Here is a 54,821-nt window from a genome sequence, read left to right on the forward strand (position 1 = left end):
ATCATAGAGTTCCCCTCTGAAATGCCGGTGAAAACGGCCCCCTGCCAGCGTATGACATAAAGAAATACGCAGCCCATGGGGGTGCTCTTGCCGTGCATCAGAAATATCACCGTCCATCGCACTGTAGGTGCCGGCATGGACGCCGTAATTGCTTGCCTGAGCTGATCCCTCGCAGTGGGAGTGGATCAGTCGCAATACAACCTCTTTCGGGGGTAAGGCAGACGCCTTTTGAAAACACTCCTTAAAATGTCATGTGGAGCCCCGACTCCGTGAATGAATGAGCAACAACTTCGTGTGGACGCTTTGTGGTCGGCACGTGCCTTCAGGCGCTGTTCTCTTCAAGTAGGGCAGATTGTAGGGGCGGTATTATATCAAGTCAATACTAACGCGATTGAAAGCTATAACTTTTAAATCTAGCTTTTTGCCATGTGTGCGCTAGAAAACCAATAAAATCAATCACTTGAACTGTATTTTTAAACAGTGCACACTATTGTAAGAAAATATTAAAAAACGATGAAATATACCGATCTCCGCGATTTCCTTTCCCAGCTGCAACGAATGGACGAAATTAAGTCCATTTTGACGCCAGTTTCCCCGCATTTAGAGATGACCGAGGTTTCCGACCGCGTGTTGCGCGCCGGCGGACCGGCTTTGCTCTTCAAAAATCCGACCGGTCACAGCATCCCGGTCTTGACAAATCTGTTTGGTACCCCGAGGCGCGTGGCGCTGGGCATGGGCGCCGACGATGTCAGCGAATTACGCAAGATCGGCCACGTGCTGGCGCGCCTGAAGGAGCCGGAACCGCCCAAAGGTTTCAAGGACATCCTCGGCATGGGTTCGCTCGTCAAAGCGGTGTGGGACATGGCGCCCAAGGAACTGCGCGGCGCGCCGTGCCACGACATCGTGTGGGAAGGCGCCGACGTCGATCTGGCCAGGCTGCCGATCCAGCATTGCTGGCCGGGTGACATCGCACCGCTGATTACCTGGGGCCTGGTGATTACCAAGGGACCGAACAAGAAGCGCCAGAACCTCGGTATTTACCGCCAGCAAGTGCTGGGGCCGAACAAGGTGATCATGCGCTGGCTGGCGCACCGCGGCGGCGCCCTCGATTTCCGCGAGCACGCCTTGCAGAACAAGGGCAAACCGTACCCGGTGTGCGTGGCGCTGGGCGCCGATCCCGCTACTATATTAGGCGCGGTCACGCCGGTGCCCGACAGCCTGTCGGAATACCAGTTCGCCGGCCTCTTGCGCGGCAGCCGCACCGAGCTGGTCAAGGCGATCGGCAGCGAATTACGGGTGCCGGCTTCCGCTGAAATCGTGCTCGAAGGGCATATCTATCCCGACGAAAACCACCCGTCCGGTTTCGAGCATGCGCTCGAAGGTCCGTATGGCGACCACACCGGGTACTACAACGAGCAGGACAGCTTCCCGGTGTTTACCGTCGACCGCATCACCATGCGCCGCGATCCGATCTACCACTCCACCTACACCGGCAAGCCGCCCGACGAGCCGGCCGTGCTGGGCCTGGCGTTGAACGAGGTGTTCATTCCGCTGCTGCAAAAGCAGTTCAGCGAAATCACCGACTTTTACCTGCCGCCCGAGGGGTGCAGCTACCGCATGGCGGTGGTGCAGATCAAGAAGCAGTACGCGGGCCACGCCAAGCGCGTGATGTTCGGCGTGTGGAGCTTCCTGCGCCAGTTCATGTATACCAAGTTCATCGTGGTGGTGGACGAGGATGTGAACGTGCGCGACTGGAAAGAAGTGATCTGGGCGATTACCACCCGTGTCGATCCCACCCGCGACACCACGCTGGTGGACAACACGCCGATCGACTACCTCGACTTCGCCTCGCCGGTCAGTGGCCTTGGCAGCAAGATGGGCATCGACGCCACCAACAAGTGGCCCGGCGAAACCAGCCGCGAATGGGGCACCACGATTACCATGACGCCAGAAGTGAAGGCGCGCGTCGATGGTATTTGGCAGGAGCTGGGGCTGTAGGTTATAATGAGCGCTGGCGGGCCCCTGCGCATTGTGGCATGGCTAACCTGGTCAGGTCGGGAACGAAGCAGCCACGGCCGTTAACCATAAGTGCCGCAGATCAGGCTCGCCTCCTCATTGCTAAAAAAGCTGCCCTCGGGCAGCTTTTTTTATACCCATCATTCGGCGCAGGTTTACTCGTCGCGCAATTCCGCCTCCAGCGGCCGCTCCGACACCACCATCAACGGGTTGGCCTTCATCAGCGCCGCGTCCGGCTTCAGGATGATCATATTCCTGGCATTGGTCTTGTACTCGGTGGCGCCCACCTTCAGCGTGGCCGGTTTGGCAAACTTGAACACCACCACGTCCACGCTGGGCGCGAACCAGCGCATGGCGCCGGCCATATTCTTGATCGCATTGTTCATCTGGCCCACGCTGCCCATGATGGTGGCGTAGTTCCATTGCAGGCCGGCCGGCAGCACCACCAGGCCTTCGTAGCCGATCGCCGATTTCTCGCCGTCCGCCATGGTGGTGACGATGCGGGTGGCGCCGTCCATCCAGCGCGGATTGGGCGCGCCGAAGTCGAGCCGGTAATCGGGCGTGAGCGGCGGCAGGGGCTGGCGCTCGGCGCCGCTGACCACGACCAGCACCACGTCCTGCGGCTTGATGTCCTTGTTGACCGGCCGCACACTAATATAGAGCTTGATCTTGTCGCGCTCGGCGGCCGGTACCGCGTAGAAGCGGTCGATGCGCAGGCCTTCGACCATCGATTTGTAGTTGGCCCACTCGCGCTCGGCAGCGTGCGAGGGCAGGGCGATGGCCGACAAGGCCAGCAGGGACAGCAGGGCAAATTTCTTCATGGGTGTCTGGATGGGGCGAAAGGACAATTGTAAGCGAGAATGGGCAGCCTGCGAGGGGGGCACGGGTGGGTACGGGTGGGCCGCTGGCCGGCCGCGCGCCGTATCTAATCTGGCCCCGAGTTGCTACAATTGCCGCTTCGCGCTTAGTAACCGCTATCTACGGTAAAATCTTAGTATGTCCTATCAAGTCCTCGCCCGTAAATACCGTCCCAAGAACTTCGAAACGCTCGTCGGCCAGGAGCACGTCGTGCGCGCGCTCACGCATGCGCTGCACAGCGGCCGCCTGCACCACGCCTACCTGTTCACCGGTACCCGGGGCGTCGGCAAGACCACGCTCTCGCGCATCCTGGCCAAGTCGCTCAATTGCATCGGCCCGGACGGCAACGGCGGCATCACCGCCACCCCGTGCGGCGTGTGCGAGGCGTGCACGGCGATCGACGCCGGCCGCTTTGTCGACTACATCGAGATGGATGCGGCATCGAATCGCGGCGTGGACGAGATGGCGCAGTTGCTGGAGCAAGCGGTCTATGCGCCGAGCAATGCGCGCTTCAAGGTCTATATGATCGACGAGGTGCACATGCTCACCAACCACGCGTTCAATTCCATGCTCAAGACGCTGGAAGAGCCGCCCGAGCACGTGAAATTCATCCTGGCCACCACTGACCCGCAGAAAATCCCGGTCACGGTGCTGTCGCGCTGCCTGCAGTTCAACCTCAAGCAGATGCCGCCCGGCCATATCATCAGTCACCTGGAAAACATCCTGGGCCAGGAAGGCATCACCTTCGAGCAACCGGCCTTGCGCTTGCTGGCTGCCGGCGCCCACGGTTCGATGCGCGACGCGCTCTCGCTGACCGACCAGGCGATTGCCTACGCGGCCGGGGAAGTGACGCTCGACGCGGTGCAGGGCATGCTCGGTGCGCTCGACCAGTCCTACCTGGTTCGCCTGCTCGACGCGCTGGCCAAACAGGACGGCACCGACTTGCTGGCGGTGGCCGACGAAATGGCTACCCGCAGCCTGTCGTACAACGGTGCGCTGCAAGACCTGGGCACCTTGTTGCACCGTATCGCGCTGGCGCAGACCGTGCCGGCGGCCTTGCCCGACGACTTGCCCGAGTACGCCGACATCGTGCGCCTGGCCGGCCTGTTCGAGGCCGAGGAAGTGCAGCTGTACTACCAGATCGCGGTGCACGGCCGTAACGAACTGGGCCTGGCGCCCGACGAATACGCGGGCTTTTCGATGACCTTGCTGCGCATGCTGGCCTTTCGGCCCGGCGTAGGCGGCGCCGAGGGGCAGCCGGCGGCTGCCCCAGCGCTGTCGCGCCCGGCCGGGGTGGCTGCTGCGCGTGCTGCGGCCGGTGCGGGGGCTTCTGCTGCGCCGCCAGCGCGGGCCGCCGCCAATATCCAGGCCAGCCACGCCAGCGTGACGCCGCAGGCGGTGATTGCGGGCGCCGCTGCCATGGCGCGCGGCGAGGCGCCGCCGTCGGTGCCTGTCCCGGCTTCGGCACCTGTCCAGGCCTCGGCGTCGCTGCCGGTGCGGGCGCCGGCGCCAGCCATGGCTGCACCCGCGCCTGTGCCAGCCCCGGCTCCGTCTTCGACCCCGGCCCCTGCTGCCAGCGCCATGGCGCCCGCCGCCGCTGCGACCGCGCCCGCCGCCCCGGTCAGCCCGGCGCGGGCAGCGATCAACGCCGCGCTGGAAGCGGCGCGGGCAGCCTCGCGCCCACCTGGCAGCCGTTCGCTGGCGCAGCCCGCTGCCGCAGCGGCTCCCTCAGGTGCATCCGCCGCTGCAGCGGCAGCGGTGTCCGCCCCGCCGGCCGTACCTGCGCCTGCGCCGCACCGCAATGCCATGGCCGCGCCAGCTACTGCCCATCCGGCTGCGGGCGCCGGCCACGGTGCGCCGGTCGCCAGCACCGCCGCGCGCCCGGCGCCGTGGGAAGACATGCCGGCCGCTGCCGGCGGCGCCGCCGTGCTGGAAGCACCGGCGCGCCAGGTAGCCCAGTCAGCCGCGCCCGTGATGGCGCCACCAGCGCAGCAGTACCATGAAGAGCAGGCCAGCGACGACGACATGCCGTCGTGGGTGACCGAGTTTTCCGATGACAGCGCGATCGCCGCACCGCAGTCGTCACCGATGGCGCCGCTGTCCTCGCCGATGGCGCCGCCAACGTCGTCCTATGCCACCTCGTCACCAGCACCAGCACCAGCGGCGCAATCGGCGCAAGCGGCGCACGCCGGCTATGCCGACGAGCAGCAAATCGTCATGCCGGCGCGCGCCGCGCCCGGACCGGCCAAGGCGCCATATGCCTACGTGGTCACGCCGGTGCCGGCGCTGGACTGGGACGGCAACTGGCCGGCCGTGGCTGCCGCCTTGCCGCTGCGCGGCGTGGCGCAGCAACTGGCCATGCAGGCCGAACTGATCACTTGCAGCACCGATGGCAATGCCGTCGTGTTCAACCTGCGCGTGCCGATCGAAACCTGGCGCACGCCGGGCAACGTCGACAAACTGACTGCGGCGCTGTCCGAACGGTTTGGCCGCGCAGTGCGCGTCGATACCGAGCTGGGCCCGGTCTGGTACACGGCCAGCGCCGAGGCGCAAGCGTTCCGCGCCGCCTGCCAGCGCGCTGCCGAAGAGATCATCGCCAACGACCCGCTGGTCAACCGCATGCTGACCGAGTTCGATGCCTGGGTGGTACCCGGCTCCATCGTGCCGCCGCAGCCTCAAAACTCCCAGGCTACGCCAGCTGCAGCCTGACCACCCCTTATTATTTCAACACGGAGAGACCTATCATGATGAAGAACCAAATCGCAGGCTTGATGAAGCAAGCCCAGGCCATGCAGGACAATATGAAAAAGGCCCAGGACGAACTGGCCCAGATCGAAGTCGAAGGCCAGTCGGGCGCCGGCCTGGTCAAGGTCGTAATGACCTGCAAAAACGACGTCAAGCGCGTCTCCATCGATCCGTCGCTACTGGCCGATGACAAGGACATGCTGGAAGACCTGGTCGCTGCCGCCTTCAACGACGCCGTGCGCAAGGCAGAAGCCACTTCGGCCGAAAAAATGAGCGGCATGACCGCCGGCATGAACATCCCCGGCCTGCCAGCCGGCTTCAAGATGCCTTTCTAAGCAAGTATCTGCATGTCCAAGTCGCTGGAATTTCTGACCGAAGCGCTGCGCCGTTTGCCCGGCGTGGGGCCGAAGTCGGCGCAGCGGATGGCCTTCCATCTGCTGCAGCACGACCGCGAAGGCGCGGACATGCTCTCGCGAGCATTGCACCAGGCGGTCAACGCCGTGCATCACTGCGCGCTGTGTAACACCTTTACCGAAGAAGACGTCTGCGACCTGTGCCTGGACGACGCCCGCGACCGCCGCCTGCTGTGCGTGGTGGAAACGCCGGCCGACCAGCTGATGATCGAGCAGACGCTGACCTATAAAGGCCTGTACTTCGTGCTGATGGGCCGGCTCTCGCCGCTCGACGGCATCGGCCCCAAGGACATCCACCTGGAAAAGCTGATCGCCCGCGCGGCGGACGGCCTGGTCACCGAAGTGGTGCTGGCCACCAATTTCACCAACGAAGGCGAAGCTACCGCCCACTACATCAGCGAAATGCTCAAGGCGCGCGGTTTGCAGGTGAGCCGGCTGGCGCGCGGCGTGCCGATGGGTGGTGAACTCGAATACGTGGACGCCGGCACCATCGCCCGCGCCATGCTGGACCGAAGGACGACATGAGCGACAACTTGGGCGACAAGCAAGCCGCCGCCACGGCATTGCCGCTGGCAGGCATCAAGGTACTGGAACTGGGCACGCTGATCGCGGGCCCTTTTTGTGGGCGCATGCTGGCCGAGTTCGGCGCCGAGGTGATCAAGATCGAAGCGCCCGGCGATGGCGACCCGATCCGCAAGTGGCGCGTGCTCAAGGACGGTACATCGCTGTGGTGGTCGGTGCAGGCGCGCAATAAAAAATCGCTGACCCTGAACATGAAACACGCGCGCGGCCGGACCATTGCGCGCCAGTTGGCGTTGGAAGCCGACATCATCGTCGAAAACTACCGCCCGGGCGTGCTGGAAAAATGGGAGCTCGGCTACGAGCAACTGAAGGCGATTAATCCCGCTACCATCATGGTGCGGCTGTCGGGCTTTGGCCAGACCGGCCCGATGAAGGACTTGCCTGGCTTTGGCGCCATCGGTGAATCGATGGGCGGCTTGCGCTACGTGAGCGGCCATGCCGACCGCCCGCCGGTGCGGGTGGGCGTGTCGATCGGCGACTCGGTGGCGGCCCTGCACGGCGTGATCGGCGCCATGATGGCGCTACGCCACCGCGATACCACCGGCGGCAAGCTCAAGGGCGAAGGCCAGATGGTGGACGTGGCGCTGTACGAATCGGTGTTCAACCTGATGGAGTCGCTGGTGCCGGAGTTCGACCATGCCGGCGTGGTGCGCGAGCGCACCGGTGGCGCCTTGCCCGGCATCGTGCCCTCGAACACCTACACCACCCGCGATGGCGAAAACATCGTCATTGCCGGCAATGGCGACGCGATTTTCAAGCGCCTGATGCTGGCCATGGGCCGCATCGACCTGGCCGGCGACGCCCAGCTGGCGCGCAACGATGGCCGGGTGCAACGTACCGAGGAAATCGACGCCGCCATCCAGGCCTGGTGCGACGGACACGACATCGACAGCGCGCTGGCCGTGCTGCAGGCAGCAGACGTACCGGCCGGCAAAATCTACTCGGTGCGCGACATGATGACCGACCCGCAATTTCTCGCGCGCGAGATGTTCGAGCAGCACCAGTTTGCCGACGGCACGCCGATCAAGCTGCCGGCGATTTCTCCCAAGCTGTCGGCCACGCCGGGCCGCACGCAGTGGATCGGCCCCACCCTGGGCCAGCACAACGACGAAGTGCTGCGCGCGCTCGGCTACGGCGACGCCGAGATCGCCGCCATGCGTGAGGATGGCGTGCTTTAGTTTTAATTTTTAGTCTATTTTGAGGCGTACAACAGCGCCACCTCGATGCGCGCGCTGGCATGGTCGTCGCGGAAATGGCAACTGGCCGCGCCGTGCGCCAGCCGGGCGTCGAACAGCACCGCGCGGTTTCGCCGGTAGGGGATGTGGCGGGTGCGGCCATCCTGGTCGCGCACCACCATGCCGCCGCCAGCCGGCTCGAGGTTGGCCGTATCGGGCGTGAGCCAGAGCTGCACCTTGTATCCTTCCACCGCGCCGTGCAGCGACTCGCCCGGCAGGCGCGGCGGATGCTTGCCCGCCCGGATGTTCAATAACTGCCGTCCATCGTCGAACACGCCCTGCGCCACCTGCACCAGCAGCGGGCAATTGAAGCCGTGGTCGTAGCTGGCGCCCAGCCGGCCATGGCCTTGTTCGGCGAACCAGATCGTCGATTGCACGCAGAACCGCCACAGCTCGTCCAGCGCCTGTTCCGATAAAAAATCGTCGATGACGGTGATGCCGTGCGCCGGCTGTGAGCGCCGTGCGGCCGCCAAGGCGTGGCTGGAAAACGGCTGCGCCACGCACGGCGTGGGGCGCAGGTGGATGATGCGGTCGTAGGCCTCGTCGATGGCGTCCTGCTCGTCGGTGCTCAGCAGTGCACGGCGGTCGGGCCGGGCGGGGGCGTGGCGGGTGAACTGGCGGTTTTCGAAGCGAGTTTCGAGCCGCGCGGCCAGCCGGCGATAGCGCGCGATTATCGGTGGAAAAGCGTCGCCCAGCACGCCCAGCTGGTGCAAATAGGCCAGCTGGGCGGCATCGTGGCGCAGCCGGTGGCTGGTCACGGCAACGTCGTGGAGCGCCAGCAGGCGCTCTGCCAGCATGCCGGGGTACCAGCGGCTGCCACGGCGCAGCGCCGTGTGCATGGCGTGGTAGCTGGCCGCCAGCTGATGCTGGCGCCCACGCGCGGCTTCGCGCGACAACGCGGCCAGCGCTGCCAGGGCCCCCGGCGCATCGTCGGCGTGGCGCGCGTGCCAGAATACGAACGCTTCCTCGAAACGGTGGCGTTCGATCAGCGCGGTGGCGAAGTCGGTGGTGAAGCTGGCGGCGGGGTTGGCAGACATGATCAAGCCATCTTATGCGCTGGCGCACGCTGCCTTCTGTGCTCAATCAATGCGCGGCGCGGAACCAATTGTCGCGATGATGGTCACCGGCGAGCCCGGTCAAGGCTCTGTGCTCACGAGGCGGCAATCGCCGCCGCCGCGCCATCGCCCAGCATCTGCGCGATGATTTCTGGCGGCGACGGCCGCCCCAGGTGGTAGCCCTGGGCCAGGTCGCAGCCATATTCCTCCAGCAGCACCAGCTGTTCGCCGGTTTCCACGCCCTCGGCCACCACCGCCAGCTTGAGGCCGTGCGCCATGGCGATGATGGCGCGCGTGATGGCGGCGTTTTCGGAATCCTGCGGCAGACCGCTGATGAAACTCTTGTCGATTTTTAACGCGCGGACGTTGAAGCGCTTTAAATAGTTCATCGACGAGTAGCCGGTGCCGAAGTCGTCGATCGACAGGTACACGCCGATGCCGCGCAACTGCTCGAGCGTGACCATGGTGGCGCGGGCGTCGTCCATCAGCGTGCCTTCGGTCAGTTCCAGTTCCAGCAGGTGAGCGGGCAGGCCGGTATCGTGCAGCGCCGAGAGCACGATCTGGGTCAGGTTCTCGTCCTTGAACTGCTTGGCCGACAGGTTGACCGCCACCCGCAGCGGACGCTGGCCCAGGGCTTGCCAGTCCATGGCCTGGCGGCACGCGGTGCGCAACACCCATTCGCCGATCGGCACGATCAGGCCGGTTTCCTCGGCCAGCGGGATGAACTCGGTGGGCGAGATGATGCCGCGTTCGGGATGGCGCCAGCGCACCAGCGCTTCCACGCCGACGATGCGGGTGCTGGCCACGGCGATCTGCGGCTGGTACAGCAGGTACAGCTCGTCGTTTTGCAGCGCCTTGCGCAAGCCCACTTCCAGCTGCACGTGGCTCATGATCTGCATCGTCAGCGACGAGCTGTAGAGCTTGGCGTTGTTCTTGCCGCAGCTCTTGGCGTGGTACATCGCCGTGTCGGCGAACTTGAGCAGCGAGTTGCAGTCCTCGCCGTCTTCCGGGTACAGCGAAATGCCGATGCTGGCGGTGACGAAAATTTCATGGTCGTCGAGCTGGAACGGCCGCCGCATCGCTTCCTTCACCCGGTGCGCCACGTTGAGGGCGTTTTCCACGCGCTCGAGGTCCGGTATCAGGATGGTGAACTCGTCGCCGCCCAGGCGCGCCAGGTTGCTGATGCCCACCTCGGTGCGCGAGACCAGGTCGCTGGGCCGGGTGGTCTCGCGCAGCCGTTCCGACACCGCCATCAGCAGGTGGTCGCCAACGTCGTGGCCCAGCGTGTCGTTGATGCGCTTGAAGGCGTCGAGGTCCATGAACAGCACCGCGAATTTCTTGTTGCCCTTGCGCGAACGTACCAGTTCGGCTTCCAGGGTTTCCAGGAAGGCCTGGCGATTGGGAATGCCGGTCAGACTGTCGCAGTAGGCCAGGCGGCGGATCTGCTCTTCGGTGCGCTTGCGTTCGCTGATGTCGCGCACCAGGCCCAGCACTTCGCTGGGACCGGTGGCTACCAGCCGCGCCTCGAAGTGGCGCACCGGCGGCGCCACCGCATGTTCGCCGTGGCGCGCCCGCAGCGGCGCCGCGCCGCCGGTGACCGGCAGCTCGTAGTCGAGCGAGCTGATACGCTGAGTCTCGAGCACGGCGCGCACCTTGTCCAGCATGCGCCGGGCGATCTCGGGCGGCAGCACGTCGTTCAGGTGCCGGCCCACGCACAGGTCGCTGGAAAACACGTCGCTGGCTTCGTGGCCCTGTTCGTAGTCGAGGTAGTAGCCGTCCTTGTTCATGCGAAAGAAGGTATCGGGAATGGCGGCCAGCACCGCGCGGTGCTGGGCGTCGGCGATGCGCAGGCGGGTAATCGCATCGGACGCGCGCAGCACGTACAGCACGCGGTGGCCGAGGATGGGCCAGTTGATCGGCTTCGAGACGAAATCGGTGGCGCCCGCTTCGTAAGCGCGGGTGACCGATTCGAGTTCGTCGCCGCCGGTGACCATGATGATGGGTGCGACCGGGTGGGTTTCCAGGCGGCGCATTTCGCGGCAGACCGTAAAGCCATCCATGCCGGGCATTTCCACGTCGAGCAGCACCAGGTCGGGCGCCAATTCCTGGTAGCGCGCCAGCGCCTGCACGCCATCGACGGCTTCCACCGCGTCCAGGCCGACCTGGGACAGCATTTCCAGCATCAACAGGCGCATCACGGGATCGTCGTCGGCCACCAGGACCAGGCCGCGTGTACGGGGTGGGGGAGTTGCCATCATCAGGTTTCCTTTTCCAGCAAAGCGCCCAATGCCTGCCGCACGGCCTGGAACGAGCTTTCCATGTCCGCCAGCAGCTCGGCGGCGCCGGTGGTGGTGTTGTTGCGGCCCAGTTGTTCCATGTCCTTGCAGCGCTGCGACAAGGCCAGCGCGCCGACGTTGGCGCTGCTGCTTTTGAGGGTGTGCGCGGTTTTGCGCAACTGGTCGGTGTTGCCGTCTTCAATCGCCGTGTGCAGCGCCTGCAGGTGCGGCGGGGTGTCGGCCAGGTAGGCGTGCAGCACGCGTTCGAGCAGGGCCGCGCCGTTGCTGGCGCTGAGCGCGCGGATATTGGCCAGCGCCTGGGTGTTGATCATGTTGTCGCCGGTAATGCTGACCGGGGCCGGCGCCAGGACCGGTGCCGCCTGCGCCGGCGGGGGCGGCAGTGGCGCAGCGTCGGCATCCTGCACCGCCAGCAGACCCGGGGCAACGCGCGGCAGACTGATCCAGCGGGCGATGGTCTGGCCCAGCGCCTGCTGGGTGAAGGGCTTGCTCAGGTAGTCATCCATGCCGGCCGCCAGGCACGCTTCGCGGTCGCCCTGCAGGGCGTTGGCGGTGATGGCGATGATCGGCAGGCTGCGCGCGCGGCCCAGCTGTTGTTCGCGGCGGCGGATTTCGGTGGTCGCGGCAAAGCCGTCCATGACCGGCATCTGGCAATCCATCAGCACCAGGTCGAAGTCGCCCGATTGCAGGCTGTGCAGCGCCTCCTGGCCATTGCAGGCGCGGCTCACGTCCAGGCCCAGGCTCTCGAGCATGGCGCTGGCCACTTCGACGTTGACCGGGTTGTCTTCGGCCAGCAAGACCTTGCGGCCGCGGCGCGCGCGGGCCGGCGGGCTGCCGGTGCTGAGCGCGGTCACCGGCGGCGCGGCCGGCGCCACGGCCGGTGTCACGGCAGGTTGTGGCGACAGCATCGCGGACAGGTTGGCGGGCCCATGGGCCGGAGCGCCGTGGCCGGGAAAGCGCAGCGCCGCCGGTGCGGCGCCGGCGCGGCTGAACAGGCAGTAGTGCAAATCGCATTCGCGCGGCGGCTTGATCAACTGAAAAGCGACCCCGGCGGCGCGTTGCTGGATGCTGTCGGCGGCGTCGCGCTCCGTGCTCAGCAGCAGGATGCGCAGGCCCGCCAGGTCCGGTTCGGCGTGAATCGCCGCCGCCAGCGCCAGGCCGCTGGTGCGCGGCAGCGCCATGTCGAGCAGCACGATGTGATAGGGCAGGCCGGCGGCTGCCGCCTGGCGCAGGAAAGGCACGGACTCGGTAGCGGTGGCCGTGGCGGCAGGGACGCGCCAGGTCGCCAGCAGGCGTTCCAGCTCGCTTCTGCTGGTGGGATTGTCATCGACGATCAAGGTGCGGATTCCGTGGGAGGTATGGATGGGATCGTCGGTATCGACGCGCGGCTTGTCGAAATGTACGGCGAACCAGAAGATCGATCCTTGCGTTAAAGCATGATCGACGCCTATCGTTCCTCCCATTAACTCCACCAGCTGCTTCGAGATCGCCAGGCCCAGGCCGGTGCCGCCATGCTTGCGCGTGGTCGAGCCATCGGCCTGCGAGAACGAGTCGAAGATGCGCCCGCGCGCCTCGTTGGACACGCCAATGCCGGTGTCGTGCACTTCGAAGCGCAAGGTCACGCGCTGGGCGTCCTCGGCCGCCACCACCACCTTGACCGTGATCTCGCCGCTGTCGGTAAATTTGACAGCGTTGCCCAGCAAGTTGAAGATCACCTGGCGCAGCCGGTTGGGGTCGCCGCTGATGGCGACCGGGATGTCGCAGGCCACGTTCAGTTCCAGCCGCAGGCCCTTGGCCTGGGCCTGGGGCGAAAACACGTGGTCGATATCGGCCAGCAGGTCGCGGAAATTGAACTGGATGTATTCGACCGTGAGCTTGCCGGCTTCGATCTTGGAAAAGTCGAGGATGTCGTTGATGATCACCAGCAGGTGCTCGCCCGAGCGCTTGACCATGCTGGTGTAGTGGCGCTGCTGTTCCGACAGGCGCGTGGCCAGCAGCAGCTCTGTCATGCCCAGCACGCCGTTCATCGGGGTGCGGATCTCGTGGCTCATGGTGGCCAGGAAGGCGCTCTTCGCCTGGCTGGCGGCCTCGGCCGCGTTCTTGGCTTTTTCCAGCTGCTCGGTGCGCACGCCCACCTGGCGTTCGAGCTGGTCGCGGTACTGGGCCAGGGCGCCGTCGCGCGCCTCCACCTGGGCCAGCATGTCGTTGAAGCTGTCGATCAGCGCACCGAGGTCGTCGCCGCGCTGGTGCAGGATGCGTTCGGTAGGCTGGCCGCGGCTGACCAACTGCGCGGCCGCGATCAGGCGCGCCACCGGTTCCGTCACGCTGCCACGCGAACGGGCGGCAACCAGCAGCGCCGTCATGAAGGCGAGCAGGGCCGCAACGCAGGCGGCACCCAGGCTTTTCAGGATCTCGAACCATACTGGCAAGGCGCTGCGCTCGAGCATGAGCACGCCGCCCGGCTCACCCCGGACCAGGATCGGCCGGACCACCCGATTGACCGGCTGCCACAGCGCGCTGCTGCCACTAATGCTGCTGCCGACGCCGTCGGCTGGCAGCACATCCGGCGCGGCCTGGCCCGGCCGCAAACGCGGTGAACCGTAGCGCGCCAGCAGCGCGCCGTCGCGGTCGTACACGGCTGCTTGCAGCAACTCGCGATCATGGCCGAGCGCCTGCAGTTGCCAGGCGAGCTGCTGGCCGTTGGCGCGCTTGAGCACGCTCTCGCCAGCAGCGCCGAGCACCGCCGCCAGCGTGGTCAGGCGGTCGCGCTCGTTTTCCTGGCCGTGCAGCACCGAGGTGGCGGTAAACGTGAACAACACAAGCAGCAGCGCGCTGCCGGTCGAGAGCATGGAAAGGATGGTCAGTCGCTGGCTGAGGCCAGAACGTTCGTGGCTGGACATTGCGGTGGAACCCTCCAACGGTGGACGCCGAAATCGTCGGCACGGGCGGGCTCATCACTAGTGCCAGTAGGAAAAATATAGGCTTGAGGTCGGGGCGATATTGATCTATATCTAAACAGGGCACGTTTGCGCTATCTCAAACAACACTAGCAAAGGCAACGCAAGCTGATGACGATGGAACGACAAAAAATCCTGTTCATGGCCGAGGCCGTCACCCTGGCGCACGTGGGCCGCCCGCTGGCGCTGGCGCAAGCGCTGGACCCTGGCCGCTATGCGGTGGACGTGGCGTGCGCGCCCGGCTATGACATGTTTTTCAAGGGCAGCAATATCGAACCCTTGCGCTTGCACAGCATTTCCAGCGAGCGTTTTCTGGCGGCGCTGGCGGCAGGCAAACCGGTCTACGATGCGGCCACTTTGCAACAGTACGTGGCGGACGATTTGCGCGTGCTGAACGCGGTGCGGCCGCACGTGGTGGTGGGCGACTTTCGCCTGTCGCTGTCGGTCAGCGCGCGCCTGGCCGGCATTCCGTACATCGGCCTGATCAACGCCTACTGGAGCCCGTACGTGCGCCAGCGCTACCGGGTGCCGGCGTTGCCGCTCGCGCGCGTGCTGCCCATCGCGCTGGCCGACCACCTGTTCCGGCTGGCGCGCCCGCTGGCGTTCGCCTTGCACAGCATGCCGCTCAACCGCGTGCGGCGCGCGCATGGCATGCCGGCGCTGGGGCCCGACCTGCGCCGCGTGTACACCGATGCCGACCACGTGCTGTATGCCGATATTCCGCAAATGTTTCCCGCGACCGCGTTGCCGGACACGCACGCCTACATGGGCGCGGTCACCTGGTCGCCGCCCACGCCGCTACCCGCCTGGTGGCACGAACTTGATGGCGCCAAGCCGGTCGTGTATGTCACGCTGGGCAGCTCTGGCGCCGGCCAGGTGTTGCCACGCGTGTTGCAGGCGCTGGCCGCGCTGCCGGTGACGGTGATCGCCGCCACCGCTGGCGGCGCCAGCCCCAGCGTGGTACCGGCCAATGCGCGGGTGGCGCCTTACCTGCCGGGCGCGGCGGCGGCGCGGCGCGCGCAACTGGTGGTGTGCAACGGCGGCAGTCCCACCTGCCAGCAGGCGCTGGTGGCAGGTGTGCCGGTGCTGGGCATTGCCGGCAATCTCGACCAGTACCTGAACATGGCGGGGGTGGTGGGCTGCGGCGCCGGCCGCCTGTTGCGCTCCGACCGCCTGACCGAGGCGGCGGTGCGCGATGCGGCGCTGGCGCTGCTGGACCAGACCCGGCCCGCCTCGCGGGCGGCGGCGCTGCGGCTGGCGGGACACTTTGCCGGCTACGACGCCGGCCGGCAACTGGCGCTGTTGCTGGACCGGTTGCGGACAGCAGAACAAGCAGCGCCATAAAAAAGGCGGAGCGGGCTGGCACCCGATCCGCCAAAAGCAGCCGCTGGCACGGCGTGAAAACTGGCAATTTATGACATTACGCAGGGCACAGGCCGGCGCCACCGGCCATCTTCGCATCGCTGGCGCCCGATTTACGGCGGGCCAGCGCCAGTCCGGCAAAGCCCAGGGCCATGATGGCCAGCGTGGCCGGTTCGGGCACTGCTTGCGCGGCAAACGATTGCGACGAATCCACTTTCAGGAATGGCACCGTGGTGGGCGTGGTGCCGTCCCACATCATGGTGGGCGTGAAGAACGACGGTACGTTGGTGGTGCCGGTGGTCTTGTCCTGGAAGATCGAGCCGGTCACGATGTCGAGGTAGTTGGCATCGACGTAATCGATCACGAAGCGGGCGTCGAACGAGCCGGTGCCCACGCCGTTGGTGGCCGTAAAGCTGGCGTCGTTGAAGACCAGGTGGCCCGACAGGATGATGATGCCGTCGCCGTCCGTGTCGCCTGGCGACGTGCCGCAGCCGGCCGAGGTGGAGCCGGTGCCATAGCAGGCCACGGTGTTGTTGCCATTGCCGGGCACGGCGGTGCTGCTGCCGGCGCCGGGTGTGATCTGGTCGAAATAGATGGCCAGGTTTTGCACGCCGGCGCGCAGCGGATCGACGTCCATGGCGGCCGACTGCGATGGCGGCAGGGTGAAGTGCGCGGTGGTGGGGGTCTGGAAATCAACTAGCTCCTGGAAGCGCACGACCTTGCTGATCTCGAAGGTCTGGTTAAGGCCGGCAGGGGTGACCAGGGCCGGGACATTGCTGTTGGACATGGTGCCAATCACCATCTGCGAACGCAGTTCGGTCAGGTAAGGCTGGGCGCCATTGGGACCGCCGACGTTAAGGCCGGGAATGAAGCCGGTGGCCAGGCCGGTGTCGGTGACATTGGTCCACAGGTCGGCATAGGTGCTGTAGTTGCCGGTACCGGTCGTGTCGAGCCCGACCACGGGGCCGGCGCTGGCGGTGAGCGGGGCGGCCAGCGCTGCCGCGATCGTTGCGGCGGCCAGCGCGGTTTTGCATGTTTTCATGGTTGCTCCCAGGGTAGGTGGCGCCCGGAAATCGGGGCCATGCCAGCTGTAGAGCAAAAGCCTTGCCAGGTTTGGCGATCGCTTTGGAATCAGGCACTTGCGCGCAGGCGGCCGTGCAAAGCGAAGTGAAGTGTAAAAAATTCCGTCACGGTTCAACCGGTGCAGCAGGCGCAGCTTTCAGGCGTCGCGCCGGTACCCCGCCCCATACCTCGCCGGCACCGATGCGGGTATCCTTGGTTACGACCGCGCCGGCCGAGACGATGGCCCGGTCGCCGATCTGCACGCCCGCCATGATGACCGCCGTGGCGCCGATGGTGACGGTGTCGCCGATCACGACCGCCTTCAGTTCGAGCCGTTCGCCTTCGATCACGTGGGCGAAGATCACGGCGTCGTGGCCGATGACGGTGTTGCTGCCGATGCGCGTGAGTGGCGGATCGAGCAGGGCGCCCGCGCTGTAGGTATTGGCGCCCAGCCGCGCGCCCAGCGCCAGGTACACCAGCCGCATCAACGGCACCGGCACCACGTGCGAACGCACAAGAGAGTTGAACAGCAGCAGGTAGAACAGCATGTTGACGTTGGCCACCAGCTCATGCGGCGAGCCTGGCGCCACGTCGCCTTCGCGCAGCGGCATGACCCTTAGAAACAGGCGGTAGAGCGCAAAGGCATACAGGTACAGCAGCACCACGCCCGCCAGCAACACCAGCACACCGCGAAAGTCGCCCAGCGGCAAGCAGCCGAACGCGGCCGCGCTGGCAACGGCCAGCGCCAGGCTCACGCCCAGCAGGCACAGGAACACAACAATATGACGGGGAGGAATCGCTCGCATGGTGATGAACGCATCATGGCGCGATGATCAGGTCAGCCAGCGGCCGGCGCAGTGACCGCGCCTGTGCCGGCGGCCCGGCGCCGATGCGGCCCATGAACACGGCACGGTCCCAGGCAGCCTTGCCGACCAGGCGTTCGCCGTCGTGGGCCAGGATGGCGGCGCGCTCCTGCATGCCGCGCGTGCCGGAAAATACCCGGCCGTCGCGCACGTAGCGGGAAAAGATCAGCGGCGTCATTTCCGGTTGCAATTGCAGGCCCAGCGCGGTGGCGGTGAGCCAGAAGCGCTGCATGGCGCGCCCGGCGGCCAGGTAGTCGCCGGTGCGGTGCGGACGGATGGGAGCTGCCAGCACGAAGTGGGCGGCGCAGGCCAGGCCGGGAATCAGGTCCATCTGCAAACGCGGCGCCACCGTGCCTGCCAGCCAGGTGTTAAAAAACTCGACACGGCGCCAGTCGTGCATCACCCAGCGCATCATTTTGGCGGTGAAGCGATCGACGCCGAGCGCGCGGTCGGGCATGCGGTCGGCGCTGTGGCGCGCATTCCACTCGATGACGGCCTGGTGCACCTGGTGCGCCTCGGGCATGGTCAGGCGCAGCTTGGCGTTGCGAAACATCAAGCCGGCCGCTGCCGTGCGCTGCCTGCCTTCCAGCCAGCAGACGGTGTAGCCGGCGGGCAGGGTGGCAGTGAGCGCGGCCTTCTCGCTGGCCGTGAGCGGACGGCGGCTCAATGGCAGCCGTTGCACGCTGCGCGTGATAATGTGCGCGGCCAGCGGGTCGGGCGCCAGGCCGGGCTGGTCGATGAATTCGACGGTGAGGGTGGGGCGGTGGGGCGGCGCGTCCGCGTGCGGCGTGATGCGAGTGGCCAGCTCGACAGTGCTGGCGGCAATCGCCATGGTCTCGAGCAGGGCGCCGATCGAGATCTGGCTCGGGTGGCCGTCGAGGTCGTACACGCAATGGTCGCGCGTGTCGTGGCCGTGGACCACCAGCCGGCGCGCGTCGAGTAGCTCGAAACGCCACGGCTGGGTGTTGTCGCCGCTGGGCGCCCAGCGCGCCAGCTCTAAAATGCTTTCCAGCGTGGGGTCGAGTCTGCGCAGCAGCCCGCCCGTGGGCGCGGCGCCGGACATGCCAGCAGGCCTCGAAGCGGCGTCGGCGCTTGCCGCTTGGGGCGGCTTCATGGCGCCGCCCCGGCCATGCGCTTGCGCGCCAGCATCATGGCGATGCGCTGCAAGGGGTGGCGGTTGCCGCCGGGCCGGTAAGTGCGGGTGAGCTTGTTGCGGTAGGCGTCGAACTGGTAGCAATGTGGTGCGGCCAGCACTTCGCCGCGGTTGAGCAGGATCTTGAGCGCTTCGGTGGCGGCTGCGCCGGCGCACAGCTCGCAGCCCATGATGGTGGACGGCCCGCGTTTTTCCGCCAGGTTGATGGTGGAGGGATCGACCAGGTAATCGCCGTGCAGGCCGGCCGGCGCCAGCCCGATCAAAAACCGCAGCGCCTTCTCGCGTTCGGACAAATTACCCCAGCAAAAATATTCCTCGAACGTCATCTCGCCGGGCAGGAAGTTGAGTACGGCGGTGCCCATACCGAGCGGGGCGGCGGTAATGGCTGGAATGTGGCGCGCCGCGCAGGCGGCAAAGGTGGCCTGGCGCGCATCGAAAGCAAAGAAATCGAGGCCATCGACGTACAGGTCCACGCCCAGCAGGAACCGGAGCAGGTTGTCGTCGTTGACACCGTCGGTAAAGCTGACGATGTTGATCTCGGGATTGATGTCGCGCGCCATGCGCACCAGCACGTCGGCCTTCGGTTGCCCCAGCGTAGAGACGGTGGCGCCCACCTGGCGGTTGAAGTTGGCAACGTCGAAGGTATCGAAATCGGCCACGTGAAAATTGCCGATGCCGAGCCGCGCCAGCGTGAGCAAATGCACGCCGCCCACACCGCCGAGCCCGGCAATAGCCACGCGCTTGTCGCGCAACACCGATTGCTCGGCATGGGTGACCCAGCCGATGTTACGGGCAAAGGCGCGTTCGTAAGAAAAAGGGGCTGTCATGGGTCTCCCGGAGTGAGCCATCTGTGTGGCCGAGCTTATTTGACGACGCACGCGCCAAAAAGTTCCGGAAGAAACGAAAAAAAACGGCATTGCGAGCAATGCCGTTTTTATGAGATGGGGCAAGGATCAACAACACCCGCCGCGCTTGCCGGCGCCGCCGTAGCGGGCCTCTTGCCGCTCCTTGAAAAACTCCTCGTACGTCATCACCGGCTCACCCGGGTGGGTGACCTCCCGGTGGCTGACATACGTGTCGTAATCAGGCAGGCCCATCATCAGGCGCATGCTCTGCCCGAGGTAACGGCCGGCCTTGGCGATGTCGCCTAACATGATTACCCCTTCGCCAGCACGAGTGGACTTTCGTTCACCGTCGGCAAGCTGTTGGCGCGCGCCTTCATCACGGTGCGGATACCGAACACCAGCACGCTCAGCACGACGATCACGAAGAAGCCGGCCAGGCCCGCGTCGAGGTAATCGTTGAAGACCACCTGCTGCATCTGCGCCATCGACTTGGCCGGGGCCAAAATCTTGCCTTCGTCAATCGCGGCCTGGTACTTCGACGCATGGGCCAGGAAACCGATTTTCGGATCGGCATGGAACATTTTCTGCCAGCCGGCCGTCAGCGTGCACAGCAGCAGCCAGATGGTTGGCACGATGGTCACCCACGCGTACTGGCCGCGCTTCATCTTGAACAGCACGCAGGTGCCCAGCATCAGTGCAATGGCCGCCAGCATCTGGTTGGCAATACCGAACAGTGGCCACAAGGTGTTGATGCCGCCCAGCGGATCGACCACGCCCTGGTACAGGAAATAACCCCACGCCGCCACGCACAGGCCGGTAGCGACCAGGTTGGCGAAGGTATTTTCGGTCTGCTTCATGGACGGCACGAAAGCACCGAGCAAGTCTTGCAGCATGAAGCGGCCGGCGCGGGTGCCGGCATCCACCGCGGTCAAAATGAACAGCGCCTCGAACAGGATGGCGAAGTGGTACCAGAACGCCATCATGGCCTGGCCGCCGATCACGTTCGACAGGATGTGCGCCATGCCCACCGCCAGGGTCGGGGCGCCCCCGGCGCGCGAGATGATGCTGTGTTCGCCGACGTCCTTGGCGGTCTGGATCAGCATTTCCGGCGTAACGTAGAAGCCCCATTGCGAAATGGCGGCAGCGGCCGATTCCGGCGTGGTGCCGATCAGCGCGGCCGGGCTGTTCATGGCGAAGTAGATGCCGGGCTCGATGGTCGAGGCGGCCACCAGCGCCATGATGGCCACGAACGATTCCATCAGCATGGCGCCGTAGCCGATGTAGCGGGCATGGGTTTCGTTTTCGATCATCTTGGGCGTGGTGCCCGAGGCGATCAGCGCATGGAAGCCGGACACCGCGCCGCAGGCGATGGTGATGAACAGGAACGGGAACAGGCTGCCCGCCCAGACCGGGCCGGTGCCGTCGATGAACTTGGTCATGGCCGGCATTTTCAGGTACGGCGCGACCACGATGATGCCCACGGCCAGGCCGACGATGGTGCCGATCTTGAGGAAGGTGGACAGGTAGTCACGCGGCGCCAGCAGCAGCCACACCGGCAGCACCGAGGCGACGAAGCCGTAGCCGATCAGCATCCAGGTCAGTTCGGTGCCGGTGAAGTCGAACAGCGGCGCCAAAGCTGGGTGTTCCTGCACGTACTGGCCGCCGAAAATCGCCGCCATCAACAGCACGAAGCCGATGATCGACACTTCGCCGATGCGGCCCACGCGGATAAAGCGCGAGTACACGCCCATGAACAGCGCGATCGGGATGGTGGCAATCACGGTGAAGCTGCCCCACGGCGAGTGCGTCAGGGCCTTTACCACGATCAGCGCCAGCACGGCCAGGATGATCACCATGATCATGAAGGTGCCGAGCAGGGCGATCATGCCGGGAATTTGTCCCAGTTCGGATTTGATCAGGTCGCCCAGCGAGCGGCCGTCGCGGCGCATGGAGATGAACAGGATAATGAAATCCTGCACCGCGCCGGCAAACACCACGCCGGCCAGGATCCACAACATGCCGGGCAGGTAACCCATTTGCGCGGCCAGTACCGGCCCGACCAGGGGGCCGGCGCCGGCAATCGCGGCAAAGTGGTGGCCGAACAGCACGTTCTTGTTGGTGGGAACGTAGTCGAGGCCGTCATTGAGGCGTTGCGCGGGCGTGAGCCGTTTGGCGTCGAGCCCGAGCACGTTCCTGGCGATGTACAGGCTGTAGTAGCGGTAGGCGATTAGATAGACGCACACGGCGGCGATCACGATCCAGATGGCGCTGATCGACTCGCCGCGCTTCAAGGCAATAAAGCCCAGTGCGGACGCGCCGAGCAAGGCGACGACGGCCCAGCCCAGCTTGGCGCCGAGTGTCTGGGGTGCGGTTGGTACAGGTGTCATGCTTCCTCCAAGGAATGGGGTCTGCTCTTGCCAATTCGGCATTGTGGCAGCTTATGGCGAGTATTCACGAATTACATAATTGCAGCAAGCGCAGCATTACGCAGCCGTGTTACGTAGTTCTACGTAGGGGAGTTGGCGTGTGGAGGCGTAAAATCCTGCCAATAGAAAATTCGATGGGCAAACCCTCATGAAGTTGCGGCAAAAAGTCATCTTCCTGGCCATCACCCCGCTGATCTTTGCCCTGTGCGCGATCGCGCTGGCGGTGCAGCACCAGTCCGCCTTATTGGCGCAGCAGCAGCGCGACACCATCCAGCAGGCCTACCTGAGCAGCAAGGAAGCGGAACTGAAGCACTACGTGGCGCTGGCCACCCATTCGATTTCGCACCTGTATAACTCCGGCCGCAACGACGAGGCCACCCGCAACGAAGCCAAGCGCATCCTCGAGTCGCTCAGCTATGGCGACGACGGCTATTTCTTCCTCTACGATATGCAGGGCAACACCCTGATGCATCCGCGCCAGCCCGACCTGGTGGGCCGCAACCTGTTCGAGATGCGCGACGCCCTGGGCCGCCCGACCATCCAGAACCTGCTGCAACGCGCCCGCAACGGTGGCGGGCTGGAGCGCTACATGTGGGTCAAGCCATCGACCCAGAAGGCGGTGGCCAAGCTCGGCTATGTGATCGCCATGCCCGAGTGGGGCTGGATGATGGGCACCGGCATCTATCTCGATGACGTGGACCGTGCGCTGGCGCGGATCGACACCCAGCAGTCCGGCAACATCCATAACACCATGCTGTGGATCGCCCTGATTGCGATTGCCGCCGCGCTGGTGGTGGCCGGCGCCGGACTGGCCCTGAACGTCAGCGAACACCGGGTGGCCGACGCCAAGCTCAAGGTGCTGGCGCAGCGGGTGGTGGAGTCGCAAGAGGAAGAACGGGCACGGCTGTCGCGCGACCTGCACGACGGCATCAGCCAGTGGCTGGTGTCGATCAAGCTGCAGATCGAGGCCGGGATGATACGGCTGGCGTCGCCGAAGCACGAACAGCGCCAGGCCGCCACCGCCGTGTTCGAGCACGCGGCCGACCAGTTGAGCAACGTGATGGGCGAGGTGCGCCGCATTTCGCACAACCTGCGCCCGGCCATCCTGGATGACCTGGGCCTGGCCGCCGCGCTGCACCACCTGGGACAGGAGTACACGCTCAGTTCCGGAACCCCGGTACACTTCGATACCACGGGCGTGGTCGATGCGCTGTCGGACGTGGCCAATACCGTGCTGTTCCGGGTGGCGCAGGAAGCGCTCACCAACATCGAACGCCACGCCGGCGCCAGCCACATCGGCATCCGCCTGACCGGCACCGCCCAGGGCGTGACCTTGCGGATCAGCGACGACGGCAGCGGTTTTGACGCGGAAAGCATCGCTCTGCATCCCAAGCACGGCATCGGCCTGCGCAATATGATGGAAAGAATGGACGCCATCGGCGGCCGTTTCGAGATCGTTTCGTCCACCGACGGCACCGTCCTCACGGCTTACGCCGCCAATAACAGTTAACTATGATGACCACACCTATCAAAATCCTGCTGGTCGACGACCACCCGTTAGTGCGCGACGGCCTGCGCGCGCGCCTGGAAGCCATGCCGCAATTCGAAGTCGTGGCCGAGGCCGGCGGCGCTGCCGAAGCGCTGGAACAGGCGGGCCGCCACGCCATCGACCTGGTCCTCATGGACATCAATATGCGCGGCGCCAACGGCATCGAAGCGACGGCCCAGTTCAGGCAGGCGTTCCCGCGCATTGCCGTGTTGATCCTGTCCATGCACGACAAGCTCGAATATGTATCGCAGGCGATCCAGGCCGGTGCGCGCGGCTACGTGCTGAAAGATGCGCCCGGCAAGGACATCGTGGTGGCGATCGAAACCGTGATGTCGGGCGGAATTTATTACAGCGCGGCGCTGGCGCGCCAGCTGGCCCAGCCGCAGAACCAGGACAACCAGCTGACCTCGCGCGAACACGAGGTGCTGCGCCACATCGCCAACGGCGAATCGAACAAGCAGATCGCCCGCGCGCTCGACCTGTCGGTGCGCACCGTGGAAACCCATCGCCTCAACATCAAGCGCAAACTGGGCATCGAAGGGCAGGCCGAGCTAATCCGCTTTGCGGTACAGCACGCGCAATAGTGTCTTCAATTTGTATGTATGCAACACTTTAGAGTCACTTTCCTAATAGTATTAAGCTCTTTCTAATATTCCGTGTTTCTGCGGCAATATCTGCTATATTCAGGCTGCTTGGAAAACGGCAATTGTGTAAAAATAGAAATGTTTCCCCATCCTGTAAGTTGGCTCACTACTCGTCATATGGCACATCGCACAGGGTACGAACAACGCGCGCTGAACCTTCAGAGAGAATTTGATGTCTGCGCCTGAAAATAAGCCGTTCCCGCTGGTGGAACTCCAGGCAGTCTCCGACGCCCGCTACGCCTGGGTGGCGTTGCTGCTCCATCCTGTCGCCAACGGCGAGCAGGACGACGCGCCTTTCCAGGCCGCGCTCACCTTGCTCAAAACCCCCGCGGTATTCGACCTGCTGGCGCCGCTCGACCTGGTGATCCCGGTCGCCGCGCCCGCCCGGCTGGAACTGTCGCAACTATCCGCTTTGCCACCGAACCGCGTCATCCTGCGCGTGCCGGCCGCCGCCTGCGCCGACCTGACCACGCAGAAGAAACTGGCCAGCCTGGCCGAAGCCGGCTACCGCACCATGATCGAAGGCGTGACATCGGGTTCAACCGCCACCCTGTGCGGCGCCCGCGCCCTGATGGTCGATGCCGCCACCACCTTGCCGCCGATGGTGGCCCTGGTCGGCCAGCCCGGCCCGCACCTGGCCACCGGGATGCCGAACGAAGCGCGCATTGTTGCCTGCGCCGAGGCCGGGTTCAGCTGGTTCGCGGGCGAGTTTGCCAGCAACCCGGACCGCGACAGCCCCGGCGACGGCACCACGCGCAAGCGCCTGCTGGCGCTGCTGGGCTTGCTGGCGCGCGACGCCGACACCTGCGAGCTCGAAGTGCTGCTCAAGCAGGATCCGTCGCTGTCGTACCACCTGCTTAAACTGGTCAACTCGGCGGCGTTCGCGCTCACTTCGCCCGTGCACAGCTTCAGCCAGGCCATCACCGTGCTGGGCCGGCGCCAGTTGCAGCGCTGGCTGCAATTGCTGCTGTACGCGCGGCAGCAGGACGATGGCCTGCCCAACCCGCTGCTGCCGCTGGCGGCCGTACGCGCCGCCCAGATGGAAGCGCTGGTGCGCGCGCAGGGCGGCAGCCGCGACCAGCAGGACATGGCGTTTGTCGCCGGCGTGTTCTCGTTGCTGGACGTGCTGCTCGGCATGACGATGACCGAAATCGTCGCCGCCCTCAGCCTCGACCTCGACGTGGTGATGGCGCTGCTCGACCGCGCCGGTCCGCTGGGCGCACTGCTCCAGCTGGTGGAAGGCCATGACCGCGCCGCGTTGGCCCAGGCCGGCATCGATGCCGAAGCGTTCTGGCAGACACAATTGCACGCCCACCAGTGGGCGCTGCAAGTGAGCCGGAGCCTGTAGCGACCATGCGCACCCATCCCGTCACCGACTTCATCGCCAACAGCGCCGCCCTGTGCGACGCGGTGTTGCGCCTGCGCGGCCACGCGCTGGTGCAGGAGTTGGGACGCATCGTGCGCAGCGTGACCGGCAGTCCGCTCGGTGAATATTTGCCGGCCGAAGCCGCCTCGCTGCTGACCAGGCTCCCGGCGCCGGAAATTCACGCCGCCAACGACGCCCCGGTGCCCACGCTGACCCAGGACATCTGGTTCGACAGCAAGTACTTCGGCCGCTTCACCGTGTCCGGCCGCCTCGACTACAGCGACAGCGACCGCCAGCACCTGGCCAGCCTGGCCACGCTGGCCGGCAGCGTGCTGCAAGTGCACTCGCTGGCGCAGCGCACCACCCACGCCTACAGCCAGGTGGAAGCGCAGTTGCAGCACCAGGCGCAAATCCTCGACCACATCCACGAATCGGTGGTGACGATGGACATGAGCGGCTTCATCCTGAGCTGGAACAAGGGCGCCGAACGGCTGTTCGGCTACACCGCCGTCGAAGCGCTGGGCCGCAACATCCTGTTCCTGTACGAAGACGAGGACATGGGCTTCGACGATCCGTTCGTGGAGCAGGGCGGGCGCCTGATGGAAGTGCGCCGCAAAAAGAAATCGGGCGAAGTGTTCTGGGCCAGCCTGTCGCTGTCGCCGCTGTGCGACGCCAGCAACCGCTCGGTCGGCCTGATCGCGTATCTCACCGACATCACCGAACGCAAGATGGCCGAGGAGCGCATCCACCACCTGGCCTATTACGACGCCCTGACCAACCTGCCCAACCGCACCTTGCTGACCAAGCTGGTGGACCAGGCGTTGATGGTGGCCCAGCGCAGCCGCCTGCAAGGCTGCGTGCTGTTCATCGACCTCAACCGTTTTAAACTGATCAACGACACGCTGGGCCGCAAGATCGGCGACGCGCTGCTGTGCGAAGTGGCGCGCCGTTTCCGCACCGTGCTGCGCGACCAGGACCTGGTCGCCCGCCTCGGTGGTGACGAATTTGCCGTGGGCCTGTTCGACATCGGCCAGCATTTCGAAGCGAGCATGGTGGCGCAAAAGCTGCTGGCCACGCTCAACACGCCGATCATCATCGACGGCCACGACTTGCGCGTGGGCGGCAGCGTGGGCATCAGCGTGTACCCGCAGGACGGCGACGACGCCGAAACCCTGCTGCGCCTGGCCGACATTGCCATGTACCGCGCCAAGCAGGAGGGCGGCATGGGTACCGACGGCGACCACGTGGCGTTCTACAGCCAGGACATGAACCAGGGCATGCAGGAACGCATGCGTATCGAAACCGGCCTGCGCGCCGCGCTCGGCAACGGCGAACTGCTGCTGCATTACCAGCCGAAGTTTTGCATCGAAAACGGCAAGATCATCGGCGCCGAAGCACTGGTACGCTGGCGCCACCCGGTGCGCGGCCTGGTGCCGCCGGCCGACTTCATTCCGCTGGCCGAAGCGACCGGCCTGGTGGTGCAGGTGGGCGAATGGGTACTGGAAGCGGCCTGCGCCCAGGCCAGGCAATGGAAAGACGCCGGCCTGCCGCCGATCCGCCTGGCGGTGAACGTCTCCGCCCGCGAATTCACGGCATCGCTGCCGGGCCGGGTGCAGGACACGCTCGAGCGTTACGGCCTGGAGCCGACCTGGCTGGAACTGGAGATCACCGAAAGCACGCTGATGCACAACATCGACCGCGTGATCGGCATCATGGACCGCATCACCGCCATCGGCGTGACACTCTCGCTCGACGATTTCGGCACCGGCTATTCGAGCCTGTCGTACCTGAAGCGCTTCCCGATCGACACGCTCAAGATCGACCGTTCCTTCACCATTGGCCTGCCGAGCGACGCCAACGACTGCGCCATCGCCAACACCATCATCAGCATCGCCCAGCAGCTCAAGCACAAGGTGATCGCCGAGGGCGTGGAAACCGTGGAGCAACTGGCGTTCCTGAAAAACAGCGGCTGCGACGAAGTGCAGGGGTATCTGTTTGCCAAGCCGCTGGAGGCGGCGGCGTTCGAGGAGGCGCTGCGGGCGAACTGGACGCCGGGGCATGCGCATCGGGCGGCCTGAGGCTGGTCGGTAGCCGGATTGATCGCCAAAGCGGGGTGGAATCTGTATAATGCCGGCACATAGGAAGCGTGGCCGAGTGGTTGAAGGCAGCAGTCTTGAAAACTGCCGACGGTGTGAGCCGTTCGTGAGTTCGAATCTCACCGCTTCCGCCAGAATACCTATTTAAGCCCTTGATATTTAAGGGATTTTTAAATTATAGCATTATCTAACACACACTTCAACATACACGTTGCTTCGTGTGTCAAGTTAGTCGGTGGTACGTTGCCATCGCCCCGGTTGTTGGATCTAGCATCGTCGGCCGGTGGCTAGTATGGACATTTTGTAGGTTCGCCAACTAGGCGGTTACCCATACAAAAGTTCATTGCGCCGACCGATCAATTATCCCGCGTTAGGCCGCGTCAAAGCTTGAATTGGCTAGTGAGTATCGGCTCAATCATTTCAGCGCCATGTCTGGCCGTTTAAGTGGCTTCTCTGACATCGTGGTTTGCCGAGCATGTTAGCTTTCAGCATAGTGAATGGAGTTCTGCAGCTCTACTAGCTGTTTGCCACAAAGTTATTTTGTTGTCAAAATATCTACATTTTGTGGTAAAATGTCAGTGCACACTTGTTCGAGTCAGCATCACACCATGCTGGCAGAGTTTGCTCATCGCGGCATGCCTACCCATACCCAGCCCTCGAAATCGAAGTGCTCGGTATCTGAAACTTCACACCCGACCATCACGTTATCTTGTAGCCGATTCAGGCAGGTACTGTCGCGCCCATTCATTTTTCCATTGGAGCATTTCATGACTACGATCCCAACCATCGTTACATCCTCTGCGGCTGGATTTCAGCCTGCATTTAAACCTGTTATCACGCAGGACCGCCACGCTTGCGCGCTGGCCTCTATCGCCATCATTGCATCCACCACACTTGCCGACGTGTTTGCAAAGGCTGAAGAACTCGGTATGCCAGCAACCGGTCCATACAACCAAGTACTGGATGGCGATTTCTTGGCAGCTCTACTCGCAAAATTTGGCTGGACTGCGACGGTATGGAAGGAATGCACGAAGGTCTCAACGCTGCCAGATCTGTCAATCGCAATGGTTGACTACGACGCCGACTGGGAAGTTGGCCGCCACGTTGTAGTCCACCGAGCAAAGGCAAGTCACGACGCTAAGATGGTCACTTATGCGATTGATCCGACCGCCGAGAAGCCAGCGCTGCATGTCAGGACAGACTTAGAGGCTCTGGCTCCAACCTGGTACATCGGCGTTCATCCCATGGGAAAGGCGCCTGCGACCTCAGCCAAGAAGTGACGACAGCCTATTACTGAGCTATTCAGGCGCTTTCGCAGCATCTGGCTGGTGGCTCAGCAACTCAGGCATGGCGACGCCAAGGCCGCGAGCAATCCTCTCGATATTACAGATCGAGATGTTTCTCTCCCCGCGCTCTACGGAGGATATGTAATTCGTGTGTAGGCCTGCATATTCAGCAAGCTTCTCCTGGGAAATGCATTGAGCTTTGCGGGCTCGTCTGACATTCGCAGCAAAAAGAAGCTGAGCTTCACACTTTTGGGTTTGGATTGGCACATCCGAAGCATCCCGTTTTTGGCCGGAGTTTTCCACACACTTTGAGTTTGATTTTCATGGGACAATAACGAAACTCAAAGTGTGTTATTTCAGGACTATTTTCTAAGGAGTTTCAGCGTGGATCAAACGTATCAAACGAAAGACCATTCGACCCGTATTTTAAGCAAACGAAGGTGGCCGAAGCCTGCCGGGCTGATCATTGCTGCCATATTGTTTGGTTTAGTTGGATGTAGTTCTAAGCCGGGTGAGTCCGACATAGAAATGGGTTTAGTAGACGAGTTCAAGTGTCCGATTTTAGAAATCAGCAACGTCAAAAAGACAGACGGCGCCGATTCGGGCAACAGGAGGTACGAGGTTAGCTACACGTTTGAAGTTGCCATTAAAGGTAGGGGTGACGCTGCTGCGAAGCTTTTGCCTGAGCTGGACGTACTCAATGAACGCTGGCAGCGCGGACGCATACAGAACGAACGTGCCGCCCATCTCGCGGCCACTTCAGACAATTCTGAACCGTTTAAAGTAGCCGAAAAACGCACCCGAGAGGAGGTTTCGGCTGCGCGAAACAGACTCGCTGAGATTCAGCCTTGCGAGGTGCCGAACGCTCGCTTCGCCATTGAACGAATCCGTGCAGCGGCACAGCCGCAAGCAGGCTCCTCCGAGCGAGGTGTTCCCGTCGGTCTGATAATGAGTGGAGTCAGTTCGATGGTTAAAGCAGAGAGTGGATGGCGTTTCACCGAGGTGCCTAGATTTGATATCACTGCTGAGAAGGTCAGCCGTGACAACAGCATATCGATGCCAAAATCTGCTTCACTTTGGAGCGAATACCTTCAGAGCGAGGGCGCATTCGCCGCTACTGTTCCCTCATCCGAGCAGTGCAACTTTGTTGAAAAAGATTCAAAGACAGGGCAGCAATGGTGGCAATGCTCGTTCAGTACTTCGGACACGAATATGGACGTTTGGTTCTCGAGGTTAACCGCCGTGAGTCAGGGCGAAAGCTTCGACCTAGGGGCGAAGATTAACGAAATAGCGGAGAGACACAACGAGCAGATCACTGAAGTGAAGCCCGTCAAATGGGAAGCGACGGAAGGCGCCGAATTTACGGCCACATCTACAGAGGGTGTGCGGATGGTTAAACTATTTGTCGCGGACATGTACGAAGTTCAAGCAATCGCCTCTCCCGTGCCGGGAAAGGTTGCCAACCACGTAGAAATGCAGCGGTTCATAAAGAGTGTAAAGCCGGCATCGGTTGTGGAGTAGCAAGCACTTGTACTTCAACTCACCCTGATGGCGACAACTTCATCCGTGTTTTCCTAGCACTCGTATCTACCAGGTGACGGTGACTCTACAGTCGGCTAGGACAGCTGATAGAAAGTGAATCCTGAAATACTCCGCGGGTTTGAAACAGCCTCCCGCGTGGTGCCTACTCATCTAAACATCCTCCTCGTTGGCACCGGATCACGCCCGTTACGGCTGACCCTTGCTTCACCAGATAGGTCAGAAATTCTTCTGACCGTCTTCACATTCCACCTACCCATTTTCTTGCACTTCACACTGGCCCGGCTTAGCTGCCGTTGGCTGGCGAGCGCCCCTGTGCTTGGCGACATTTCAAAGGAATCATCATGGACAAAGACACTCACGACAAGAGCAATTCAACCAGCGGGACGCCTACCGCAACTTTCACGACCACACAACTTTTTCCGCTTGGCGCTGTAGTTGCGACGCCGGGCGCACTTGATCTCTTGGACCGCAACGGGATCAACGCCACAACTTACCTGACTCGACACCAGTGCGGCGACTTTGGGACAATATGTCCAGACGATGCGCAAGAGAATATGACTGCGATCAAATACCGGTTGCGTGTCATATCGGCATACGACGTCGGTACCGAGCGGCTGTGGGTCATAACCGAGGCAGACCGGTCTTCGACGACGCTACTGCTGCCATCGGAGTACTGAGCATGGATACGCTGCCACCTACTGGTGAGGTCGATAACTCTGCACCCGACAGTTCCGCATTTTCCTTCTTCAACTTGGTGCTATTGATGCCACATCTAGCGCTCACGTCCAAATCGGAGATTGACTACGCCGGCTCCGATCCAGCCCTGTTAGTGCAGCTTGCGGATGCCGCAGACGCCGTGCTTTTGATTACTCACATTGGCTCGTCTGCTATCGGCCGTCTGTTAGCGCAAGCGGGGATCGAGCCACTTAGCGACGCAGCGGTAGCTGACTCCATTGAAGCGCTGGGATGGCTGGTGGCGGAGCTCAACGACATGGCCGGCGCGGTGCATAGGATATCGGCGGGGTGCAGGCGGAACACTTACGATTACGCGCCGGATGCCGTCACGACCGTTCCCCTCGCCAGGCCATTAGAAGCAATAACCTTTCAACTCGGCAGCCTAGTGCTGCCGTTTTTTCGTGTGGCCTATCGAAGCCGCATTACCGGCACCAATGAGAGCAATCATGAAGACACCCAAAAAACCTTCCACGCACTTGCCCCAAGCTTTGAACGTCAAGACGCAGCTTAAATCACCGCAGACTGCACCGTCAGCGCTTGTGGCTAGCTACTCGGCGGCGGCACAGTCGAGCGCCACCACGCGGTCATATGCGGCGGACATCCAGCATTTCCTGCGGCATGGCGGCACGATTCCCGCGACAGCGGCCATGGTGGCCGAATACTTGGCCAACTTTGCCGGAACCCTCGCGGTCGCCACGCTTCAGCACCGCTTGATCGCAATCCACAGGGCACATACCGACATCGGGTTGCAATCGCCAATAATGGATCACCTCGTCAAGCGGACTATGCAAGGTATCCGTAGATCACTGGGAACTAAGCAGCGGCGCGTGACTGCCTTGGTGAAGGATGATCTGGTTGCAATGATGGTCCATATTGAGCAGCAGTTGCCCAAGAAGGCCGCGCGTGACAAAGCTCTGTTGTTGATCGGCTTTGCTGGTGCGTTCCGGCGTTCGGAGCTGGTGGGGTTACGATATGAGGATATAACCCATTACGACAACGGCCTGGAGTTTCTGATTCGGCGGTCGAAAACCGATCAGGAGGGTGTAGGGCGTACCGTGTTTATCCCTTATGCGCGAGGCAGTCGCTGCCCCGTGAAGGCGTTGCTGACCTGGCTCGAATTGGCTGGGATTGTAGTAGGTCCACTGTTTATGCCCGTCAATCGGCACGACCAAGTAGTGGGAACCAAAGCGCTGACACCGCAGGCCGTGGCGCTCATTGTAAAGTCATCTGTGCGGATGATGTCGGGTGACGAAGCGGCGAAGATGGTCGCGGGGCACAGCCTGCGCGCTGGCTATTGTACTGAAGCGGCAACTGTCGGGCTGCAGCCTTACCAAATCCGTGAGCAGACTGGCCACAAATCGGACGTGACGCTTGCTCGTTACATTCGTCCAGTTTCCAAGCGTAAGATTCCCAGCTTGTTGTAATCAACAAGAACGCGTTATAAACCTTTCGGCAGGGCTTTGATGATTGTGTAGAAGAGCTCAACCGTGAGAGTCAGCAGCTTGCCTCGCAAAATCCTGTAACCCATGTGTTTGCAGAAGGTGCATGGTATCGGCCCTCTCACCGCGACGGCGCTGCTAGCTACGGTCGGTGATGGTCGCACCGATACCTCGCAAGAGCCAGGCAGTGCGATTCAAGCTCTGCCCGTGTCATGCCGGAGCGATCGTCCGAGATGGCGATGGGCGCTTCGGTTATCGGCACCGGAAGCGAGATGTGGACGTTCTCGGCATCCTCCCCCAGGCGTTGTCGACCAGTTCCTAGAGCGCGTTCTTAGTCGACGGGTATTCCTGGCTCAGCAGGCGGGCCAACCTCGAATCGACTTGAAAGCGTGCAGTCTTTGCTGCCATACTTTGCTCCCCTTTAGTTTCGCAATTACTTCGCGGTCCCTTCGATCCTTATCTCACCAAGCACGATATCGATGCCAGCCTTATTGACATACTGTTTATGCCGCTCGTTGTACATGCCCTTAGGCATCGGGGTCAGATCATCCTTGGCATTATGTGCTTCACCTCGCTTGTACTCAGCCAACCCATAGGGCGCAATAACACCGCCTATGTCCGTCAAAACATACCGGTTGTGAAGCGGGTCTCCAGCGTCTGGGTGCTTCAAACAATAGAAGCTCACGCTCATCCCTGTCGGTAGGAGCTTCGGAATTTCTCGCTGAGCTTTTACGCGGAGATCATCGGCGACATGGGTCATTGCCTCCCGTGTGAACTCGCCCTGATGAGGTTTATGCTTTTGTTCAATGCCAGTCATTACAATGATCTTAGGCAGGCTGCTTCCACTACCTCTTGCCCCACAAGCAGCCCGAATTAGTGCGGAGAAACTGGTCTGATACCGGGCATTGGAGGCATCGAAATATGGATCTACTAACACGATGTACTGTGCCCCCCGCAGCATCGGCTCCATCGCTGCAGCCAAATCCTCAGCGGACTTTTTCGTCGCCATGATGGTCGGCAGGTACCAGCGCAAATCTCTAAGGTTGTCTAATATTTCGGGGGTTATGATTTCACGGCATTCAACCCCATCTCCGGTGGTTGTCATGATGGCGTGAAATGGCCGTCTGCCATGCTCTGCAACCGCCCCCTGCAGCCAAGTATATTCTGCCGTTCGCTTCACATCTCTCTGTACCGTGAACTCAGAAAGCCACTGAACATAGGATTGCAGTTCTGGCTGTGCATTTTGAAATTCCAATGAGCTATCGTCATAACCAAAGTGCTCATAGAATGCCCCAAACACTTCGCCGGCCCAATCTTTTGGATAGTCGGAAACCAAGCGGCGTTGGTCCATGCCAAACTGCCCGACAAAGCGACCCTTGCGGCCAATCGCCCAATCCACCACAAGCATTGGATCTAATGCGTACTCGTATATCACGTCGATTTTCCATCAGCCGCAACAAGGCGTTCTCGAATTTCTTTCGGAAGAGCTTCACGCATTCGTTCAGGGAAGAATCCCCGTGGCCACCGATCTGTGAATTTGCCATTGGCATCTAGTCCAACCTCGATGGCACTTACCGTACCGCTGTCATTTCGGTCAAGGTAAACGATGTTGACTTCGGCTGCTGACAGAGGTGCATGCTCAGGTGGCAAGTCACCCGCGCTCGTTTCTCGAATGCGGCGCTGCAAGCGCATCACCAAGTGCTCACTATGGGTCTCTATCAAGAACGACAAACGTTTTTCTTGTGCGCCATCGATGAATAAGTCACCGAGCCCTACTTGCACCGATGGATGAATGTGCAGCTCAGGCTGCTCTATACATACAAGGCTCGCATTGCCGTCTTGCGATGCCACCACAACAGGCAAGACCTGTGAGATGCCTACACCCACATCTTGCGGTTGATGGGCGAGGCCGGTCGAATCGACAAGCGCAAGGCGGCTGTGCACGCGACCATTTGGCTTGATATCAGACCCATTCAGCTCGAACTCCTGCACGCGCTTGCGAGCGATGGCATAGCCGGTGTTGAGCTTGTCTTGCCCGTTCATCCATTCGCTGCAGCTATCTACCAGACTTTGTGGCCCACTGAGAAGCGCCTCCCAGCCGGCCATGCCATCTGACCATGCCGCGTCGCTCTTGGTCAGCGACACGTCAAAGCCGCGCGGTGGGATGCGGCGCAAGGGGCCAATGTACCGCAGCTTGCGCAGTTGCTCGCGCAGGAGAAGGGCGGGACCAATCGTCAGCCAGGACAGAAATGCAGTGAACTCGCGAGAGATGTAAACGTTCGCGACGCCTTTTGCTTCCGGCGCGGGTATGAACAGCATTTGATCCAAGCGGGGCAAGGCCCCGTGGAAGCCATTCAGCCAGGAGCGCAAGCCGTCGCCGGGCCGTTCTATGCCGGCCTCTTGGATGGCCAGGAATATCTCTGAAAGCACCGAGATTTTCCGTGGTGGGTCCTCTGCGTCGGAGTGTAGATTCGTTGGGGTCACATGCAGGCCCATAGCACCCGTGTCTCCCAAGTCACGCGGACTAATCCAGTCATCCAGTTCCGCTAGCAGTGCGTCGTTGTCGGAAGACTCAACCATGAAGATTGAGTTTTCGCGATTGATGCGCATGCGGGTGTCGCGCCCGTCTGACGAAGCCTCCAGCTTTACGCACCAATCACCGTTCGTACCGATTTCGTAACCCACCACGACCGGCTCTTCGCGCAAGCTGTTCCATCCAATAATCAGCCGCACGCTCACAGTGCTGACTTTCCGCCGAATGGTCTGCAGCGCTTCGTAGAATGACCAAACCTCGCCGTCATTGGTCTGCCAGTCTTCAAAAGCGTCTGGCACCAGTTCCGGGATGTACGCATCGCCTAGGACCATCTCCACTTCTATCTCGATAGTGCGGTCGGGCATTGCTTCTGCAGGTCCAGCACGTCCGTGAAGTACGTTTAGGAAGCCACCCAAATCAATGGAATCGCCGCCATTCAGTGTGCGATCGGCATTCGCATTCTTGCGCTCCAGGATCTCTCGGATGTACAGCAGCGCATGCAGCACGCTGCTCTTGCCGGTACTGTTGGCGCCGAAAAGTAGGGTAATGGGACGCAGTTCAATCCGCACCTCCTGGGAGAAACCCTTGAAGTTCTTTAGTGAGAGCGACTTAATCAGTGAGGTCATGGATTTTTGGAGGCCTTGTTAAACCGTGATTGGCAAGCTCAGGTATTTAGAGGAAAGTGAGGCAATCATTGCATCTGTCTCATCCGCAGCCTTACTGGCCCTCATTGTGAATTTTTCGACCTGCGTCAGGAGCGCTTCAAACTTCAGTTGCACTTCTATCGGTGGTTCGCTGACCATCAAGTTTTTAACAATGCCCATGTTCCAGCCTTCCATGATGGCGCCCTTTGATTCGCGCTTAGCCTGCGCCCGCACTTCCGGGTCCCACCGCAAGCAAGCCCACAAATAAGACGGTCGCATCTTTTTCTGATTAAGGGACAGGGTGCACAGATGCTTGGTGCTGATGCAAGTAGGTAAGTCATCTGGTGCTATAGCAACCCGTCCCGTGGTACCCATGATCGTGACCATTACGTCGCCAGGGCGAACGGTGTAGCGCTCCAGCTCCGCGTACTTTTCCGGCGAAACGAATCGCCGCGCGCCCCATGTGAAGGAATTGGAGACGACGTTGTCGATGCCGAGTACCGGGATGCCAGTTTCGGTGAATTCTGAAACAAGCAACTGGCTGCCGAATGGCCCTGTCCTCGCTGCGTTCCGGATGTTTGCCAAGACACTTTCGACCGGAGAACGGTGGGAATATCTCTTGGCGAGATCCAGGTAGGCGGCGCGAAGGAACGTCTCGGCGAGGCGCATGGATTCCTGGCGTTTGCGGCGCAGGCTGTCGGCCTTGTCGAGGATGGAGGCGATGCGTCGCTGCTCGTTTTTCGGCGCCAAAGGCACCTTTATCTTTGCCACCTCGGCTGGTCTTGCGCGCATGAGTGACCCACCGATGCCCGAGACAGTTTGCAGGAACTGCCGATGGAATTCTTCAGAAATCAACAAGTGTCTGAGATAACCCGGATCAAAGCGTGAATCTCGAAATACGATCCACTCGCCCGAGGCGATCAATCGGTAGTTAGTGGTCGGTTTTACGACCCACGCCCGTCGAATGTGTGGAACTATCTTTGATAGCAAGACGTCACCTTCCTGCACAACTTGCTTGGTTGAACCAATTTCTGCACCGGCGATGATTTCTGGATGGCCTGAATCGAAGGCTGGAATGCTTAGCAGCTCGAAAATTTCGCCCGGAAACTTCGACGGATCAACGGAGCCGTTTCGTTTGGCGATGACCTCATCAAGCCCGATGATTTGCACTCCTCCGCTCATCCGAGTAACTCCTCAAGCTCGGCAAGTTCGTTCTGAATCTCCTTCTCAAGTGTGTTCAACTGCGCAAGCACTTCGCGGGGGTCAATGTGCTCTTCAGCAATGTGCATCTGTTGGCGATATCGATTTATCGAAAGGTCATAGCTCTGCGCCCGAATTTCCTCGACCGATACCTCGAACGCCTTTGCCGTCCGATCACTGAAAGTGCCTTGACCTTCGCACCACTGTAGATACTTGGCCTGCACATCCGGCATATCGCCATTGCCGTCGCCTATTTTGGTTCGTTTGTCATCAAGTGTACGGCCATCAGACTTCACGTCGTAAAAGAAGACATTCTCGGTCCTGCCGCCCTTGGCAAAGATGATGATGGCGGTGGATACGCCGGCGTAGGGCCTGAACACACCGGAGGGTAACGAGATCATGGCCTCAAGCTGGTTGTTCTCGATCAGGTGTTGGCGCAGTTGGACATGGGCCTTGCTAGAACCGAAGAGCACGCCGTCTGGCACGATGGTGGCGCTGCGGCCGCCAACTTTTAGCATGCGCAGGATCAGGCCGATGAAGAGCAACTCAGTCTTCTTGGTCTTCACGGTGCGCAGGATGTCCGGGGCTACGTCCTGTTCGTCCAGGCTACCTTTGAACGGTGGGTTAGCAAGAATGAGGTCGAAGGCGTTTTTGGAGCCCTGGGGGTGGCGCTCTTCAAAGCTCTGGCTCAGCGTATCTTGGTAATGCACATCGGGCTGCTTCACGCCATGCATCACCAGGTTCATGGTGGCGATGCGCAACATGGTTGCGTCGAAGTCGTAGGCGTGGAACATGTCGGTGTCTACATGCGCGCGGTGCCCGCCGAGCAGATCGCCGCTGTAGCTGATGTGTTCCTCGCCGTCAGTCACTTCCTTATGCGTGCCGGCTACGCTGCTGTGGTGGCGCAAGAGATAATCGTAGGACTCGATCAAGAAGCCGGCTGTGCCGCAAGACGGATCGCAGATGCGATCGGTAGGCTGGGGCTGCATCAGCTCTACGATCATTCGGATGATGTGGCGGGGTGTGCGGAACTGGCCGTTGATGCCGGCGGTGGTGAGCTTGCTGAGCAGGTACTCGTAGAGGTCACCCTTGGTGTCGCCTTTTTCTAGCGGCAATTCGTGCACGGCATTGACGGCCTTCACCAGCAGCGATTCCTTTTGAATCATCAGCTGGGCATCTTTCATGAAGGCGGCGAAGTGACTACCTTCACCACTGCTGCGCTCGGCCAAGCGGCGGAAGTGCGGGAACACACGGTCACGCACATGGGGCAGCATTTCGGGGGCGCCGTAGTGGCGCCAGGTTTCCCAGCGACAGTCTTGATCTGCATCGCCGAACAGACTGGGTTCGCGTTTGCCGGTAACGGCGGCGCGCTTCTCTTGGGTGCGCTCCTGCATGTCCAGCAGACGGCTGTACATTAGAAAGGTAATCTGCTCGATGACGGTGAGGGGGTTGGTGATGCCGCCGGTCCAGAAATCGGTCCAGAGGCTGTCGATGCGGCTTCGTAGTGCGCCAGTGATCATGTGCGTGCTTCTTCTTTTTTGTTGTGGTGTTAGTGTACAGCAAGGGGTTGCAGCGGCTCTCCGAAGGCACGTACCAGGCGCACCACTTCATCAAGTTGCATGGGGTTGGGGAAGACGCCACCCAGGCCTTCGGCGTGGACCGTGTTGAACGGTGCGTCGAATAACTGCCCAACTGCAATGGCGCCGAACTGGCGGATGTGGTCTTTCAGCAGGGCGAGGAAGCGCAGCTGTTGACTATTGAGTGCATGTGCTTGCGCGAATGCCGAGAACTGAACATCCACGGCCGCGTGGTCCAGGCCGACGATGCCGCGCAGAATTTGCGTTAGCTGCACGGCCGTGTCGGGGTAGAACTCACGTAGGGTGGCAAGATCGACATCGGGGTTGCGGGTGAATAGTAAGCTGTTGAGCTTGTCCAGCTCTTCAGGCGTGATGCGCTCGCCACGGCGCAGCTTGAGCAAGACCGGGTCGGTTTCGAACAGAGGTTCTAGAGCGGACTGTACGGCTTTACGGTAGATGCTGAAGTCGACCGACTTGATCTTGCTCGGGCGTACTTGAACTTGGTATTCGGCTTCCTCCTCGCGAATGTCCAAATGAGGTTTGGGCATGGGCGGTGGGAATGCGGGGTGATCGGCTAGCCCTATCACGTCGCGCAAGGCGGTGCGCATGGCATCAAGCTGGGCGAAGCTGGGGGCTTGCCAGAAGGCGTCGGTGCGCAGGGCTTGCAGTTCTTTGGCCTTGGCGCGAACGGGGTTGAGATGAGGCGGCAGGCGGCCGACCCATTCCAGAATGGCTTCTCGGTGGGCATTGGGCTCGCCAGGTTCTGCGATGGCGGCGGTTTCGGCCTTGGCGAGCAACAGGTCCCAGCGCAGCGCATCGCCCTGGCCGCGCACATCTAGAGCGCTCATAAGTGGAGCGACGGTGTCGGTCAGCACTTGGCGGGTGATGGGGGCGAACTGGTGAACCAACTTGGCATCGCGCGCCAGATTCACGGCTTGCCAGTTCTCGCGCACTGATATGCCGCCATCGGGCAGCGCGACGGCGTCTTGCTGGATCTGCAGCGCTAGAACATCAAAGGCTGGGATATCGGAGCGCGCTAGCGCTAGGGCCGCGAGCTCGATGCGGGCCTCGTAGCGGCGCTGTGTTAGCGGTTTGGGAATACTGGGCTCGACCTCTTCGGCGTTCAGGTCGTGAAAGGCGAAATTATCCCAGTGGTCAAAGATCCTGAACTCGCTCTTGTCGAGGTCAAGACCAAACAAGTCTTTGCAAAGGCGGGTACCGCGGCCGATCATCTGCCAGAACTTTACCTTGCTCTTGACCGGCTTGGCAAAGACAAGGTTGACCACTTCGGGTACGTCGATGCCGGTGTCCAGCATGTCCACGGAGACAGCAACGCGCAGCTCGCCGCTGGGCTCCTTGAACTGGTCGATCAGCTCTTCAGCGCGGGGCTCTTTGGAGTGAATCACGCGGCAGAACTTGCCGGCAAACTGCGGATACATTTCGTCGAAAAGTTCGGCCAGCAGGCGGGCATGGTCGATGTTGCGGGCGAAGACTATGCTCTTACCGGGGAGTTGGCCGTCGGCATCGCGGATTCCGTTGTCCATTAGGTTGCGAAGGATAATGCGATTGGTGTCTTTGTTGAAGACGGCGTCATCAATCTCCTTGGCGTCGAAGTCCAAGGTGTTGGGATCGATACCTTGATCTTCCAATTGCGCAATCTGCTCATTCGTCAGGTGGGTTGCTTTTATGCCATCGCGCAGGAATTTGGTCGTGTGGGCGACTACCCGGAAGGGCACTAGCTTACGATCGGCAATGGCCTGTTCCAGCGGATAGTTGGCTGTAGGCAGTTTGTAGTCGCACCCAAAGAGCTGGCAGGTACTGCGGCTGACCATCTCCACCGGCGTGGCGGTCAGGCCAACCTGAAGGGCGTCAAAGTATTTGAAAAGGTCACCGTAGAGGTTGTAGATCGAACGATGCGATTCATCGGCAATGATAAGGTCGAAAAATCCGACGTCGAAGGACTCGTAATCATTGATCAGCCCTTGGTAGATGCCGATATAGATGCGTGCATCCATCTTGCCCAAATTGTTGGCCTTGCCGATGACGTAGATCGGCTCACGAACGAAGTCATTGAAGGCGTTTTTGGCCTGCTTGCGCAGTTCCTTGCGATCACAAAGAAAAAGCACGCGCTTTACCCAGCGCGCATCGATCAGCAGCTTGGCCAGCGAGATGGCGACGCGCGTCTTACCGGTGCCCGTAGCTTGCACGACCAAGGCGCGGCGGTGGCGTTGCGTGAAGCGCTCGGCGACACGGGTGATGCTTTCGGTCTGGTGCAGGTAGCCAGCGATGTTGGCGTCGGGTCTAACGTCCTTCAGCAGATCGAGCTTCTCGCGCCGCTGGAAACCGATACGATACTGCAGCGTGTCTTTGGAATAGAAGCCATACACATTGCGCGGAGGGTAGCCGCCAGCGTCGTCCCAGACCCAGATATCGTGCCCATTGGTGAAGAAAATCATCGGACGCTGGCCGTGATGCTTCTCCAAAGCGTCGGCGTACTGTTTGGCCTGCTCCTGACCAGCGCGGGCATCGACCAATGTTTTCTTGGCCTCGACAACAGCCAGTGGTTTGCCATTGTCATCCCACAGCACATAATCGCAGTAGCCTTTACCCGTCGCGGTGGATTGATGTAGAACCTCGACTTCTTGGCCAACTGAATGATTGCTGGCGGTTCCCATCGGTACATCCCACCCCGCCATGCGCAGGTCACGGTCGATTAACCACTTGCGGGTATTGTCTTCTGTGAAGCGAAGCTGGTTGGCTGTTGCCACCGAGAGTTGGCTAGCTTGTGCTAAAGCTTGGGCCAATGATGGGGTAAACGCGGCGGCGGCAGGCGCTGTTGTCCGGTCGGCAGCCCTTAGTTCGGCGAGTTCCTGCAGCGCAATTCTAAGGCGTTCCTCCTTGAGGCTGTTTTCCTCGGCTAGGGCCTTGGCCTTGCGTTTGAACTCTGCCTTGCTATCGATGCCTTCAGCCGGAGGCTGCTTGAATGCCTCGAAGTCCTCGACCTTGCCGCCGAGGAATGTGACATGAAGCCAGCGGGCGAGCTGCCAGGCTTCTTTGACGCAGCGAACTGCATCGGAAACCTCAACGTCTTCTCCGTGGGCGCCACGATTGCCTAGACGCCGTAACAAGTGCAACTTGTCTAGCACCAGAGGCTGGGCAATAGTCTTAAAACTGGCATCGTGCAGCAGGTCAACGAAGTTGGACTGCGGCACTCGTTCAAGCTTCAACTTGATATAGAGGCGATCAACCAGGCGCTCAGCAAAATTGCGGAGCTTGACCAGCGCACTCTCCGGGTCCGTATGCGCATAGTGCTCCGCATAGCCACCCATATTAGCAAGCTCGGGATACACCGCCCGCAAGGGCTCGAAGTTCATCGACTTAATTTCTTGCATCGACACCTGTTCGGCTTTCGTAGAGTTCATGCCCATAACCGTGCGAAAGCCGTGCCAGCCCCCTATTCGCTTAGATGTTGTATTAGAGGCATACATAATAAAAGATTTTTCGACCAGGCAGGACTATTTATGACCCGATGGTAGCCTCTCACTTGCTGGCACCCACAATGCAGTTAGGCTATCGCGTGGATCCTAGCCCCAGAATCGTGCGGAAGCTATGCTCGCTCCGTTTATCTTCCCCTGAATCGCTACCTTGTCAGGATCGAGGTGGCGGACAATGCGTACGACGCACGCCCCGTCATCGCCCCGCCGCCTGTGGGTTGGGATGCCGAACCTTACGGCCTGCACAGCGTCGGGGTGGGCGATTACTGGGCTGCAGGCAACAGCGCCGTTCTGACCAACGTCCCCTCCGTCATCATTCCAAACGAACGGAATGTGCTCATCAATCCCCAAATGCTTGTATGCACGGTGTGGTGCTCGTGCGCAAGTCTGGCGCGTACCGTAAATCAGCCAACTAGCGAAAAGTAAACATTGCCAATAGTTATCAACTAGGTAATTCGCCCATTAACTCGCCAATGCAGTAGCGCCTACGCCGAAGCCCAATGCCAATAACCGCTCTTGGAACTCGTGACAATGTGTTATTTTTCCCATCGGAAAATTTGTTATCCTAAGAGATTGGCAACAGGCACATAAGTGACATCACTTCCTCAACTGATGTCATCGCGCCTGTTGCGGAGCCCCACTGGTATAGCAGAGGACCCGCACAGGAAGAGCACTTCGTTCCCTGTGCTAACGAAGACAGCTGTGAGAGTGAACGTATGTATCTTAAGCGCATTCGCGCGCATAATTTCCGTGCTTTTGGCGACGGAACCGGTGCCCCTGAACTCGACCTGGAGCTAGATCGAGGCCTGAACATTCTTGTTGGAGAGAACGACGCGGGGAAGACCGGTATCGTTGATTCGATCAGAACTGTCCTATTGACGACGAGCTACGAGAACATTCGGCTCTTTGAGCAGGATTTCCATATTCATGGGAAGGAGCGGTCAGCAACATTGTGGATTGAGGCGACACTGCACGAACTGTCGAAGGAACAACAGGCAACCGTCCTTGAATGGCTGACACTAGAGGCAGATGGAAGTTGTTCGTTAGTCGTTCATCTACAAGCGAAATTCTTTCCCGCACGGGCCTCTAAACGCGCTCGCATAGACATGCAATTCCGTGCAGGCAAGAATGGCGCAGGGCAGGAAATTGGCTACGCCGTCCGAGAGCTTATTCGGGCGACCTATCTACGCCCGCTACGTGATGCTGAGGCCGAGCTTCGTCCAGGCCGACAATCGCGACTTTCGCAGATTCTCTCCGCGCATAACGACATCGCAGGGCAAGAGGTAAACGACTTTCAGAAACACGCCCCGAACACGGTCCCAACGAACTTAGTTGGATTAATGGCATTCGCACAGCACCATCTTGGGGAACACAAAGTCGTCAAAGGAGTCCAGGACGATATCAACGACAACTACCTCAAGGAATTTGCATTCAACGGCGACACCTTAGAATCGCGCATACGTATCGCCCCTGATTTATCGCTAACTCCTATCCTTGAAAGATTCGAGCTTGCCCTTCTACCCAATGGTGGCGTTCATCCTGACGAACGCTGCGCTCGTGGGCTGGGCTACAACAACGCGCTTTTCATGGCAACAGAGTTGGTGCTTCTACGAGACGGTGAAGACCTAGCACTTCTGCTGGTCGAAGAGCCGGAGGCCCACTTACATCCACAGTTGCAGGACCGTGTGATGGACCTTCTTAGGCAGCACTCCGATACGTCGGAAAAAGGTGAGCGTAGAGTTCAAGTCATCATGTCCACGCACAGCCCGTCTTTAGTTTCCAGCGCCGACATCGAAACCATGACCCTGGTACATAAGGCACAGACCTATCCGCTGAGGTCAGGATGCACCAAATTGCAAAAGACTGATTACTCGTTTCTTCAACGCTTCATTGACGCGACCAAAGCGAACTTGTTTTTCGCCCGAGGTATCATGATGGTCGAAGGTCCTGCGGAGGCTATCCTGCTACCGACGCTGGCACAGACCTGCGGTCGCTCCTTCTCCAAACACGGAGTCTCCATCGTCAACGTGGGGCATACCGGTCTCTATCACTATGCGCGCATCTTGCAACGTGAAGGCCCCGGACCACAATACCCAGTACCAGCAGTGTGCTTGACTGACCGTGACATAGTTCCCGACATAGCCAACACCTATGTGCCGAAACCAGCCAAGGGAAAAAGGTTCGAGGCCGACTACGATGCCGATGGCATCAAGGCCGTCGTCGCTCGTAAGGTCGGCCGCGCTGAGGGTGGTAATACTATTGTGTGCGTATCAGATCGATGGACCCTGGAATACGACTTGGCCCTTTACGGTTGCGCCAAACTGATGCACGTCGCGATCGCACTCGCCATCAGAGCGTCCAGCAAAGATGAGCGACTTAGCGAGGCCGATGAGAAAGCCGCTATCGTCTCAGCTCTAGCCTCATGGGTGATTCTGGAAGCCGCTGGTCACACAAAAGATAAACTCGCCTCCATTATCTATCGCCCGCTGTACGACAAAGAGGCCTCTAAGGCCATCACTGCCCAATATGCGGCATCCCTTCTTTCCACGGGTGAATACGGCACGGGCAATGAGCTCTTCAACAGCCTACCTCCTTACCTCCAGCGAGCCCTAAACCACTTGACCACCGCACCGCCACCTACAACGAAGACCCCAAAATCTGCCCCGGCTCCGCTTACCGCCGTACCTCCACTTGCGTCGGCACTCTCGACACCTGCCCACACCGCAACTCCGCCAGTGCACGTTGCTGCGGATGCCTCCAAATCATGAGCGCAGTCCTTCTGGATCTATCTGACCTTGCATTGCTCTCACGTTTGACGCCTGACCTAGATTTCTCAGATGCTGAACGACAGGCGGCAATACTGGAAAACGCATCGCGCGATTTCAATGCCGTCCCTGGAAGTGGCAAGACCTCATTGCTGGCTGCAAAATTGCTCCTTCTTGCTCATAAGTGGCCGCACGCGAGGAAGGGTATCTGCGTACTGAGCCATACCAATGTCGCGCGCGAAGAGATTGTTCGGCGCCTCGCAGGCACAGAAGAGGGAGCGCGACTACTTGTATATCCGCACTTCATTGGAACCATCCATGGCTTTGTCAACCAATTCCTAGCTCTCCCCGCGTTGCGCGCCTTAGACCTACCAGTCGATGTGATCGACGACGATGTATTTTCGGCCCGTGCGCTGGCCCAGCTCCAAGGCAGGCAGTACTACACGCTAAGGGCTTGGCTGGCTCGTCAAGCGAACGGAGATTCACTGGTCAGCCAACTTTTTTTCAAAGGTCCCGATCTTACACTCGCTTCCGATGGTGGAGTTCTCCCTAGTGCGGATTCCACTTCAGGAAAACAGCTAGCTGAAATTAAGGTACGCCTCGCCAAAGCCGGTATCTTCCGGCATCGGGATATGTTTGCCTTCGCGCTCGCCGCACTTGACAGTCATCCTGATCTGCTGGACGTAATCCATCGGCGTTTTCCTTCGGTATTTGTCGACGAGATGCAAGATACCTCATGGGAGCAGGAAGACATCCTCAACCGCCTGTTCGATGGCAAGTCGATAATGCAGAGATTCGGCGATGTCGATCAAAAGATCATCCTGAATGATAACGACGCAGCCAATGTCACCTTCCCACGTCCGGGCCACGGCTCCGTCAGTACCAGCAAGCGTTTTGGTCCGCGGATTGCGGCTGCGGTCGCTAACGTACGAATGAGTAACCTTGCTGTCCAAGGTGAAGGACCGGATGACATAAGCCCTGTACTACTGCTGTATAAAACGGAGGATGTGGGGAAGGTAATACACCACTTTGGCAAGCTGGTTGTAGATCTGTTTGACACCAACGCAGTGCATGGAAAGGTCGTACGTGCAATGTGTACCCGCAAGACAGTTGACGGTACGGTTGATGCTGGCCGCCACCTCATAGATTATTGGCCGTCGTACGCGCAGTTTAAGCAGGCTGCAGCCGCAGCCGACGATAGTGGCTTCTGGCTTCTCGTTGACCAAGTTTCTACGCAACTATCGACAGCAACTCTTAGCGAGCGCGCAGGGAACGCACGCAAGATCGTCTTGTTTGTTCTAAGGGCAGCGAACGCGGCAGTGGTAAGTAACGTCCGAGACGCCCGCGCGTTGCCTCGCGCGGTTGCCGAACTCCATGGCAGCGCTGTTAGCCTACAGGCGCTCATCCACGAGATGGTTTTGGGCACTGCACTAATCAACACGCCCGAGGCGCGGCAGGAACTACCTTGGGTGCTACATCAACATCTGCGCCATTTGCTGCCTGACAGTATGACTCTGGCAGAGTTCGTTGCGATGAACCTGTTCAAACAACATGCAGTGGCGACAAGCACCTCCACGACGGAGTCGCCTACATCATGTGCAATGATCCACAGCGGACGCGAGTTGAACTTCATTCTTGGAACAGTCGCCAGTATGAAGGGAGAGACGCACCTCGCATCACTAGTGCTTGAGTCTTATGGGGGCAAAAGCAGAAGGTTTGATCTGGCGCTCGCGCTCCCCGCCATCGCAGGCTTAAGTAAAGGTTTGAACAAGCTCAGCGTCTTGCAACAAGGTCAAATGCGAAACGTCTATGTGGCAATGTCGCGACCTACACACTTTCTTTGCTTAGCCGCCAACGCGGTCCGCGTTTCCGAGGAGACGCGTACCGCGTTGGTAGCAAAGGGATGGCGGCTTGAGGACGTGAGTTGAACGGACAATCGCGTTTTACAGGAGTGCGCAATGGCTTAGCAGACTTGACCTGACGCAGGACGTCCGACGACCGGCAGCTACCGCCCCAAAGCGGAAGTTGGACTGACCCGCCTGTCTAGTCATCCTTGGCCAGCATGTGGTGGTGATATCCGCATAGTCCTCGCAGATGCTGTTCAGCCGAACCAAGTGCCGTATGGCAAACCGCACATGTTCTATACTTGTGCCCCCCGAGACATGCTAGGCATTGTCCCGATTCGACATGAAAAGTGGTTCGTCCACAATGTTCGCACCAGTCAAGCGGAGGGTCGCCCCCGTCGGTCATCGAGATGTAAGTTTCACCGAAGTACGCCTCATCAATCGCAGCCTCAACAATCTCGTCAAAGTCCATCTCCGTACCACAACCGCGACATTTGAAGGCAAGCTCCACAACCGACTGAACATCCGCATTCACCGGAACAATCAACTTTGATTCACAGTTGCTACAATGCAGGAATTCTGCAACATCCGATAATTCTAATGACGGCCACGAAAGTTGACTCATCTTTTCGCGGCAGAATAAGAGCTCTTTGTCATAGAGCTCCGTTTGAGCAAGCATATGCGTCCATACATGCTCCCCTAGCAATGAACGCGGCTCTGAGGACAGCTCATCACAAATGAACGCATATAAAACCCCACAGGCCTGTGCTAAGACTTCTTGAAGCTGAGCCGACGTCGCGCTCGAATAGTAATGTTCGAGGTCATTTCGTAACTTATTGAGCGCATCGAAGCGTTTCCAATCAGCCTTAATACCTAGCGAGGTGAAATGATTCTTAATCCCTTGGACGTCGACTGTCTTTACTCCCACACCAATAAAATTCAATCTCCCGTCTTCCCCAAGCTTTGAAGCAACTCTGTCCTTCAAGAGCACTTCATTAGAGCCTTCCGGGCAGAGCTGGCGCAATCTTTCTTTAAACAACAGTAAAATTCCTGCATAAATATTGCGCACCGCAGAAAGACTTCGTTTAGAATCATCAGATTGGCTGTCTTCGACGCCCAGTTGGATAGCCGCCACCGCATTTTCTAGAAGCTTACTCGTCATATCCGTCGTATTCATGTTCTTATTCGCTTTCACAATGTATAAGTTCAGCGGGAAAATCTTCTCAACGTTTCTCGACGATTCGAATGATTGCTATTGGCCGAACTCGGCCGACTGTGTTCAGGATGGCAGCTTGCTTATCTACAAACTCACGCTCTTGCTATTAGGCCGAATCGCCCCAAACGGACGCTCGCACTTCATCACGATGCGCAATTAAAGGAAATATCAACAATGTGGCGGCTCAACTATGAGAGTATTCCCAGGATGTATTCCGACTTCCCGAAGAGTCCGTATATCAGTAAGTGGTTGTCCTGGCGGAGTAGCGGTTAACATCCGTAGTGTTCTAATTACGTCACCGGTGGATTCATTTCTCAGAACCCAAGTGGTACCATACTGAAAAGGCCGTACGCTTTTTGAAAGTTTAAAATAGACTTCATCAGTGAGCGCCCCGAGGGTCTCAAAAGCTGCAATCGGATAGGTAAAAATGGCATCCTGGCGCCCGAGAAAATCTCTAGCATCAACAAGAAACGTAGTTGCGTCCTTGACCTCCCTAGCAACTTGCTTTGCTATCTTCTCCGGCTCCAGCTGCTCCTTCGTAAGACGGTTGACTATTTCGAGAATTTTCCTCTCAAGCTCCTCATTGCTAGCTTGGAAATCTGCGTCCCGTTTCTCACTTATCTGTGATTTCTTAAGAAAGATGTCATCGGTTCTCAAATCGCTTGGCGCGTACAATTTCTCGTGATGCTGACTGACCAACCATCCGAAAAGGGCCAGGACTGCAACAGGAAACAGAACGAGAAACCAGACGAGGGGTACTCGCTCCCAGAATTCCAGCTTCGGGTTAAAGCCAAGTGTAAGAGCCGCAAATCCATAAATCAGTACAATGAATAAGGCAATTATGCCAATAGGATTTTTGGCAAGCCCCTTGGCCGTGGCCCCAAACGATGAAATATCGGTCACAAAGTCTCCTGGTATCGACTATTGATAAATACAACGGCTCTTCACTGGAGAAAATTTAGGTTCTGCTGAACGTCTGCTCCTGGCCGATTTCAGGCTTACAGCTCAATGAATTCTGCTGTTTCCGCGTCATAGAACCGACCATCAAACGCCAAGCAAAGCGCGCGGATAACCATCATCTCTGCATCACCCCACACTCCCGATACCGAGATAGTTCTTGGGTCAAGACTCTCATCTTCGCCTTCGACCGTGACCGTCAGAGCCAACCTTCCCGACGGTACCGTACGCATGATGTCCCCTACAATCTCGCATACCTTCTGGCGAGTGCCGAGCGGCGTTGGAATCCAGTCTTCTGGGAGTTCCTTCAGCTGGCGATTCTCTCGAAAAATTATCCCAATACTACTCATAGTTCTATATCTCGAATTTAATTGGGTGTCGGCTCCTGGCCGAATTTAGCCCTACACGTCGTAACTAAACGCCGTTACCTGCCAACTAGGTTCCAGCCTGAGACGGAAACCGTAAGGGGCCGGACGCGTGATATCGTAACGTCCAGTGAATAAATTGGCCGCAGCGAACTCGATGAATTTACCGTCCTTACCGTTGACTATTCTCGCCCCAGGGCTACCTAAAAGATTCAAAAGTATCACTGGCTCGGCAACTCCATCACATCGAATCGCTAGTTCCACGTCACCTGCCATCGGCCAAATGGTAAGAGCTAAATTTAACGGCGAGCGTTCGACGGAATAGCCGTAGGAGATGCCATACTCCTCGCCCACAGGTACGACGCCCAAGGCGTCAAGAAAATCTAGCGGTTCCCAAGAAAATTCTGGCATTCAAATTCCGATAGTTATTGAAGGTCCGTTGTTGGCCGTTATCGGCCAAGCCATAATGCCCATCTACCAGACAACGAAGTAAGTATAAAGTAGCTCGCCAATACGGTGATGACTGAGTCGTAAAAGCTAAAACCTGTCCAAAGCTGCGGATAATACTTCAGTGCCATCATGCGATTAAAGAAGTAGCCAAATGCTACCCACAATAAAGCCGCTACCCCGACGACGCCAAGCATCGAGCGGTGAAAAATCCTGAGCCTCATTTCCAGTACCTCGCTTTCAAGTGACCGGCCGCTTCTGGCCGTTCTCGGCCATTCGCGCCAGCATAGCATGTTGACGTTGCTAAAACATCAAGGTCTACCCCGACACGCCGTTGTCGCCCCATTGCGGACACTTCAAGCAGTTACTTCGCGCTAGGCAAGCCGGTCGCTGAGTAGTTGCCGAAGGTGCGGCAGCAGCTCAGCGTAGGTAGAGAGGTAGCGGTCATTGCCGACGTGGCGAGAACCGCGCGCTGCCATAAACAACTCATTTCTGACGTCAGCTAGCGTCGTCCTTGAGCGCATGCGAGCGTTCTTGGAAGCGGCTTCCAATGAGCCGAAGTGCTCGTAACCATTGAACGTCATAGCGAAGGCGAAAACAGCTTCCTTGTCCTCTACTGACGGAAGCGAATCGAGAGACAGCGCTTCATTTGAAATGGGAACAATCACAATAAATCCTTTTCGTCAGGATAAAGATACAACGCAACGTCGAAACGAATAAGCACTAAAGGTCCGCTCTTGGCCGGTAGGCGCCAATATTCCTATTAAGACTGAAAAGCTTGTTCCTCGGACTGCCGCCGCACGATTGCCCGAGCCTTGTGGCGCAACTGTTGAGGGAGCTTTGCCGTTGTTGCGATTACTTTAAGGAACTCAGTCATTTCAGCATCTACGGCCGCCCCTTGCTCAATCCAGTCGACTGCCAAGCCTTGCCAATAACCGGCCAGGGTGTCAGTGGGCCAGCTCAGTCCAGCAAGAATAACATCACGCGCAGTGGCGTCATCCGCGCAGTAGTCTGCGAACGGGGCTTTCAGTCGCACAACAAGAGCACGCTGGTCCATATCGATTCCCAATACCTTTAGTTGCAATCAACGTCCGTATTTGGCCAAACGCAGCTATCTATTGCATCATCAAATAAAAATTTCTTCACTCAAACTGCCTTGTCCGAGCGCACCGAAAACAAACGTGACCCTTGCTCCCTTCATAAACGGCAAAGCGCATAGGTCTTGCCGAATGAACGCAAAAAGCTCCTTTGAAGAATGACCGGCAAACACGCCTTCAGCATCACCACCATCAATGGCCATGTCATCACCGAGGTACTCTCCTATTCCGCGCTCAGCCATCGCAATGCGACACTTAGAGATGAAATCGCAGTACGGAATGACGTCGCGAATTCCGTGCCTAAAGTCGATAACAAGATGCTCCACTTCTAACCCTTCTTATGTTGGTAAGAGGTCGCTATTGGCCGAACGCGGTCCTCGCATCTGCTACCGTAGTCTGATGAAACCGACTGAAGTGCCCAGTATGATTGCACCCGAGCCCGTCCCGGTAGTATCGTTTACATACTCCGAGCTTGAACCAGTAACATAGTCTCTTCCCAGTCTAGCTCGGACTGCTGAGATGTAGATGGTAGGACTATCGAAGCCGCCATCCGCGCTCTCGACCAAGATCTCATCTTGGTCCTCATACTTGGAAAGGAGCTTGAGTAGCTCGATTTTCTTCAAGATGCCCTCTCAAATTTTAACGGCAGCTCCTGGCCGTCTGCGGCCTAAGCATAAATTACTCTACATATCTCAGAGCCGGCGCTTCATGCGCCGTTCCAAACAATGCGATATACAGAGACGGAACATCTGCTATTTTCCGAAACTTGGAAATCGAGACGACGCGCAGATTCGGACGTTCCTTTTTCACGCCGTCAGCATTTCCCTTTGTGTGTTTTGCGACTGGAAAGTCAGCAATTGATGGTAGTGGAGCACCCGGTTCGCCGCCGAAGAACATGAATGGACCCAAGGTCATGCTTTCGCTACTGAAGCGAGTCCAGATCACGCATCCGGACGGCTTGCTTGATAGTCCAACATGCACTTTCTGCGTCGCAGTGGTCGCTCTTTGGGACGAGGTTTTTAACTGAACGTGACGCGTGACACCGTTGGCTTCAAGGACCACATCGTGACCTGATCTGTCGATTGACGGCTGTGAGACCTCCAATGTGGCTCCCGCATATAGCCATGAGTGTTTTAAAAGGTCGCCGATCAACAAATGCTCTAGCAGCCGCTCTCGATAAACTGATTCATGGACATCTAAATTGACGATCATACCTTCTTCCGAATGTGAAGCTTAAGTGGCTCCCGTTTTATGTCCAGCTAGCCGGTGACCGTCAGCTTTTGGCTGTAGCGGCCTGTGAGGACTTACTCATCTGACAGTCTGTGTCAGGTCAAGTCTGAGCTAGTACAGCTTTGAGTTGGTGCCAGTGCCTCGATAGCCCGACTATCCCAAGCGATAGGTCTATTTGAGCCGGACATGCAAGTGGTGAGCAGTAGACTTCTCGCTAGGGACTTCTTTCACTTCAATGTACGCCTGCTTTCTGACCAACTCGCCAAGCTTTTGAGTTCCATAGTTGCGGGGGTCGAATGACGGGTCGATCTTTAACATAAGGTTTCCAACGGGCCCGAGGGGCGCGAATCCATCGTCCCGAGCTACCGCCAGAATCGCCTTGCGAAACAACTCCTCTAGTCCAGCAAGCGATTCGATTACCGGACTTAGAGTGGCCGCCCCTCCATGCTTAGCCTCAGCTGTGGAAGGCGGCGTTACCCGCAGAATCTCCGTGTACACAAACTTGTCACACGCTACTACAAAGGGTTCCGGCGTTTTCTTTTCTCCAAAACCATATGCTAGTAAACCTGCCTCGCGGATGCGCGTCGCAAGGCGGGTGAAATCACTATCGGACGAAACGAGACAAAATCCATCCACGGTACCGGAGTGAAGTAGGTCCATTGCGTCGATGATTAACGACGAGTCGGTGGAGTTCTTGCCTGTCGTGTAACTGAACTGTTGGATCGGTTGGATTGCCATCTTGTGAAGCGTCTCCTTCCAACCCTTGAGATTTGAAGTAGTCCAGTCCCCATAAGCTCGCTTCACTGTCGCAACGCCGTACGAAGACACCTCTGCAAGAAGTTCTTTGATGATACTGGCCTGGGCATTATCAGCATCGATCAATACAGCCAGTTTCGAGTTAAGAGTTTGTGCCATTTTAGGGAAACTTAGTCCACTTGGTAATGTCTAGATAATAACATCGCAGGTATCATAAAGGGCTATCGCGAGGAAGAGACTCTCCCTTCGCGTTATGGTGCGGTTACCCTTACTTTGTTACCGGTAAAAATCGGGGCACGCTCGCTCACCATTTCACATCTGACTGACTAAGCGCCAACGGCATCACGTGACCTTCCGACACGTCTATGCGGCCTTTGCGCGGCGTCAGCAAGACCGTCCCATTGTCAAGAAGGCGGCAGCCAATCTCATCCCCTACCCGCAGTCCTGCCGCCTCTAAGATGGCCTTCGGCAAACGTAGCCCCCCGTCAGAATTACCCCAGCGCGTCAGCCGTGCCATAGTCGTCTCCCAGTGAAAGTATATACAAACCGTACACTGCGAAATTGGTTCGACCTGACGGCGGCTGGCTTGCTGAAATGAGCCCCAAGCGCGGCAACGTTCGTTCAAGCGCATGTTCAGGTAACAAGCGTCAGTGTTGATCAGGCAGTGGACGTGGCGCAGACGCCCATGGTCACATCAAATCCTTGCCGTGCCGCTCGTGCCGCTTTGTGACGATGACAGCGGACAAGCTGTTGTCTAGGGTACGACCTGGTCGTCACTTGGATTCTTCGCAAGCATCAGCTTTATAAGCGTGACGGCACCTTGTGGCGCCGTGGGCGCATGTACGATAGCGCGACATGCACGGCTAGCAGGTGTGGCCGATTGAGTCGATGCGGCCAGCGAAGCCCTTAGGGATCAGAAGGTCTGAACCGAACAGTCCCAGCAGTGTTGCATCGAGAGCTTTCTATCGCTTGCTTTGTCAGTGGGACGCGATCTACGCATACGGCTGGCACAGTTTGCCGAGAACCACTGTGGCCTGGCGAAGTTAGGGAAGCCGGCGTGATAGCCGCTCTATAGCATCAGCATGATCTGCCGGAAGTTCTCATCCCGCGCTGATGAGGTAAGTGGTAGCCCGTAGAGTCCATCCGTTTGGGGGGATGACTTAATGAGCGTGCTCTCGATGCCTTCAAGTACGACACTCTACGTATGTCTCTTCAAGTTGACCCCATGCTTGATAGTATATACAATCAGTTTGATTCTATCTGCTATCACTGTAAAGCTGCAAATGAAAGCAGATACGATCACATCCATGCTATCTACGAACGTAAGGATTTTATGTACACTTGGCTAACCTGGTTAAAAAATTGGCGCGCCATCGCCGACGAGTCGGATCCGAGGTCATATATCCCCATCGAGATCACTCAAGAGGGTAAAGAGTATGAGGTACTTCGCGTATCAAAATTTAGCATGACGTCCGATGCTGACAAACCATGCGTGAAAACATCTATCCGCGAGTTTAATGAAAAAACCGCACTACACAGCAGAGCAACCCGCGACTTAGGAGTCGTCCGGGTCGTCACCAATAAGCTCAAGCCAATGTTCTTAATTGAGCCTGGGGCAGACACCATCGATTGGATGGCGATGACGCAAGGGGTACCTGTTAATGAACTTGTAAAAGTAATGCGGGCGGGCGATCTTGGTCGCCGCGTACGGCGTCTGGATCGCAAGGCGCTAAAGAATTCACGCGAAGAGACGGATGCTGCCTATGTGGAACTTCAGCGAGAGCGCGAAAAAATGCAGAAGGCGATCGAGGCGATTGAGGCGGAACTCACCAATACAAAGTGGGCCCGGGACCGCATGAGAGATACCTTGATTGAGCAAAACGAGGAACAGCTCAAGAACAACCCGAGAACGCCTGCCTCCGCTTCAGGAACAAGGGCTAGCCCACTTGGAAAGGCACAAGATAAGGGTACGAAGATCACGTCTACAAGGCCCTTGCCCGGCGGCTTTAGCTAAGTACAGAAAAGTAGCATGCTGGTGAGGAATCTCGATCCAACGCTTATATGCGGTTAATCATGACTGTAGTGGTCAACCCATCCCGGACACTACGTTAAGTTTTTCTTCGGCGACGGCCGGCGCCAGTCCGTGGTTGAACTGATGCGGTCGTATCCAGTT

46 protein-coding genes, 1 tRNA gene and 1 other RNA gene (1 of these 48 only partly in view) are annotated in these 54,821 nt (G+C 59.6%); 21 read left to right on the forward strand and 27 right to left on the reverse strand.

Annotated elements, in window-relative coordinates; translation table 11 throughout:
• Positions 1–5: the 5' end (the start) of a lytic transglycosylase domain-containing protein gene (locus J2X54_RS25240; protein ID WP_310184567.1), read on the reverse strand. 892 nt of this gene lie to the left of the window's left edge; 5 of the gene's 897 nt are visible here — the first part of the coding sequence; its start codon is at positions 3–5; its stop codon lies off the left edge, out of view.
• Between the two features lie 508 nt (positions 6–513).
• Here J2X54_RS25240 and ubiD point away from each other — a divergent pair.
• Positions 514–1,998 carry a 4-hydroxy-3-polyprenylbenzoate decarboxylase gene (gene ubiD / locus J2X54_RS25245; RefSeq protein ID WP_310184569.1) on the forward strand — a complete coding sequence of 495 codons (1,485 nt, stop codon included), beginning with the start codon at positions 514–516 and terminating at the stop codon, positions 1,996–1,998.
• Between the two features lie 15 nt (positions 1,999–2,013).
• Positions 2,014–2,112, forward strand: an RNA gene (gene ffs, locus J2X54_RS25250) — signal recognition particle sRNA small type.
• A 59-nt stretch (positions 2,113–2,171) separates the two neighbouring features.
• Here the strand turns inward: ffs and J2X54_RS25255 are convergent.
• Positions 2,172–2,837: a hypothetical protein gene (locus tag J2X54_RS25255; RefSeq protein WP_070251666.1), complete on the reverse strand. Its 666-nt coding sequence runs from the start codon at positions 2,835–2,837 to the stop codon at positions 2,172–2,174.
• Positions 2,838–3,012: 175 nt separating this feature from the next.
• Here J2X54_RS25255 and dnaX point away from each other — a divergent pair, with 175 nt between their 5' ends.
• The 4 genes from dnaX to J2X54_RS25275 are packed head-to-tail and all read left to right on the forward strand — an operon-like array spanning position 3,013 to position 7,792.
• Complete coding sequence (dnaX, locus tag J2X54_RS25260) at positions 3,013–5,583, forward strand: DNA polymerase III subunit gamma/tau (protein WP_310184571.1); 2,571 nt, start codon at positions 3,013–3,015, stop codon at positions 5,581–5,583.
• 35 nt (positions 5,584–5,618) lie between these two features.
• Positions 5,619–5,954 carry a YbaB/EbfC family nucleoid-associated protein gene (locus tag J2X54_RS25265; RefSeq protein ID WP_070245891.1) on the forward strand — a complete coding sequence of 112 codons (336 nt, stop codon included), beginning with the start codon at positions 5,619–5,621 and terminating at the stop codon, positions 5,952–5,954.
• A gap of 12 nt (positions 5,955–5,966) precedes the next feature.
• A complete protein-coding gene (recR, locus tag J2X54_RS25270; protein ID WP_070245892.1) occupies positions 5,967–6,557 on the forward strand; it encodes a recombination mediator RecR in 591 nt (196 codons plus the stop codon).
• The gene (locus J2X54_RS25275; RefSeq protein ID WP_310184574.1) at positions 6,554–7,792 is read left to right on the forward strand and encodes a CaiB/BaiF CoA-transferase family protein; all 1,239 of its coding nucleotides are present in this window, start codon (positions 6,554–6,556) and stop codon (positions 7,790–7,792) included. Before recR ends, J2X54_RS25275 begins: the two co-directional genes overlap by 4 nt.
• A gap of 14 nt (positions 7,793–7,806) precedes the next feature.
• Here the strand turns inward: J2X54_RS25275 and J2X54_RS25280 are convergent, their stop codons facing one another.
• From J2X54_RS25280 to J2X54_RS25290, 3 genes are all read right to left on the reverse strand, one after another.
• Positions 7,807–8,886 carry a hypothetical protein gene (locus tag J2X54_RS25280; RefSeq protein WP_310184575.1) on the reverse strand — a complete coding sequence of 360 codons (1,080 nt, stop codon included), beginning with the start codon at positions 8,884–8,886 and terminating at the stop codon, positions 7,807–7,809.
• Between the two features lie 113 nt (positions 8,887–8,999).
• Entirely contained in the window at positions 9,000–11,159 is a 2,160-nt protein-coding gene (locus J2X54_RS25285) for an EAL domain-containing protein (RefSeq protein WP_310184632.1), read from the reverse strand.
• A gap of 2 nt (positions 11,160–11,161) precedes the next feature.
• The gene (locus tag J2X54_RS25290; protein WP_310184577.1) at positions 11,162–14,098 is read right to left on the reverse strand and encodes a response regulator; all 2,937 of its coding nucleotides are present in this window, start codon (positions 14,096–14,098) and stop codon (positions 11,162–11,164) included.
• A gap of 174 nt (positions 14,099–14,272) precedes the next feature.
• On the opposite strand from J2X54_RS25290, the gene J2X54_RS25295 reads away from it, so the two are divergent.
• Entirely contained in the window at positions 14,273–15,499 is a 1,227-nt protein-coding gene (locus J2X54_RS25295; protein ID WP_310184579.1) for a glycosyltransferase, read from the forward strand.
• Positions 15,500–15,575: 76 nt separating this feature from the next.
• Here the strand turns inward: J2X54_RS25295 and J2X54_RS25300 are convergent, their stop codons facing one another.
• The 6 genes from J2X54_RS25300 to J2X54_RS25325 all read right to left on the reverse strand — a co-directional run bounded on the left by J2X54_RS25300 (position 15,576) and on the right by J2X54_RS25325 (position 21,827).
• Positions 15,576–16,559: a PEP-CTERM sorting domain-containing protein gene (locus tag J2X54_RS25300; protein ID WP_070247062.1), complete on the reverse strand. Its 984-nt coding sequence runs from the start codon at positions 16,557–16,559 to the stop codon at positions 15,576–15,578.
• A 145-nt stretch (positions 16,560–16,704) separates the two neighbouring features.
• Entirely contained in the window at positions 16,705–17,385 is a 681-nt protein-coding gene (locus J2X54_RS25305; RefSeq protein WP_310184581.1) for an acyltransferase, read from the reverse strand.
• Between the two features lie 13 nt (positions 17,386–17,398).
• Positions 17,399–18,556: a nitroreductase family protein gene (locus J2X54_RS25310; RefSeq protein ID WP_310184582.1), complete on the reverse strand. Its 1,158-nt coding sequence runs from the start codon at positions 18,554–18,556 to the stop codon at positions 17,399–17,401.
• Complete coding sequence (locus tag J2X54_RS25315) at positions 18,553–19,422, reverse strand: ThiF family adenylyltransferase (RefSeq protein WP_310184584.1); 870 nt, start codon at positions 19,420–19,422, stop codon at positions 18,553–18,555. Before J2X54_RS25315 ends, J2X54_RS25310 begins: the two co-directional genes overlap by 4 nt.
• Positions 19,423–19,548: 126 nt before the next feature.
• Complete coding sequence (locus tag J2X54_RS25320; protein WP_019922558.1) at positions 19,549–19,749, reverse strand: YbdD/YjiX family protein; 201 nt, start codon at positions 19,747–19,749, stop codon at positions 19,549–19,551.
• Between the two features lie 2 nt (positions 19,750–19,751).
• Positions 19,752–21,827, reverse strand: a complete 2,076-nt coding sequence (locus J2X54_RS25325) for a carbon starvation CstA family protein (protein ID WP_070247065.1) — start codon at positions 21,825–21,827, stop codon at positions 19,752–19,754.
• A 187-nt stretch (positions 21,828–22,014) separates the two neighbouring features.
• On the opposite strand from J2X54_RS25325, the gene J2X54_RS25330 reads away from it, so the two are divergent.
• From J2X54_RS25330 to J2X54_RS25355, 6 genes are all read left to right on the forward strand, one after another.
• Positions 22,015–23,376 (forward strand): cache domain-containing protein, encoded by a 1,362-nt coding sequence (locus tag J2X54_RS25330; RefSeq protein WP_310184588.1) that lies wholly within the window; start codon positions 22,015–22,017, stop codon positions 23,374–23,376.
• Positions 23,377–23,381: 5 nt separating this feature from the next.
• Positions 23,382–23,999, forward strand: coding sequence for a response regulator transcription factor (locus J2X54_RS25335; RefSeq protein ID WP_070247127.1), 618 nt, complete (start codon positions 23,382–23,384; stop codon positions 23,997–23,999).
• 232 nt (positions 24,000–24,231) lie between these two features.
• On the forward strand, positions 24,232–25,407 hold the full coding sequence (locus J2X54_RS25340) for an HDOD domain-containing protein (RefSeq protein WP_310184590.1): 1,176 nt from the start codon (positions 24,232–24,234) through the stop codon (positions 25,405–25,407).
• Positions 25,408–25,412: 5 nt separating this feature from the next.
• Positions 25,413–27,503: an EAL domain-containing protein gene (locus J2X54_RS25345; RefSeq protein ID WP_310184592.1), complete on the forward strand. Its 2,091-nt coding sequence runs from the start codon at positions 25,413–25,415 to the stop codon at positions 27,501–27,503.
• Between the two features lie 62 nt (positions 27,504–27,565).
• A tRNA-Ser gene (locus J2X54_RS25350) sits at positions 27,566–27,655 on the forward strand.
• 633 nt (positions 27,656–28,288) lie between these two features.
• A complete protein-coding gene (locus J2X54_RS25355; protein ID WP_310184593.1) occupies positions 28,289–28,801 on the forward strand; it encodes a hypothetical protein in 513 nt (170 codons plus the stop codon).
• Between the two features lie 18 nt (positions 28,802–28,819).
• On the opposite strand, the gene J2X54_RS25360 is transcribed toward J2X54_RS25355, so the two are convergent.
• Positions 28,820–29,110, reverse strand: coding sequence for a helix-turn-helix transcriptional regulator (locus J2X54_RS25360; RefSeq protein WP_310184595.1), 291 nt, complete (start codon positions 29,108–29,110; stop codon positions 28,820–28,822).
• Positions 29,111–29,191: 81 nt separating this feature from the next.
• Between J2X54_RS25360 and J2X54_RS25365 the strand changes: the two genes are divergently transcribed.
• From J2X54_RS25365 to J2X54_RS25380, 4 genes are all read left to right on the forward strand, one after another.
• The gene (locus J2X54_RS25365) at positions 29,192–30,328 is read left to right on the forward strand and encodes a hypothetical protein (protein ID WP_310184596.1); all 1,137 of its coding nucleotides are present in this window, start codon (positions 29,192–29,194) and stop codon (positions 30,326–30,328) included.
• A 362-nt stretch (positions 30,329–30,690) separates the two neighbouring features.
• Complete coding sequence (locus J2X54_RS25370; protein ID WP_310184598.1) at positions 30,691–31,026, forward strand: hypothetical protein; 336 nt, start codon at positions 30,691–30,693, stop codon at positions 31,024–31,026.
• 2 nt (positions 31,027–31,028) lie between these two features.
• Positions 31,029–31,595: a hypothetical protein gene (locus J2X54_RS25375; RefSeq protein WP_310184600.1), complete on the forward strand. Its 567-nt coding sequence runs from the start codon at positions 31,029–31,031 to the stop codon at positions 31,593–31,595.
• Complete coding sequence (locus J2X54_RS25380) at positions 31,531–32,508, forward strand: site-specific integrase (protein WP_310184602.1); 978 nt, start codon at positions 31,531–31,533, stop codon at positions 32,506–32,508. Before J2X54_RS25375 ends, J2X54_RS25380 begins: the two co-directional genes overlap by 65 nt.
• Before the next feature lie 448 nt (positions 32,509–32,956).
• Here J2X54_RS25380 and J2X54_RS25385 read toward each other — a convergent pair whose 3' ends face one another.
• From J2X54_RS25385 to J2X54_RS25405, 5 genes are read right to left on the reverse strand one after another with little or no spacing between them, the layout of a single operon-like run.
• Positions 32,957–33,958, reverse strand: coding sequence for a hypothetical protein (locus J2X54_RS25385; protein WP_310184604.1), 1,002 nt, complete (start codon positions 33,956–33,958; stop codon positions 32,957–32,959).
• Positions 33,955–35,682 carry an AAA family ATPase gene (locus J2X54_RS25390; protein ID WP_310184605.1) on the reverse strand — a complete coding sequence of 576 codons (1,728 nt, stop codon included), beginning with the start codon at positions 35,680–35,682 and terminating at the stop codon, positions 33,955–33,957. The genes J2X54_RS25385 and J2X54_RS25390 overlap by 4 nt, the downstream gene beginning before the upstream one ends.
• An 18-nt stretch (positions 35,683–35,700) precedes the next feature.
• Positions 35,701–36,882, reverse strand: coding sequence for a hypothetical protein (locus tag J2X54_RS25395; protein ID WP_310184607.1), 1,182 nt, complete (start codon positions 36,880–36,882; stop codon positions 35,701–35,703).
• Positions 36,879–38,420 (reverse strand): class I SAM-dependent DNA methyltransferase, encoded by a 1,542-nt coding sequence (locus J2X54_RS25400; RefSeq protein WP_310184608.1) that lies wholly within the window; start codon positions 38,418–38,420, stop codon positions 36,879–36,881. The genes J2X54_RS25395 and J2X54_RS25400 overlap by 4 nt, the downstream gene beginning before the upstream one ends.
• 29 nt (positions 38,421–38,449) lie before the next feature.
• Positions 38,450–41,899 (reverse strand): DEAD/DEAH box helicase family protein, encoded by a 3,450-nt coding sequence (locus J2X54_RS25405; protein WP_310184609.1) that lies wholly within the window; start codon positions 41,897–41,899, stop codon positions 38,450–38,452.
• Between the two features lie 210 nt (positions 41,900–42,109).
• Between J2X54_RS25405 and J2X54_RS25785 the strand changes: the two genes are divergently transcribed.
• The 3 genes from J2X54_RS25785 to J2X54_RS25415 all read left to right on the forward strand — a co-directional run bounded on the left by J2X54_RS25785 (position 42,110) and on the right by J2X54_RS25415 (position 46,664).
• A complete protein-coding gene (locus J2X54_RS25785) occupies positions 42,110–42,397 on the forward strand; it encodes a hypothetical protein (protein ID WP_404990961.1) in 288 nt (95 codons plus the stop codon).
• A gap of 290 nt (positions 42,398–42,687) precedes the next feature.
• Positions 42,688–44,739 (forward strand): AAA family ATPase, encoded by a 2,052-nt coding sequence (locus tag J2X54_RS25410; RefSeq protein WP_310184611.1) that lies wholly within the window; start codon positions 42,688–42,690, stop codon positions 44,737–44,739.
• Entirely contained in the window at positions 44,736–46,664 is a 1,929-nt protein-coding gene (locus J2X54_RS25415; RefSeq protein WP_310184613.1) for a UvrD-helicase domain-containing protein, read from the forward strand. The genes J2X54_RS25410 and J2X54_RS25415 overlap by 4 nt, the downstream gene beginning before the upstream one ends.
• 115 nt (positions 46,665–46,779) lie before the next feature.
• Here J2X54_RS25415 and J2X54_RS25420 read toward each other — a convergent pair whose 3' ends face one another.
• The 10 genes from J2X54_RS25420 to J2X54_RS25790 form a co-directional block, all read right to left on the reverse strand.
• Entirely contained in the window at positions 46,780–47,757 is a 978-nt protein-coding gene (locus J2X54_RS25420; protein WP_310184615.1) for a hypothetical protein, read from the reverse strand.
• 207 nt (positions 47,758–47,964) lie between these two features.
• Positions 47,965–48,699, reverse strand: a complete 735-nt coding sequence (locus tag J2X54_RS25425; RefSeq protein ID WP_310184617.1) for a hypothetical protein — start codon at positions 48,697–48,699, stop codon at positions 47,965–47,967.
• Between the two features lie 95 nt (positions 48,700–48,794).
• On the reverse strand, positions 48,795–48,986 hold the full coding sequence (locus J2X54_RS25430; protein ID WP_141749370.1) for a hypothetical protein: 192 nt from the start codon (positions 48,984–48,986) through the stop codon (positions 48,795–48,797).
• A gap of 168 nt (positions 48,987–49,154) precedes the next feature.
• On the reverse strand, positions 49,155–49,529 hold the full coding sequence (locus tag J2X54_RS25435) for a hypothetical protein (RefSeq protein ID WP_310184619.1): 375 nt from the start codon (positions 49,527–49,529) through the stop codon (positions 49,155–49,157).
• Positions 49,530–49,939: 410 nt separating this feature from the next.
• Positions 49,940–50,233 (reverse strand): hypothetical protein, encoded by a 294-nt coding sequence (locus J2X54_RS25440; RefSeq protein WP_026637640.1) that lies wholly within the window; start codon positions 50,231–50,233, stop codon positions 49,940–49,942.
• Between the two features lie 95 nt (positions 50,234–50,328).
• Positions 50,329–50,622 (reverse strand): hypothetical protein, encoded by a 294-nt coding sequence (locus J2X54_RS25445; protein WP_310184622.1) that lies wholly within the window; start codon positions 50,620–50,622, stop codon positions 50,329–50,331.
• A 69-nt stretch (positions 50,623–50,691) separates the two neighbouring features.
• On the reverse strand, positions 50,692–50,865 hold the full coding sequence (locus J2X54_RS25450; protein ID WP_310184624.1) for a hypothetical protein: 174 nt from the start codon (positions 50,863–50,865) through the stop codon (positions 50,692–50,694).
• Between the two features lie 475 nt (positions 50,866–51,340).
• Entirely contained in the window at positions 51,341–51,874 is a 534-nt protein-coding gene (locus J2X54_RS25455) for a hypothetical protein (RefSeq protein WP_310184626.1), read from the reverse strand.
• Positions 51,875–52,063: 189 nt separating this feature from the next.
• The gene (locus tag J2X54_RS25460) at positions 52,064–52,807 is read right to left on the reverse strand and encodes an NYN domain-containing protein (RefSeq protein WP_310184629.1); all 744 of its coding nucleotides are present in this window, start codon (positions 52,805–52,807) and stop codon (positions 52,064–52,066) included.
• Positions 52,808–52,952: 145 nt separating this feature from the next.
• A complete protein-coding gene (locus tag J2X54_RS25790; protein ID WP_404990960.1) occupies positions 52,953–53,279 on the reverse strand; it encodes an AbrB/MazE/SpoVT family DNA-binding domain-containing protein in 327 nt (108 codons plus the stop codon).
• 573 nt (positions 53,280–53,852) lie between these two features.
• Here J2X54_RS25790 and J2X54_RS25465 point away from each other — a divergent pair.
• Complete coding sequence (locus J2X54_RS25465; protein WP_310184631.1) at positions 53,853–54,662, forward strand: hypothetical protein; 810 nt, start codon at positions 53,853–53,855, stop codon at positions 54,660–54,662.
• Positions 54,663–54,821 lie beyond the last annotated feature (159 nt).

This window comes from Duganella sp. 3397 (assembly GCF_031456625.1).
In the GTDB taxonomy this organism is placed as follows: Bacteria; Pseudomonadota; Gammaproteobacteria; order Burkholderiales; family Burkholderiaceae_D; genus Rugamonas; species Rugamonas phyllosphaerae.

What these genes read in the sequence shown, in the direction of transcription:
- ubiD (WP_310184569.1), top strand. Translation starts at nt 514, where the DNA reads ATGAAATATACCGATCTCCGCGATTTCCTTTCCCAGCTGCAACGAATG.
- J2X54_RS25255 (WP_070251666.1), bottom strand. Translation starts at nt 2,837, where the DNA reads ATGAAGAAATTTGCCCTGCTGTCCCTGCTGGCCTTGTCGGCCATCGCC.
- dnaX (WP_310184571.1), top strand. Translation starts at nt 3,013, where the DNA reads ATGTCCTATCAAGTCCTCGCCCGTAAATACCGTCCCAAGAACTTCGAA.
- J2X54_RS25265 (WP_070245891.1), top strand. Translation starts at nt 5,619, where the DNA reads ATGATGAAGAACCAAATCGCAGGCTTGATGAAGCAAGCCCAGGCCATG.
- recR (WP_070245892.1), top strand. Translation starts at nt 5,967, where the DNA reads ATGTCCAAGTCGCTGGAATTTCTGACCGAAGCGCTGCGCCGTTTGCCC.
- J2X54_RS25275 (WP_310184574.1), top strand. Translation starts at nt 6,554, where the DNA reads ATGAGCGACAACTTGGGCGACAAGCAAGCCGCCGCCACGGCATTGCCG.
- J2X54_RS25280 (WP_310184575.1), bottom strand. Translation starts at nt 8,886, where the DNA reads ATGTCTGCCAACCCCGCCGCCAGCTTCACCACCGACTTCGCCACCGCG.
- J2X54_RS25285 (WP_310184632.1), bottom strand. Translation starts at nt 11,159, where the DNA reads ATGGCAACTCCCCCACCCCGTACACGCGGCCTGGTCCTGGTGGCCGAC.
- J2X54_RS25290 (WP_310184577.1), bottom strand. Translation starts at nt 14,098, where the DNA reads ATGTCCAGCCACGAACGTTCTGGCCTCAGCCAGCGACTGACCATCCTT.
- J2X54_RS25295 (WP_310184579.1), top strand. Translation starts at nt 14,273, where the DNA reads ATGGAACGACAAAAAATCCTGTTCATGGCCGAGGCCGTCACCCTGGCG.
- J2X54_RS25300 (WP_070247062.1), bottom strand. Translation starts at nt 16,559, where the DNA reads ATGAAAACATGCAAAACCGCGCTGGCCGCCGCAACGATCGCGGCAGCG.
- J2X54_RS25305 (WP_310184581.1), bottom strand. Translation starts at nt 17,385, where the DNA reads ATGCGAGCGATTCCTCCCCGTCATATTGTTGTGTTCCTGTGCCTGCTG.
- J2X54_RS25310 (WP_310184582.1), bottom strand. Translation starts at nt 18,556, where the DNA reads ATGAAGCCGCCCCAAGCGGCAAGCGCCGACGCCGCTTCGAGGCCTGCT.
- J2X54_RS25315 (WP_310184584.1), bottom strand. Translation starts at nt 19,422, where the DNA reads ATGACAGCCCCTTTTTCTTACGAACGCGCCTTTGCCCGTAACATCGGC.
- J2X54_RS25320 (WP_019922558.1), bottom strand. Translation starts at nt 19,749, where the DNA reads ATGTTAGGCGACATCGCCAAGGCCGGCCGTTACCTCGGGCAGAGCATG.
- J2X54_RS25325 (WP_070247065.1), bottom strand. Translation starts at nt 21,827, where the DNA reads ATGACACCTGTACCAACCGCACCCCAGACACTCGGCGCCAAGCTGGGC.
- J2X54_RS25330 (WP_310184588.1), top strand. Translation starts at nt 22,015, where the DNA reads ATGAAGTTGCGGCAAAAAGTCATCTTCCTGGCCATCACCCCGCTGATC.
- J2X54_RS25335 (WP_070247127.1), top strand. Translation starts at nt 23,382, where the DNA reads ATGACCACACCTATCAAAATCCTGCTGGTCGACGACCACCCGTTAGTG.
- J2X54_RS25340 (WP_310184590.1), top strand. Translation starts at nt 24,232, where the DNA reads ATGTCTGCGCCTGAAAATAAGCCGTTCCCGCTGGTGGAACTCCAGGCA.
- J2X54_RS25345 (WP_310184592.1), top strand. Translation starts at nt 25,413, where the DNA reads ATGCGCACCCATCCCGTCACCGACTTCATCGCCAACAGCGCCGCCCTG.
- J2X54_RS25355 (WP_310184593.1), top strand. Translation starts at nt 28,289, where the DNA reads ATGACTACGATCCCAACCATCGTTACATCCTCTGCGGCTGGATTTCAG.
- J2X54_RS25370 (WP_310184598.1), top strand. Translation starts at nt 30,691, where the DNA reads ATGGACAAAGACACTCACGACAAGAGCAATTCAACCAGCGGGACGCCT.
- J2X54_RS25375 (WP_310184600.1), top strand. Translation starts at nt 31,029, where the DNA reads ATGGATACGCTGCCACCTACTGGTGAGGTCGATAACTCTGCACCCGAC.
- J2X54_RS25380 (WP_310184602.1), top strand. Translation starts at nt 31,531, where the DNA reads ATGAAGACACCCAAAAAACCTTCCACGCACTTGCCCCAAGCTTTGAAC.
- J2X54_RS25390 (WP_310184605.1), bottom strand. Translation starts at nt 35,682, where the DNA reads ATGACCTCACTGATTAAGTCGCTCTCACTAAAGAACTTCAAGGGTTTC.
- J2X54_RS25395 (WP_310184607.1), bottom strand. Translation starts at nt 36,882, where the DNA reads ATGAGCGGAGGAGTGCAAATCATCGGGCTTGATGAGGTCATCGCCAAA.
- J2X54_RS25400 (WP_310184608.1), bottom strand. Translation starts at nt 38,420, where the DNA reads ATGATCACTGGCGCACTACGAAGCCGCATCGACAGCCTCTGGACCGAT.
- J2X54_RS25405 (WP_310184609.1), bottom strand. Translation starts at nt 41,899, where the DNA reads ATGAACTCTACGAAAGCCGAACAGGTGTCGATGCAAGAAATTAAGTCG.
- J2X54_RS25410 (WP_310184611.1), top strand. Translation starts at nt 42,688, where the DNA reads ATGTATCTTAAGCGCATTCGCGCGCATAATTTCCGTGCTTTTGGCGAC.
- J2X54_RS25415 (WP_310184613.1), top strand. Translation starts at nt 44,736, where the DNA reads ATGAGCGCAGTCCTTCTGGATCTATCTGACCTTGCATTGCTCTCACGT.
- J2X54_RS25420 (WP_310184615.1), bottom strand. Translation starts at nt 47,757, where the DNA reads ATGAATACGACGGATATGACGAGTAAGCTTCTAGAAAATGCGGTGGCG.
- J2X54_RS25430 (WP_141749370.1), bottom strand. Translation starts at nt 48,986, where the DNA reads ATGCGTACGGTACCGTCGGGAAGGTTGGCTCTGACGGTCACGGTCGAA.
- J2X54_RS25435 (WP_310184619.1), bottom strand. Translation starts at nt 49,529, where the DNA reads ATGCCAGAATTTTCTTGGGAACCGCTAGATTTTCTTGACGCCTTGGGC.
- J2X54_RS25445 (WP_310184622.1), bottom strand. Translation starts at nt 50,622, where the DNA reads ATGGACCAGCGTGCTCTTGTTGTGCGACTGAAAGCCCCGTTCGCAGAC.
- J2X54_RS25450 (WP_310184624.1), bottom strand. Translation starts at nt 50,865, where the DNA reads ATGGCCATTGATGGTGGTGATGCTGAAGGCGTGTTTGCCGGTCATTCT.
- J2X54_RS25455 (WP_310184626.1), bottom strand. Translation starts at nt 51,874, where the DNA reads ATGATCGTCAATTTAGATGTCCATGAATCAGTTTATCGAGAGCGGCTG.
- J2X54_RS25460 (WP_310184629.1), bottom strand. Translation starts at nt 52,807, where the DNA reads ATGGCACAAACTCTTAACTCGAAACTGGCTGTATTGATCGATGCTGAT.
- J2X54_RS25790 (WP_404990960.1), bottom strand. Translation starts at nt 53,279, where the DNA reads ATGCGCTTGAACGAACGTTGCCGCGCTTGGGGCTCATTTCAGCAAGCC.
- J2X54_RS25465 (WP_310184631.1), top strand. Translation starts at nt 53,853, where the DNA reads ATGTCTCTTCAAGTTGACCCCATGCTTGATAGTATATACAATCAGTTT.